Origin of the sequence: Burkholderia sp. MSMB1826, from assembly GCF_001526325.1 — a bacterium.
GTDB lineage: Bacteria > Pseudomonadota > Gammaproteobacteria > Burkholderiales > Burkholderiaceae > Burkholderia.
In genome coordinates, this window is record NZ_LOYN01000003.1 from 1 (window position 1) to 57,211 (window position 57,211).

52 protein-coding genes (1 of these 52 cut by a window edge) are annotated in these 57,211 nt (G+C 70.5%); 25 read left to right on the forward strand and 27 right to left on the reverse strand.

The features are described from left to right. Positions 1–192 precede the first annotated feature (192 nt). From WS95_RS00015 to WS95_RS00025, 3 genes are all read left to right on the forward strand, one after another. Positions 193–1,662 carry a benzaldehyde dehydrogenase gene (locus tag WS95_RS00015; protein WP_059821602.1) on the forward strand — a complete coding sequence of 490 codons (1,470 nt, stop codon included), beginning with the start codon at positions 193–195 and terminating at the stop codon, positions 1,660–1,662. Between the two features lie 14 nt (positions 1,663–1,676). Further along, complete coding sequence (locus tag WS95_RS00020) at positions 1,677–2,804, forward strand: NAD(P)-dependent alcohol dehydrogenase (RefSeq protein WP_059821604.1); 1,128 nt, start codon at positions 1,677–1,679, stop codon at positions 2,802–2,804. A 167-nt stretch (positions 2,805–2,971) separates the two neighbouring features. Further along, positions 2,972–4,162, forward strand: coding sequence for a helix-turn-helix domain-containing protein (locus WS95_RS00025; RefSeq protein WP_257139503.1), 1,191 nt, complete (start codon positions 2,972–2,974; stop codon positions 4,160–4,162). Here the strand turns inward: WS95_RS00025 and WS95_RS00030 are convergent. Next, positions 4,159–5,343: a sugar transporter gene (locus WS95_RS00030; protein WP_059821606.1), complete on the reverse strand. Its 1,185-nt coding sequence runs from the start codon at positions 5,341–5,343 to the stop codon at positions 4,159–4,161. The genes WS95_RS00025 and WS95_RS00030 overlap by 4 nt on opposite strands. Before the next feature lie 199 nt (positions 5,344–5,542). Between WS95_RS00030 and WS95_RS00035 the strand changes: the two genes are divergently transcribed. Beyond that, on the forward strand, positions 5,543–6,217 hold the full coding sequence (locus WS95_RS00035; protein WP_034209221.1) for an HAD family hydrolase: 675 nt from the start codon (positions 5,543–5,545) through the stop codon (positions 6,215–6,217). Positions 6,218–6,362: 145 nt separating this feature from the next. Here WS95_RS00035 and WS95_RS00040 read toward each other — a convergent pair whose 3' ends face one another. The 4 genes from WS95_RS00040 to WS95_RS00055 form a co-directional block, all read right to left on the reverse strand. Beyond that, positions 6,363–8,354: an alpha-galactosidase gene (locus WS95_RS00040; protein ID WP_257139504.1), complete on the reverse strand. Its 1,992-nt coding sequence runs from the start codon at positions 8,352–8,354 to the stop codon at positions 6,363–6,365. Between the two features lie 507 nt (positions 8,355–8,861). Then, positions 8,862–9,047, reverse strand: a complete 186-nt coding sequence (locus tag WS95_RS00045) for a hypothetical protein (protein WP_059821608.1) — start codon at positions 9,045–9,047, stop codon at positions 8,862–8,864. A gap of 432 nt (positions 9,048–9,479) precedes the next feature. Continuing rightward, entirely contained in the window at positions 9,480–10,187 is a 708-nt protein-coding gene (locus WS95_RS00050) for a succinate dehydrogenase/fumarate reductase iron-sulfur subunit (RefSeq protein WP_059500499.1), read from the reverse strand. A gap of 71 nt (positions 10,188–10,258) precedes the next feature. Continuing rightward, positions 10,259–10,501, reverse strand: coding sequence for a DUF6566 family protein (locus WS95_RS00055; RefSeq protein WP_034209223.1), 243 nt, complete (start codon positions 10,499–10,501; stop codon positions 10,259–10,261). A gap of 176 nt (positions 10,502–10,677) precedes the next feature. Between WS95_RS00055 and WS95_RS00060 the strand changes: the two genes are divergently transcribed. From WS95_RS00060 to WS95_RS00130, 14 genes are all read left to right on the forward strand, one after another. Then, positions 10,678–11,373: an MgtC/SapB family protein gene (locus WS95_RS00060; RefSeq protein ID WP_059780008.1), complete on the forward strand. Its 696-nt coding sequence runs from the start codon at positions 10,678–10,680 to the stop codon at positions 11,371–11,373. Next, on the forward strand, positions 11,370–11,708 hold the full coding sequence (locus tag WS95_RS00065; RefSeq protein WP_059821610.1) for a hypothetical protein: 339 nt from the start codon (positions 11,370–11,372) through the stop codon (positions 11,706–11,708). The genes WS95_RS00060 and WS95_RS00065 overlap by 4 nt, the downstream gene beginning before the upstream one ends. Next, complete coding sequence (locus tag WS95_RS00070; protein WP_059821612.1) at positions 11,705–13,903, forward strand: VTT domain-containing protein; 2,199 nt, start codon at positions 11,705–11,707, stop codon at positions 13,901–13,903. Before WS95_RS00065 ends, WS95_RS00070 begins: the two co-directional genes overlap by 4 nt. Then, complete coding sequence (locus tag WS95_RS00075; RefSeq protein ID WP_034209226.1) at positions 13,894–14,685, forward strand: endonuclease/exonuclease/phosphatase family protein; 792 nt, start codon at positions 13,894–13,896, stop codon at positions 14,683–14,685. Before WS95_RS00070 ends, WS95_RS00075 begins: the two co-directional genes overlap by 10 nt. 30 nt (positions 14,686–14,715) lie before the next feature. Further along, positions 14,716–15,204 (forward strand): phage protein NinX family protein, encoded by a 489-nt coding sequence (locus WS95_RS00080; RefSeq protein WP_059821615.1) that lies wholly within the window; start codon positions 14,716–14,718, stop codon positions 15,202–15,204. A gap of 150 nt (positions 15,205–15,354) precedes the next feature. Then, a complete protein-coding gene (locus WS95_RS00085) occupies positions 15,355–18,747 on the forward strand; it encodes a maltotransferase domain-containing protein (protein WP_059821616.1) in 3,393 nt (1,130 codons plus the stop codon). Continuing rightward, the gene (gene treS, locus WS95_RS00090; protein ID WP_059821761.1) at positions 18,747–22,157 is read left to right on the forward strand and encodes a maltose alpha-D-glucosyltransferase; all 3,411 of its coding nucleotides are present in this window, start codon (positions 18,747–18,749) and stop codon (positions 22,155–22,157) included. Before WS95_RS00085 ends, treS begins: the two co-directional genes overlap by 1 nt. Further along, positions 22,154–24,361: a 1,4-alpha-glucan branching protein GlgB gene (glgB, locus tag WS95_RS00095; protein ID WP_059821618.1), complete on the forward strand. Its 2,208-nt coding sequence runs from the start codon at positions 22,154–22,156 to the stop codon at positions 24,359–24,361. Before treS ends, glgB begins: the two co-directional genes overlap by 4 nt. A 32-nt stretch (positions 24,362–24,393) precedes the next feature. Then, complete coding sequence (glgX, locus tag WS95_RS00100; protein WP_059821620.1) at positions 24,394–26,508, forward strand: glycogen debranching protein GlgX; 2,115 nt, start codon at positions 24,394–24,396, stop codon at positions 26,506–26,508. Between the two features lie 8 nt (positions 26,509–26,516). Next, positions 26,517–28,388, forward strand: coding sequence for a malto-oligosyltrehalose trehalohydrolase (gene treZ, locus WS95_RS00105; protein WP_059821622.1), 1,872 nt, complete (start codon positions 26,517–26,519; stop codon positions 28,386–28,388). Further along, positions 28,385–30,610 carry a 4-alpha-glucanotransferase gene (gene malQ, locus WS95_RS00110; protein WP_059821623.1) on the forward strand — a complete coding sequence of 742 codons (2,226 nt, stop codon included), beginning with the start codon at positions 28,385–28,387 and terminating at the stop codon, positions 30,608–30,610. Before treZ ends, malQ begins: the two co-directional genes overlap by 4 nt. After that, positions 30,607–33,399: a malto-oligosyltrehalose synthase gene (gene treY, locus WS95_RS00115; protein ID WP_059821625.1), complete on the forward strand. Its 2,793-nt coding sequence runs from the start codon at positions 30,607–30,609 to the stop codon at positions 33,397–33,399. Before malQ ends, treY begins: the two co-directional genes overlap by 4 nt. A gap of 147 nt (positions 33,400–33,546) precedes the next feature. Continuing rightward, entirely contained in the window at positions 33,547–33,837 is a 291-nt protein-coding gene (locus tag WS95_RS00120; RefSeq protein ID WP_257139506.1) for a hypothetical protein, read from the forward strand. A gap of 390 nt (positions 33,838–34,227) precedes the next feature. Beyond that, positions 34,228–35,478, forward strand: a complete 1,251-nt coding sequence (locus WS95_RS00130) for a phosphatidylserine decarboxylase family protein (protein WP_059821763.1) — start codon at positions 34,228–34,230, stop codon at positions 35,476–35,478. Between the two features lie 22 nt (positions 35,479–35,500). Here WS95_RS00130 and WS95_RS00135 read toward each other — a convergent pair whose 3' ends face one another. The 5 genes from WS95_RS00135 to WS95_RS00160 form a co-directional block, all read right to left on the reverse strand. Further along, complete coding sequence (locus tag WS95_RS00135) at positions 35,501–35,737, reverse strand: hypothetical protein (RefSeq protein ID WP_059821631.1); 237 nt, start codon at positions 35,735–35,737, stop codon at positions 35,501–35,503. A 255-nt stretch (positions 35,738–35,992) separates the two neighbouring features. Beyond that, positions 35,993–36,322 (reverse strand): DUF1488 domain-containing protein, encoded by a 330-nt coding sequence (locus tag WS95_RS00145; RefSeq protein WP_059821634.1) that lies wholly within the window; start codon positions 36,320–36,322, stop codon positions 35,993–35,995. 4 nt (positions 36,323–36,326) lie between these two features. Next, positions 36,327–36,875 (reverse strand): type 1 glutamine amidotransferase domain-containing protein, encoded by a 549-nt coding sequence (locus WS95_RS00150; RefSeq protein ID WP_059821636.1) that lies wholly within the window; start codon positions 36,873–36,875, stop codon positions 36,327–36,329. Positions 36,876–37,116: 241 nt separating this feature from the next. Further along, a complete protein-coding gene (locus WS95_RS00155) occupies positions 37,117–37,482 on the reverse strand; it encodes a DUF3022 domain-containing protein (RefSeq protein WP_034209241.1) in 366 nt (121 codons plus the stop codon). Positions 37,483–37,567: 85 nt separating this feature from the next. After that, positions 37,568–38,020 (reverse strand): hypothetical protein, encoded by a 453-nt coding sequence (locus WS95_RS00160; protein ID WP_059821638.1) that lies wholly within the window; start codon positions 38,018–38,020, stop codon positions 37,568–37,570. Positions 38,021–38,179: 159 nt separating this feature from the next. Here WS95_RS00160 and WS95_RS00165 point away from each other — a divergent pair, with 159 nt between their 5' ends. Further along, positions 38,180–38,536 (forward strand): DUF3175 domain-containing protein, encoded by a 357-nt coding sequence (locus WS95_RS00165; RefSeq protein ID WP_034209243.1) that lies wholly within the window; start codon positions 38,180–38,182, stop codon positions 38,534–38,536. A gap of 42 nt (positions 38,537–38,578) precedes the next feature. Beyond that, positions 38,579–39,898, forward strand: coding sequence for a cation:proton antiporter (locus WS95_RS00170; RefSeq protein WP_059821639.1), 1,320 nt, complete (start codon positions 38,579–38,581; stop codon positions 39,896–39,898). A 7-nt stretch (positions 39,899–39,905) separates the two neighbouring features. On the opposite strand, the gene ligD is transcribed toward WS95_RS00170, so the two are convergent. The 12 genes from ligD to WS95_RS00225 form a co-directional block, all read right to left on the reverse strand. Further along, positions 39,906–42,614 carry a DNA ligase D gene (gene ligD / locus WS95_RS00175; protein WP_059821641.1) on the reverse strand — a complete coding sequence of 903 codons (2,709 nt, stop codon included), beginning with the start codon at positions 42,612–42,614 and terminating at the stop codon, positions 39,906–39,908. 45 nt (positions 42,615–42,659) lie between these two features. Continuing rightward, positions 42,660–43,682: a non-homologous end joining protein Ku gene (gene ku, locus WS95_RS00180; RefSeq protein ID WP_034209246.1), complete on the reverse strand. Its 1,023-nt coding sequence runs from the start codon at positions 43,680–43,682 to the stop codon at positions 42,660–42,662. A gap of 73 nt (positions 43,683–43,755) precedes the next feature. Beyond that, the gene (gene katE / locus WS95_RS00185) at positions 43,756–45,861 is read right to left on the reverse strand and encodes a catalase HPII (protein ID WP_059779972.1); all 2,106 of its coding nucleotides are present in this window, start codon (positions 45,859–45,861) and stop codon (positions 43,756–43,758) included. Positions 45,862–46,005: 144 nt separating this feature from the next. Beyond that, complete coding sequence (locus WS95_RS00190) at positions 46,006–46,392, reverse strand: DUF3022 domain-containing protein (RefSeq protein WP_059821643.1); 387 nt, start codon at positions 46,390–46,392, stop codon at positions 46,006–46,008. Beyond that, complete coding sequence (locus WS95_RS32470; protein WP_006498332.1) at positions 46,389–46,550, reverse strand: DUF1328 family protein; 162 nt, start codon at positions 46,548–46,550, stop codon at positions 46,389–46,391. Before WS95_RS32470 ends, WS95_RS00190 begins: the two co-directional genes overlap by 4 nt. A gap of 46 nt (positions 46,551–46,596) precedes the next feature. After that, on the reverse strand, positions 46,597–46,785 hold the full coding sequence (locus WS95_RS00195; protein ID WP_034209249.1) for a DUF3008 family protein: 189 nt from the start codon (positions 46,783–46,785) through the stop codon (positions 46,597–46,599). 71 nt (positions 46,786–46,856) lie between these two features. Then, the gene (rpoN, locus tag WS95_RS00200) at positions 46,857–48,290 is read right to left on the reverse strand and encodes an RNA polymerase factor sigma-54 (protein WP_034209250.1); all 1,434 of its coding nucleotides are present in this window, start codon (positions 48,288–48,290) and stop codon (positions 46,857–46,859) included. Between the two features lie 196 nt (positions 48,291–48,486). After that, a complete protein-coding gene (locus WS95_RS00205) occupies positions 48,487–48,996 on the reverse strand; it encodes a DUF892 family protein (RefSeq protein WP_059821645.1) in 510 nt (169 codons plus the stop codon). A gap of 66 nt (positions 48,997–49,062) precedes the next feature. Beyond that, positions 49,063–49,377: a hypothetical protein gene (locus WS95_RS00210; RefSeq protein ID WP_034209252.1), complete on the reverse strand. Its 315-nt coding sequence runs from the start codon at positions 49,375–49,377 to the stop codon at positions 49,063–49,065. Positions 49,378–49,427: 50 nt separating this feature from the next. Continuing rightward, positions 49,428–49,739 (reverse strand): hypothetical protein, encoded by a 312-nt coding sequence (locus tag WS95_RS00215; RefSeq protein ID WP_059502851.1) that lies wholly within the window; start codon positions 49,737–49,739, stop codon positions 49,428–49,430. Next, positions 49,736–49,963, reverse strand: a complete 228-nt coding sequence (locus WS95_RS00220) for a hypothetical protein (protein WP_059780011.1) — start codon at positions 49,961–49,963, stop codon at positions 49,736–49,738. Before WS95_RS00220 ends, WS95_RS00215 begins: the two co-directional genes overlap by 4 nt. Before the next feature lie 199 nt (positions 49,964–50,162). Next, a complete protein-coding gene (locus WS95_RS00225) occupies positions 50,163–50,465 on the reverse strand; it encodes a hypothetical protein (protein WP_034203633.1) in 303 nt (100 codons plus the stop codon). A gap of 167 nt (positions 50,466–50,632) precedes the next feature. Between WS95_RS00225 and WS95_RS00230 the strand changes: the two genes are divergently transcribed. The 3 genes from WS95_RS00230 to WS95_RS00240 all read left to right on the forward strand — a co-directional run bounded on the left by WS95_RS00230 (position 50,633) and on the right by WS95_RS00240 (position 51,980). Continuing rightward, on the forward strand, positions 50,633–50,887 hold the full coding sequence (locus WS95_RS00230; RefSeq protein ID WP_059502854.1) for a hypothetical protein: 255 nt from the start codon (positions 50,633–50,635) through the stop codon (positions 50,885–50,887). An 86-nt stretch (positions 50,888–50,973) separates the two neighbouring features. Continuing rightward, positions 50,974–51,405 (forward strand): CBS domain-containing protein, encoded by a 432-nt coding sequence (locus WS95_RS00235; protein ID WP_034209255.1) that lies wholly within the window; start codon positions 50,974–50,976, stop codon positions 51,403–51,405. 92 nt (positions 51,406–51,497) lie between these two features. After that, positions 51,498–51,980 (forward strand): PRC-barrel domain-containing protein, encoded by a 483-nt coding sequence (locus tag WS95_RS00240; RefSeq protein ID WP_006498342.1) that lies wholly within the window; start codon positions 51,498–51,500, stop codon positions 51,978–51,980. 101 nt (positions 51,981–52,081) lie between these two features. Here WS95_RS00240 and WS95_RS00245 read toward each other — a convergent pair whose 3' ends face one another. Beyond that, complete coding sequence (locus tag WS95_RS00245; RefSeq protein ID WP_059821646.1) at positions 52,082–52,561, reverse strand: response regulator; 480 nt, start codon at positions 52,559–52,561, stop codon at positions 52,082–52,084. Between the two features lie 232 nt (positions 52,562–52,793). Here WS95_RS00245 and WS95_RS00250 point away from each other — a divergent pair, with 232 nt between their 5' ends. Beyond that, entirely contained in the window at positions 52,794–53,456 is a 663-nt protein-coding gene (locus tag WS95_RS00250; RefSeq protein WP_059821765.1) for a UdgX family uracil-DNA binding protein, read from the forward strand. Further along, positions 53,453–54,745: an NRAMP family divalent metal transporter gene (locus WS95_RS00255; RefSeq protein WP_059821648.1), complete on the forward strand. Its 1,293-nt coding sequence runs from the start codon at positions 53,453–53,455 to the stop codon at positions 54,743–54,745. Before WS95_RS00250 ends, WS95_RS00255 begins: the two co-directional genes overlap by 4 nt. Positions 54,746–54,839: 94 nt before the next feature. Here the strand turns inward: WS95_RS00255 and WS95_RS00260 are convergent, their stop codons facing one another. The 4 genes from WS95_RS00260 to WS95_RS00275 all read right to left on the reverse strand — a co-directional run. Beyond that, entirely contained in the window at positions 54,840–55,451 is a 612-nt protein-coding gene (locus WS95_RS00260; RefSeq protein ID WP_034209258.1) for a hypothetical protein, read from the reverse strand. A 59-nt stretch (positions 55,452–55,510) separates the two neighbouring features. Continuing rightward, entirely contained in the window at positions 55,511–56,125 is a 615-nt protein-coding gene (locus WS95_RS00265) for a DUF4142 domain-containing protein (protein WP_034209259.1), read from the reverse strand. A gap of 34 nt (positions 56,126–56,159) precedes the next feature. After that, positions 56,160–57,017 (reverse strand): SDR family oxidoreductase, encoded by an 858-nt coding sequence (locus tag WS95_RS00270; protein WP_034209260.1) that lies wholly within the window; start codon positions 57,015–57,017, stop codon positions 56,160–56,162. 127 nt (positions 57,018–57,144) lie between these two features. Then, positions 57,145–57,211, reverse strand: the end of a protein-coding gene (locus tag WS95_RS00275) for a hypothetical protein (RefSeq protein ID WP_034209261.1). The gene runs 500 nt beyond the window's last position; 67 of the gene's 567 nt are visible here — the last part of the coding sequence; its start codon lies off the right edge, out of view — the gene reads right to left on this strand; its stop codon occupies positions 57,145–57,147.

Consider the following 57,211-nt stretch of genomic DNA (forward strand, 5'->3'; position numbering starts at 1 on the left):
CCCCCCTCCCCCCCCCCCCCCCCGCGGCCAAACACCCCCCCCACCCCCGGCGCCCCGGCCCGCCCCCCCCCCCGCGCCACCACCAAGCCCCCCCCCCCCCCCCCCCCCTCCCCCCCGCCGCCCACCCCACCCCCCCCCGCGCCGCCCCCCCCCCCCCCCGCCCCGGCCGATCCGATTTCCCCAGGAGCGCACATGGATATCACCCACCCCGCCCTATTCGACCCCGACGTCTGGCGCAGCAAGACCTTCACCGGACGCTGGCACGCGAGCCCGCACGCGTCCGACGTGATCGAACCGGCGACCGGCAACACGCTCGGCCGCATCGGTCTAGCCGACGGCGCGGCCATCGCCGAAGCATCGGCCGCCGCCCACCGCACCCAGCCCGCATGGTTCGCCCTGCCCTACGACGAGCGCGCAGCGGTCCTGCGCCGCGCGGCGGCCGTCGCGCAAACGCACTTCGACGCAATCGTCGACTGGCTCGTACGCGAAAGCGGCTCGACGCGCGCGAAGGCGGCGTTCGAAACGTCGGTCACGATCAAGGCGCTCCACGAAGCAGCCGGCCTGCCATCGCGCGCGGCCGGCGAAGTGCTCCCGTCCGCAGCCGGCCGGCTGTCGCTCGCGCGCCGCCGCCCGCGCGGCGTGGTCGGCGTGATCTCGCCGTTCAACTTCCCGCTGTACCTCGCGATGCGTGCGGTCGCACCCGCGCTCGCGCTCGGCAACGCGGTCGTGCTCAAGCCCGATCCGCGCACCGCCGTATGCGGCGGTGTCGCGATCGCGCGCGTGTTCGAGCTCGCCGGCTTGCCCGAAGGCGTGCTGCACGTGCTGCCCGGCGACGGCGCGGCCGGCGCGGCGCTGGTCGCCGATCCGCACGTCGCGATGATCCAGTTCACCGGCTCCACCGCGGCCGGGCGCAAGGTCGGCGAAGCGGCGGGCCGCCACCTGAAGAAGGTGTCGCTCGAACTCGGCGGCAAGAACTCGCTGATCGTGCTCGACGATGCCGATCTCGACCGCGCGATCGCCAACACCGCATGGGGCGCGTACCTGCATCAAGGCCAGATCTGCATGGCGACCGGCCGCGTGCTCGTGCAGCGCGCGATTCACGATCGCTTCGTCGCGAAGCTCGTCGAGAAGGCGCGCAGCCTGCGCGTCGGCGACCCGGCCGCCGGCGACGTCGGCCTCGGCCCGCTGATCAACGCCGCGCAACGCGACCATGCCGCGAACCTGGTCGACGCGGCGCGCCGCGCGGGCGCCCGCGTCGAGACGGGCGGCGGCCATCGCGGCCTGTTCTTCGAGCCGACCGTGCTGAGCGGCGTCGCGCCGGGCAATCCGGCTTTCGACGAGGAGATTTTCGGGCCGGTGGCGGTCGTCGTGCCGTTCGATACCGACGAAGACGCGATCGCGCTCGCGAACCGGACCGAATACGGGCTGTCGATGGCGATCCTGTCCGCCGACGTCGGCCGCGCGCTGCGCATCGGCGAGCGCTTGAACACGGGGCTGCTGCACATCAACGACCAGACGGTCAACGACGAGGCGATCAACCCGTTCGGCGGCGTCGGCGCGTCGGGCAACGGCTCGAGCATCGGCGGTGCGGCAAACTGGGAAGAATTCACGCAGTGGCAGTGGCTGACGATCAAGGGCGAAGCGCCGCTCTATCCGATTTGACGAGGAGACCGACCATGTACACCGAACACGATACACGCGCCGTCACCGCGGCCGTCGCGCGCGCCGCCGGCGCGCCCTTTTCGATCGAAGCGGCCCGGATCCGCGCGCCGCGCGGCGACGAGGTGCTGGTGCGCGTCGTCGCGACCGGCTTGTGCCATACCGACCTGATCGTGCGCGACCAGTACTATCCGGTGCCGCTGCCGGCCGTGCTCGGTCACGAAGGCGCGGGCGTGGTCGAGGCGGTCGGCCCGAACGTGAAGACGCTCGCGGCGGGCGATCACGTCGTGCTGACCTACGGCGCGTGCGGCCACTGCGCGTCGTGCGTCGGCGGTCACGGCGCGTATTGCCGGCAGTTCTTCGCGCTGAATTTCGGCGGCGCCGATGCCGACGGGCAGACCGCGATCCGGGACGAAGCCGGGCAACCGCTGCACGATCATTTCTTCGCGCAGTCGTCGTTCGCGAGCTACGCGCTCGCGCGCGAGAACAACGCGATCAAGGTGCCGAAGGAAGCGCCGCTCGAACTGCTCGGCCCGCTCGGCTGCGGGATCCAGACCGGCGCGGGCGCGGTGATCCATTCGCTGGCGGTGCGCCCGGGCAGCAGCTTCGCGAGCTTCGGCGCGGGCGCGGTCGGCATGAGCGCCGTGATGGCCGCGCGCATCGCGGGCGCGACGACGATCATCGCCGTCGACATCGTGCCGTCGCGGCTCGCGCTGGCGCTCGAGCTCGGCGCGACGCACGCGATCGACAGCCGGGAAGTCGACGTCGTCGACGCGATCCGCGAGATCACCGGCGGCGGCGCCGACTTCGCGCTCGAATCGACTGGGCTGCCGGCCGTGCTGTCGCAAGGGATCGAAGCGCTCGGCTCGCGCGGCACGATGGGCGTGGTCGGCGCGCCGAAGCTCGGCACGAAGGCCGAATTCGACGTGAACAGCCTGCTGCTCGGCGGCCGCACGATCCGCGGCATCGTCGAAGGCGACAGCGTGCCGCAGACGTTCATCCCGCAACTCGTGCAACTGCATCTGCAAGGACGGTTTCCGTTCGACCGGCTGGTGAAGTTCTATCCGCTCGACCAGATCAATCAGGCGGCTGCGGACAGCAGCGACGGGAGCACGCTCAAGCCGATCCTGCGTTTGCCGCAGTAGGTGCGGGGCACCGCCGGCCGCCCGCCGACGCCAACCGGCGTCATGCGGTGGACGCCGTTGCCGGGAACGAAAATACCCGGCTTCGGGCACCGGGCTATATTACGCATTCGCGCGACACGCCGGGCCGGCAACACCCGGCCCGGACATCGACCCAACTGGAGCGCAGCGTGAAGCCAGCCCCCGAATCCCTGTCTCGGCCGGTCGACCTCGACCGGCTCCGCGCCCGCTTCGCCGCGGGCGAGCCGCTGCCGGAAACGGCCTTGCCGGCCAGCGTCGCGCGCTCGTGGCTGCGTTCGCGCGACGCCGGGCTGCGGCCGTGGCAAACCGCCCGCTATGAGATGCAGCGCGAACTCGACGAATCGCGCGCGGACCGGCGGCTGACCCGCTGCGTCGTGCAGGAAATCGAGCCGCTGTGGGCCGCATTCGGCGGCAACGAATGGACGATCATGTGCGTCAATCCGCACGGCACGATCGTCCATGTACGGCGCAGCCCGCAATGCGACGACGCGCTGCTCACGCCGATCGTCACTGGACGCCGGATCGTCGAACCGAACATCGGCACGACCGCCCCGAGCTGCGTGATCCACGACGGCGCCGAAACCGTCGTCGCGGGCGCGCAGCACTATCTCGACGCGTTTTCGCGAGTGTTCTGTCTCGCGGTGCCGCTGGTCGGCTTCGACGGCGAAGTGATCGGCGCGCTGGACATCACCGGCGTCGGCCGGCGCAATGTCGCGCAGTTGCGCGAGTCGTTCCGGCACGCGTCGCTGTCCGCCGAGCAGCGGCTCTATGCGATGCTGCGCGACTGCCATCTGCTGCAGGTTCAGCATGACGCGCGCTGGCTCGGCACGCCGCTCGCCGGCGTCGTCGCACTCGACGAAGCGGGCCGCGTGCGCGCGGTGAGCCGGCTGGCGCGCCGGATGCTCGATCTCGCGCCGGAAGGGCCGCTCGGGCCGTACGATCTCCGGCAGCTGTTTCCCGGCGCGACGCCCGCGCAACAGCGTCGCTTGCTGACGCCGTCGCGCACGCCGCAGCGGATCGCGCGCGACGACGGTAGCCACGTATGGGTGCGCACCGTGCGTGCGCCGCTCGATCGCGCGACGGTCGCGCGTCGGGCCGATGGGCTCGAAGACGCCGCCGACGTATGCAACGCGGCGCCGGCCGCGGGTCCGCAGGCGAGCCTGCACGAACAGTCGCTCGATGCGATCCGCCGGGCGCTCGACGAGCACGACGGCAATGTGTCGGCGGCCGCCCGGCAACTCGGCATTTCACGCACGACGCTGTACGCGAAACTTCGACAGCTCGATACGGCGGGAATCCAGCCCGACGGGCCGCATCGGCGATTCGGGACGAAGCCCTAAGCCGCTGCCCGCCGCTCGTGCAGCCGCAACGCGAGCCACGCGATCCCGGCCGCGAAGATCGCGACCACGCCGCCGAAGGTGCCGATCCACGGCAACCCGAAGTCGCCCGCGATATGGTTGCCGAGCAGCGCGCCGGCGCCGATGCCGACGTTGTACAACCCGGAATAGATCGATACGGCCAGGTCGGTCGCCTCCGGCGCCAGCTTCAGCACCCACGCCTGCATCGCCAGCCCGAAACAGACGATCGCGCCGCCCCACGCCAGCGTGTGCACGGACAGCGTGACGATGTTCAGCGCGCACGGGAACAGGATCAGCAGGCAGCCCGACAGCGCGACGATCGACGCCAGCAGGAAATCGTCGGGCCGGTGCGGATAGAGGCGATTGAAGCAGACCGCGGCCGGCAGGCCGGCGACGCCGAACAGGATCAGCACGTACGTGATCCGGCTGCTGCTCGCATGGTTGACGCTCTGCACGAACGGTTCGATGTACGTGTACGACGTGAAGTGCGCGGACACGACGAGCACGGTGATCGCGTACAGCGCGACCAGCGCCGGCTTGCGCAGGAACACCCCGATGCTGCTCAGCGAGCCTGCGCCCTGGCTCGGCAGCAACGGCAACGTCGCGCGCAGCAGCAGCAACGCGACGCCCGCCGCGCCCGCGATGATCAGGAACGTGACGCGCCAGCCGAACGCCTCGCCGATCACGCGGCCGAGCGGAATCCCGGCCACCATCGCGATCGCCGAGCCCATCGCGAGCAGACTGAGCGCACGGCTTTTGCGGTCGCTCGGCGCGAGCCGCACGGCGAGCGGGACCGAAATCGACCAGAACACCGCATGCGCGCACGCGATGCCGAGCCGGCCGATCATCAGCACCGTGAAATTCCACGCGACGCCCGTCACGACGTGGCTGCCGACGAACAGCAGCAGCGCGACGCTCAACAGCTTGCGGCGCTCGACGTGACGCGTGACGAACGTCAGCGGCAACGATACGACCGCAACGGCCCACGCGTAGATCGTCAGCATCAGGCCGACCGCGGTCGGCTGCATCTGCAGGCTGTCGCCGATCGCGCTCAACAGCGCGACGGGCACGAATTCGGTGGTATTGAAGATGAAGGCGGCGAGTGCCAGGGCCAGAACGCCCCACCACGATTGTTCGGAACTGACGGCGTCGGGGGTTGCCATACGGGAATTCGGCGAAGGTTGGGCGCGCGGGCGGCCCGCCCGGCGCATCGGCGCGATTGTACCAGCGCCGTTCGACACACTGCCGCGGACGCGGCGCGTGCCGCGCGGGACATGGCGGTGACACGGCCGCGCGCCGATAATGTGACGAACCGGGTTTTGCCGACGATTTGCCCGAACGCTACCGGGCCAGGAGATTCGCATGCGTATTGAAACGTCATTTCTGTTCGATCTCGACGGCACGCTCGTCGACAGCGTCTATCAGCACGTGCTTGCATGGAAAGAAGCGCTCGACGCCGAAGGCATCGAGCTGTCGGTATGGCGCATCCACCGCAAGATCGGGATGAGCGGCGGCCTGTTCCTGAATCAGTTGCTGCGCGAGACGGCCGGCGACATCGACGCGGCGCGCGTCGAGCGGCTCGCGCGGCTGCATGCGGCCGCGTACCAGCGGCTGCGCGCGCAGGTCCGGCCGCTGCCGGGCGCGCGCGAGCTGCTGGCCGCGCTGTCGAATGCCGGCATCCGCTGGGCGATCGCGACCAGCGGGCGGATGGAAACCGCGGCGATCAATCTTGAGGCGCTCGGCGTCGATCCGGCGAAGAACGTGGTCGTCACGCGCGATCAGGTGAAGTATGCGAAGCCGGACCCGGACCTGTTCCTGACCGCCGCCGCGAAGCTGAACGTGCCGATCGAGCATACGGTGGTGGTCGGCGACAGCATCTGGGACATGCTCGCGGCCGCCCGCTGCCGCGCGCTCGGCGTCGGCCTGCTATCGGGCGGGTACGGCAGCGACGAACTGGAACGCGCCGGCGCGCTGCGCGTGTACGACGATCCGGCGGACCTGCTGTGGCACCTCGACGAGGTGGCGGCGCGGCCCTGAGCGCCGGGCGGCCTGTCGATGTCGGCAACCGGCCCACACGAGGGCCGGTGCGGCAATCGCATGCAGGTTTCCGGCAGCTTCCGTGGGCGACAAGCTCGACGTGAAGGCGCGGCCTGCCCGAACCAGCAGGCCGCGCGCGTCGTCGTTACTGCTTCACCGGAGCGGCGATGCCGTCGATGTCGGGCGCCCAGCCCGTGGGGTTCGAGAATCGCAGCGTGTTCGCACTGCCCTGCTGGAACGTGCCGGTCACCGTCAGCGTCGATACGTTCCCCCAGCCGCCCGTCGACGGGAACGATACCGTGACCGGCGTCGCGCCGTCGAAGCTGATCTGCGCATTACGCGGCGCCCCATCGCCGTTCGCGTAGCTGACCGACACACTGTACGTCCCGCTCGCCGCCACGTTGATGCCGTTGATCGTCAGCGTGCCGTTGCTGGTTCCATCGCCGTTGCCGATGTAGCCGACGTCCTGGCCGCCCGAGCAGCCGTTGCAGGGCGCAACGCGCGCCGCGCCACCGAGCGTGTTGCCGGGCGCCTCGGCTTCGTACGCCAGCGGAGGCGGGGGCGGCAGTTTCACCGGTCCGGCCACCACGGCGACCGATGCGATCTCGGGCGCCGGCGTGGCACCGTCGAGGCTCGACAGCGTCAACGTGTTCAGCCCCGACTTCAGCCCGACGTATACCGTCACGGTGCCGACGGATTTGCCGGCAGGCGGAAATGCCACCGTCGTCGGATTGCCGCCGTTCACGCCGAGCTGCGCTTTGGCGGTTTCCGGCCCGGCATTCAGGTAAGCGATCTGGACGAAGCCGCCGACCGTCGACGACGCGACGTCGCTGAACGTCACCGTGCCCAGCCCCGTGACCTTCCTGCCGCTCGCGCAATCGATGCAATGCGCATACGCGGCGCCCCCCGACAGCGTGCTCGGCAGGAACGTGGACGACGGCGCGTCCTTGCCGCGCAGCACCAGCATCACGGTGCCTCCGGCCGGAACGCTCGCGACCGTATAGGCGTCGGCGGCCGTGCCGAGATTCTTGTGCGCCCAGACATCGCGCACCGTGGCCCGGGTGCCCGCAGCCAGCCCCAGTTGCTTCCACGTCACCGTCATCGGGCTCGCCGCGGCGCCGTTGTTGAACAGCAGGACCGCACGCCTTCCGCTGCCGGCCAGCAGCTTCGCCCAGATCTGCTGCCCGTTGGCGTCCGCGACCTTCAATCCCTGCAGTCCCAGCGCATCCTGGTCGATCGCGATCAGTTCGGGGTTGGTGAGCAGGGTCACGCTGTCGCTCGAAAGCGGCTTCGACAGATCGTTGCCGAGGATCATCGGCGCGCCGGCGATCGCCCATAGATTCACGTGGGCGAGATCGTTCGCCGCCGTCATGCCCATGCCGGCAACCATCATGTCGGGATCGTTGTAGTAGCCGGTGTGCTGCCCTTCCGGATGATAGTTTCCGTTGAAGTTGCCCAGCACCGAGCCGAACTTCGGAACGCCGCTTCCGGGGCCGTAGATGTCCCCCGTCGTACGCCACGACGTGGCGATCCCCGCGCCCCAGGCCCACGGCCCCAACCCTGCATCGGGATAGCCGCTCTTGCCCAACGTGCCCCAGTCGCACATGTTCAGCACCAGCAGCTTTCCGGTCGCGGCGTAGGCTTTCTGAATGGCCTGCGAGATGGCCGTATACGCTTGCTGCGGGTCGTATCCGGCCGCGCTGCCGCCGCACCAGTCGACCTTGACGAAGTCGTAGCCCCACTGCGCGAACTGCAGGAAATCGTGATCGTAGTGCGCGTAATCGCTGCCGACGAAGTGCACGCCGTTCGTGCTGCCGCAGCCTTGCGGCCCGGAGTCGATATAGATGCCCGCCTTCAGCCCCTTGCCGTGAATGTAGTCAGCCATCGCCTTCATGCCGCCCGGCCACTGGTTGGTGGGATTGCCGTTCATGTCGACGTTGATGATGAAGTTGCCGTTCGCGTCGCGCTTTCGGGAGGTCCACCAGCCTTCGTCGATATTCACATACTGGTATTTGTTGCCCGACGCAATGCTCTCGTTCAGCTTGGCCAACCCGTCCGCTTGCGCCTTGATCGTATCGAAACTGACATCTTCCGCGAGGCTGTTCCATGACGACCAGCCCATCGGCGGAGGATTCACGGCGATCTGCTTTCGCGCGGACGGTGCCGCGTCCGTCGTCGTGTCACTGTCGGAAATCGCGGCCGTCTCGGTACCGCCCGCTCCGGTAGCCGCCATCGCGACGCTGCTGTTGACGGAGGCGGGGCTCGCATCGTCACCGCCACACCCTGATATCACGCCAGCCGCCAGCAGCATGCTGACAGTCAATATTCCTAACTTATTTTTCAAATTCATCTGCGTCTCCAGATTATTTGAGTGGCGCGTACCCGTGTGCGCGGCACGCGTTCGCAGATTAGTGAGTTCCTTGGCGTTTATTCAATCTTTGCGACGCGCGGCCAGATACTGGGATCATTTCCACAATCAAGCCGAAAGATGCAATTATTTAACCGATTCAATCAATTTCGGTTGACACGCTCATGCTTCCGGACCGCTCCCGTCGGCGTGGATAGCGTCGTCTTGCTGTCCGATCCCATCGATGCAGAGCCGAGCAGCCGGGTCACGCGTCCGACAAACTCGCGAGCAACCCGCTCATCGCGTCGACATGCCCCGCAGGCCCTGCGTCTCGATTTCGGCGCGGATCGCGACTATCGCATGCTCCTGCATCGCAAATGCGCGCTTGATCGCGTACACATGCCGCAGTATTGATTCGGTATCCTTATTCATGATCGCAGCGCGCGTCCGGACAATCGCGTTCATCCAGACGTTGACGGTCAAGGCGATTTATATGGGACCAAAAAGATGACCGCGGTGAGGCGTGGAGGCGGGCCAAGCGGACAAATGCACGGGATTGAAGGTCACCCCTGGCACGCGAACCGGGATTCGAGGTTCGTGCGCTGAAGACCGAGAACGATCGGAGGCACATGGTCGAGCATCGAACTTACGTTGGGGCCTCCAGCACGGTGATCCTGAGACACATTGCGAATGACGCAGCGACCACGACCCACGTCATGCGCTACTCATAGTTTCAGCCGGCAACCATGCCGAAGCGATAGACCTTTCCACGACGACCCATCGAAGTCGTGCGCGTCGCGCTTCATCGCCATGTCGCCTTCCAGGATGGACGGCTGGACGGCGCGACGACCTCTGCTGCAACGACTGATCGCGGTATTGTCATCAGTTCCACGGCAACCATTCAGGCGTCGCGCGTCACACCGTCCGCCTGACCAGCATCGTCCGGATCTCCGAAATCGCCTTCGTCGGATTCAGCCCCTTCGGGCACACGTCCGTGCAGTTCATGATCGTCCGGCAGCGAAACAACCGGTACGGATCCTCGAGATCGTCGAGCCGCTCGGCCGTCGCCAGATCGCGCGAATCGGCGATGAAGCGGTACGCCTGCAGCAGCCCGGCCGGCCCGACGAACTTGTCCGGGTTCCACCAGTAGCTCGGGCACGACGTCGAACAGCACGCGCACAGGATGCATTCGTACAACCCGTCGAGCTGGTCGCGCTCTTCCGGCGATTGCAGCCGCTCGCGCGCGGGCGGCGTCGTGTCGTTGATCAGGTATGGCCGGATCGAGTGGTACTGGTTGAAGAAGTCGGTCATGTCGACGATCAGGTCGCGCACCACCGGCAACCCCGGCAGCGGCCGCAGCACGATCTCGCGCGGCAGCGTCTGCATGTTGGTCAGGCATGCGAGGCCGTTCTTGCCGTTGATGTTCATCGCGTCCGAGCCGCAGATTCCCTCGCGACACGAGCGCCGGTACGCGAGCGTCTCGTCGTCGCGCTTCACGCGGCCGAGCACGTCGAGCAGCATGCGGTCGGCCGGGTCCACGTCGATCTCGTAGCGCTGCAGGTACGGCTGCGCGTCGCGATCGGGATCGTAGCGGTAGATATGCAGGGTGCGCGGATCGCTCATCGGTTCCTCCCGGCGCGGGCCGGCATGGGTTCACGGGATGCTGCGGGACGGCGCCGCAAGCGCCATGCCGGTCAATCGTCGTCCACGCGCTTGTCGACCAGATAGCGGCCGCGCTCGACGCCCGCGCGCAGCGCCTCGACCTCGGTCAGCCATTCGGGGCCGGCGGCCTCCGGTACGGCCAGTTCGATGCGCGCGCCGGCGGCGTATACCTGCACCTCGTCGCGCCACGCGCCTCGCTCGTTGGGCCGCGCCCATACGAGGATTTCATGACCGCGATACGGGTCCCGAACCTGTGCGTCCTGTTGATGTGCCACGGTGGCCTCCTGTCTTATCTGCGATGGCGATGCAAAAAATGCGCGCCGGCGGCGCGCCACGCACGCCGTCGGCCTCGTGCGCACGCGCCGTGCCCGGCCGGCACGCCGCTTGCGTCCCTTTTCCGCGTCGAAGCGCAACGGGCTCGCCTCGCGCAGGGCCGGAAGGAATGCAGATCATGATCGGCCACCTCGAATTACTCGGACGCCTGCTGCTGGCCGCGCTGCTCGGCAGCGTGATCGGGCTCGAACGCGAGCGCCTGAACTGGGCCGCCGGGCTGCGCACGCACATGCTCGTGTGCGTGGGCGCCGCGCTGGTGATGCTGGTGTCGACGTTCGGCTTCGAGGACGTGCGCGGGCAAAACGGCGTCGTGCTCGATCCGTCGCGGGTCGCCGCGCAGGTGGTGTCCGGCATCGGCTTTCTGGGCGCGGGCTCGATCCTGCTGCGCGGCGAAATGGTGCGCGGGCTGACGACGGCCGCGAGCCTGTGGGCGGTGGCCGGCGTCGGGCTCGCCGCGGGCGGCGGCATGGTGGTTGCGTCGATCGGCGCAACCGCGATCGTGCTCGCGATCCTCGCGGGCGTGAAGCCGCTCGAGCGCCGCTTCATCGCGCAGCGCCAGCAGCGCACGCTGCTGCTCGTGGCCGAGCGCGGCGGGCTGACGCTCGGCACGCTGCACGAAGCGCTCGGCCCCGGCCGCGTGCGCGTGAAACGATTCATCGTCCAGCAGTCGGACGACGATCCGGACACCGACGACATCTCCGTCTCGTTCTCGCGCACGAGCGGGCCGGAATTCGCGGCGATCTGCGAGACGCTGCAAAACATCGCGTGCGTACGGACCTGTCGACCCGACACCTCGTCAAGGAGTTTCGCGTGACCCAGACCGACCTGCTCTCCTATCTCGTGACGAGCCAACTGGCCGCGCGCATGCGCAGCGGGGCCTGGCTCACGACCGGCCAACTGGTCGGCGCGTTGCGCGCGTGGCTCGCGTGCCGCCACGCCGAATGCGACTGGCTGGACCGGATCAGGATCGCGCACGCGTCGACGACGATCGCGCAGGAGATCTACGAGATCGCGGTCGCGCACGGCGATCCGCACAGCGGCGAGCGCGTGCGGCTCGACGCGGATTCGCCGGAACTGCAGGCGCTGCGCGCGCGCTGCGATGCGCTGTTGCAGTGGCTCGACGGCGACCGGGACGTCGGCGCCCGATGATCGTGCCGGATCGCATCGCCCGCGCCGACGATGGTCGGCTCGACGCCGCGCCGGCGGACGGCCCGCTGCAGCACGGCCTGCTCGAGCGCGGGCGCAACTGCGACGCGATCCGCGGCGCGGACCGCTTCGCGATGCTGGTCGACGGCGACGCGTACTTCTCGACGCTGCGCGCGGCGCTGCTGCGCGCACGCCATACGGTGTTCATCGTCGGCTGGGATGTGGACAGCCGGATGCGGCTCGCGCCGGGCGGCGCCGATGACACGTTGCCCGACACGCTCGCGGCCTTTCTGCACGCGCTCGCATCCGCCCGCCACAACCTGCGCATCTACGTGCTCGCGTGGGACTTCGCGATGATCTACGCGCTGGAGCGCGACTGGCCGCCCGTGTATCGGGCCGGCTGGCGCGCGCATCGCGGCATCCGGTTCCGGCTCGACGATGCGCACCCGCGCGGCGCGTCGCATCACCAGAAGCTGGTCGCGATCGACGACCGGCTCGCGTTCGTCGGCGGACTCGACCTGACGCGCGCCCGCTGGGACACGCCCGCGCATGCGGCCGACGACCCGCGCCGCCGCGACGAGCACGGCATGCCGTACGGGCCGTTCCACGACGTGCACGCGATGTTCGACGGCGATGCCGCCGCCGCGATCGGCGAACAGGCGCGGGCCCGCTGGCTGCAGGCATGCGGACGCCCGATCGCGATCCGCGCGCAGCGCCATCTCGACCGGGCGGACGACGACGATCCGTGGCCGCCCGATGCGCGCGTCGACGTGCGCGACGTGCGGCTCGGCATCGCGTATACGGCGCCGCGCCACGGCGGCCGCGAGCCGGTGCGGCAGGTGCGCGCGCTCGTCGAGGACGCGATCCGCGCCGCCCAGCGGCACCTGTATGTCGAAAACCAGTACTTCACCGCGGCGGTCGTGCGCGAAACGTTGTCCGCGCGCCTCGCCGACGCGCACGGGCCGGACGTGACGGTCGTCGCGCCGCGCGTGCAGAGCGGCTGGCTGCAGGAAGCGACGATGGGCGTGCTGCGCGCGCGGCTGCACGCGACGCTCGCGTCGGCCGACCGCTTCGACCGCTACCGGCTGCTGTATCCGCACGTCGACGGGCTCGGCGACGCGTGCGTGAACGTGCACAGCAAGGTCGCGATCGTCGACGACGAATGCATCGTGATCGGCAGCGCGAACCTGAACAACCGCTCGATGCTGCTCGATACCGAATGCTGCATCGCGCTCGTCGCGGCCGGCGACGCCCGCGTTCGCGGCGCGATCGCGCGCATGCGCGAGCGGCTGCTGGCCGAGCATCTCGGCACGACGCCCGATGCGGTGGCCGACGCGTTCGCGTGCGGGGAACGGCCGAACGTCGTGCTCGACCGGCTGCGCGCAAAGCCGGGCCGCACGCTGCGCACGCTCGACCCGGCCGTGTCGCCGCAATTCGAGGCGCTCGTGCCGGTCAGCGCGCGGCTCGACCCCGAGCAACCGATCGAGCCGGACCGGTTCGTCCGCGAATTCGTGCCGCACGAGCAGCATCGCTCGCTCACCGCGCGCTTTTTCGTGCTGGGGGCGATCGTGCTCGCCATCGCCGCGCTGGCGCTCGCGTGGCGCTTCACGCCGCTGGGCGGGTACCTGAACGTCGCGTCGCTGTCGCGCGCGGTGGCCGGCATCGCGCGGCTGCCGGCCGCGCCGGTGCTGCTGCTCGCGGCCTACGTGGTCGCGGCGGCCTGCGCGGTGCCGATCACGCTGCTGATCGCCGCGACGGGGCTCGTGTTCGGCGCGTGGCCGGGCTTCGCGTATGCGGGGGTCGGCTCGATGGCGGCCGCCGCGGCGACCTACGCGCTCGGTCGCTGGCTCGGACGCGACGCGGTGCGCCGGCTCGCCGGCCCGCGTGCGAACCGGCTGAGCGAGCACATCGGCCGGCGCGGCGTGGTCGCGATGGCCGTGCTGCGGCTGCTGCCGATCGCGCCGTTCACCGTCGTGAACCTCGTCGCCGGCGCGTCGCACATCGGGCTGCGCGACTTCCTGATCGGCACCGCGCTCGGAATGCTGCCCGGCATCGTGCTGACCGTCACGTTCGCGCACCAGTTGACCGCCGCGCTCAGCCATCCGCGGCCCGGCGCGTTCGCGTGGCTCGCGGCGATCGGCCTCGCGCTCGTCGGCGTGTCGATCCTGCTCGTGAGGGTGTTGCGACGATGGCGCTGAGCACGCACGCGGCCCCGCCGCCGCACGTCGTCGCCGCCGACGCGGCGCCCGTCGCCGCGCCGGGCGGACGCGACCTGCGGATCGCGACCTACAACATCCGCGGCGGCTACGGCGTGTGGCACGCGCGCGCGGCCGACCGAATCGCGGCGGTGATCGACGAGCTCGACGCGGACGTGATCGCGCTGCAGGAAGTGCCGCTCGGCGGCACGCGGGCGCCGGACGTGCTCGCGCACCTGCGCGACGCGACCGGCATGCACGCGGTGGCCGGCCCGACGATCGACACGCCGGAGCGCCGCTACGGCAACGCGGTGCTGTCGCGCTGTCCGATCCGCGCGGCGCGCACGCTCGACCTGTCGTTCCACCCGCGCGAGCCGCGCGGCGCGCTCGACGCCGACATCGATTGCAGCGCCGGCCCGATCCGCGTGGTCGCGACCCATCTCGGGCTGTCGGCCAGCGAGCGCAGCGCGCAGGTGCAGCGGCTGCTCGCGGCGTTCGATACGGGCGCGATGCCGGTGATTCTGCTCGGCGACATCAACGAATGGTTCGTGCGCGGCCGCGCGCTGCAGGCGCTCGTCACGCGGTTCCGGCGCGCGCCGGCGCCGCGCACGTTCCCGACCGTGTGGCCGGTGTTCTCGCTGGACAGGATCTGGATCCATCCGGGCGAACTGCTGGTGGACGTGGTCGTGCATCGCAGCGCGCGGGCGCGGCACGCGTCCGATCACTACCCGCTGGTGGCGCGGATGCGCGCGACGCCCGCGACGGGCACGGCGCTTGCGCGATGAGCATTTTTTTCGATCCGACGGAGCCCGCTCATGCGAACCGACGCCCTCGACGGAAAGAATCTCGATTACTGGTGCGCCCGCGCGTTGTGCGCGGATGACGAAGACACGCTGCGCTTCACGGCCGTCTCGCCCACCGTCGTCGTGACGGCCGCGTGCGACGCGCTCCGGCACCTCGACGCGCCGTTCGCGCCATCGGCGTCGTGGGCCGATGCGGGCGCGGTGCTCGATCGCGTGATCGACCTTCGGATCGCCGGCCACGGCGATACCGTCGAATGCGACGCGACCTTCGTCGACGGCCCGTCGACCTGCGGCGCCCGCGGCCGCACGGCCCGCGAAGCGCTGCTGCGTGCGTTCGTGCGCGCGCGCTTCGGCGACGAGGTGGGCGAGCCGCCGCCGTTCCCGCACCGGATCGAACATGGCGAGGTGGTGCGGTATGACCCGGGGGTGCCGATTCCAACTTCGGACGACGACCCGGCGACGGGCGACAGTTCGGATATTCGGTCGATTCCGCGCATGTGAGTGCAGGCGCGAGTCGGCGGTCATGTAAAAACGACAGTCCCCTTCAATCCGCATTCCCGCCGACGCCTGCCCGGCCGGCGGTCGCGCAGCAGGCACGCGCGTTGCGACGCACCGGCTTTACCGCTCGCCGCCACTCGCCCGCGCCACGCCATGGACTCCACACCGCCGTTCGCTCCACACCTCTACTTCTGCGACGCCCGCCTCGTGGGGCCGCTCGACGCGTGGCCGCCCACCTTCGCGCATATCGCCGGCATGGGCTTCGATCATGTGCTCGTCGGTGCGTTCTGGGCCGCGAGCGTCGCTGGCTTTCCGCGCCACGTGGCCGATTTCCGGCGGCCGGCGCAGTCGTTCGCGACGCGCGCGAGCGCACTCGAAACCTTCTCGCGGCTCGCGCAACTGGCGAAGGGCCACGGGCTGCGCCTGCTGCTCGAAGTCGTGCCGGATCGCATCGCACGCGAGAACCCGCTGCGCGCCGACCATCCCGACTGGTACGTCGAGCACACGCACGACGACGCGCTGATCGACCCGCGCGGCACCGCGCACGCGCTCGATATCGCGCAGGCGAACGCCGGCGACGCAGCGGCGCGCGACGCGCTCTCGGCATGGTGGTGCGCGCATCTCGCGACGTTCGCCGACGCGGGCGCGGCCGGCTTCCTGATCGACGCGCCCCATCATCTGCCGGCTGACTGGTGGCCCGGCTGGCGCGCGGCGCTGCGCCGTGCGCGCCCGGACGTCGCCGTGCTCGCCGGCGTGCCCGGCCATGCGCGCGACGCGCTCGCGCAGCTCGAAACCGCCGGCTTCGACGCGGTGTTCTCATCGGTGCGCTGGTGGGACCTGCGCGCGCCGTGGTTCGCGGACGAACACCGGCTGCTGCGGCGCATCGGCGCGCCGATCGCGTTTCCCGATGCGCCGGACGGCCCGCGTCTCGCCGACGACTGGCCCGACGCACCCGACGACACCGTCGCCCGCGCGTATCGCCGCGCGCTGTGGACGGCCGCCGCCGTCGGCACCGGCTGGCTCGTGCCGATGGGCTTCGAGCGCGGTGTGACGGTGCCGCTGATGGCCCGCGACGCGGATGCCGAACGCTACCGCGCCGCGTTCGAACACGCCCGTTTCGACCTGTCGGGCACCGTCGCCGATGCGAATGCGTGGCGCCGCGCCACGCCCGTCGTGGCGACCCGCGGCGAGATCGTGCAACTGAGCGCGCCGGGCGCGCATGCGACCGCGCTGCTGCGCGGCACCGGCCCCTTGCTCGAACACGACGACACGGCGTTGCTGATCGCGTTGAATCCCGATCTCGACGCGCCGGCCACGGTCGACCCCGCGACGATCCTGCCCGGCGTGCCGGGCGGTTTCACGCGCGTCGCCACGCACGACGGCGCGCACACGCATCCGCCTGCCGCGCTCGAGCCGTTCACGCTCGCGCCCGGCGCGTATGCGCTGCTGCACGCGTGGCAGGCGCCGCCCGTCGCCGCGCGCCCCGACGCCGCGCGCGAGCGCACCGTGCTGTCGGCGGCGCTCGCGGCCGACCGGATCGCGATCGAGCGCGTCGAGCCGTCGGTCGACGACGGCCGCTTCGCGATCAAGCGCGTGATCGGCGAGCCGCTCGTCGTTCGTGCGTCGATCTTCACGGACGGGCACGCGCATCTGGCGGCCGTGCTCCAGTGGCGCGCCGCCGACGACGATGCCTGGCGCGAAATCCCGTTCGACGCCGAGCCGAACGACCGTTGGCATGCGCGCGTCATGCTCGACCGGCTCGGTCGCCATGAATTTCGCGTGATCGCGTGGCGCGACGACTGGGCGTCGCTGGTCACCGACATCGCGAAGAAGCGGGCGGCCGGCCAGGACGTGACGCTGGAGGTGCGCGAAGCGCAACTGCTGCTCGCGACCGCGCTGAAGCTCGCCGAGCCGGCCGATCCGCGCGCGGTCGCGCAGATGGAACGGCTCGCCGCCGAGCTCAAGGACGCGTCGCCCGACGACCGCCTCGCGCTGATCGGCGCGCCCGCGCTCGCCGACGCGTTCGCGGCGCTGCGCTACCGCCCGTTCGTCACGCACGACGCGACGACCTACCCGGTCGACGTCGAGCGCCGCAAGGCGCGCTTCTCGAGCTGGTACGAAATGTTTCCGCGCTCGGCGAGCGACGACCCGCACCGGCACGGCACGTTCGACGACGTGATCGCCCATCTGCCGCGCATCCGCGACATGGGTTTCGACGTGCTGTATTTCCCGCCGATCCACCCGATCGGCACGTCCGCCCGCAAGGGCCGCAACAACAGCCTCACCGCCGGCCCCGACGACGTCGGCAGCCCGTACGCGATCGGCTCCCCCGACGGCGGGCACACGGCCGTGCATCCGCAACTCGGCACGCTCGAATCGTTCCGCGCGCTGGTCGACGCCGCGCGCGGGCACGGACTCGAGATCGCGCTCGATTTCGCGATCCAGTGCTCGCCCGATCATCCATGGCTCGCCGCGCATCCGGGCTGGTTCGCATGGCGGCCCGACGGCTCGCTGCGCTTCGCGGAGAATCCGCCGAAGCGCTACCAGGACATCGTGAACCCCGATTTCTACGCGCCGGACGCGCTGCCCGACCTGTGGCTCGCGCTGCGCGACGCGGTGCTGTTCTGGGTCGACGCGGGTGTGCGGATCTTCCGCGTCGACAATCCGCACACGAAGCCGCTGCCGTTCTGGGCGTGGATGATCGCCGACGTGCGCGGCCGGCATCCGGATGTCGTGTTCCTGTCCGAGGCGTTTACGCGGCCGGGGATGATGTACCGGCTCGCCAAGGTCGGCTTCTCGCAGTCGTACACGTACTTCACGTGGCGCGAGTCGAAGCGCGACTTCATCGACTATCTGACCGAGCTGACGGCCGGCCCCGCGCGCGAATTCTTCCGACCTAACTTCTTCGTCAACACGCCCGACATCAACCCGCGCCACCTGCAGAACGCGCCGCGCTCGCAGTTCGTGATCCGCGCGGCGCTCGCGGCGACGCTGGCCGGCTCGTGGGGCCTGTACTCGGGCTTCGAGCTCGGCGAATCGGCGCCGCTGCCGGACAGCGAGGAATACGCGGATGCCGAGAAATACGAGCTGCGCGCGCGCGACTGGAGCAAGGCCGCGCACATCGGCACGGAAATCGCGCGGCTGAACCGCGCGCGGCGCGATCATCCGGCGCTGCAGACGCATCTCGGACTCGCGTTCGTCGAGGCCGACAACGATTCGGTGCTCGTCTTCACGAAGGCGACGCCCGCGTTCGACAGCGTGGTGGCCGTCGCGATCAGCCTCGACCCGTGGCATCCGCAGGCCGCGAACTTCACGCTCGATGCGGCGCTGTGGCGCGGCCTCGGGCTGGCCGACGGCGAACCGCTCGATGCGCTCGAACAGGACGCCGCGCACGCGGAAACCTGGCGCGGCCATCGCCAGTACGTGTCGCTCGATCCGCACGTGCGGCCGTACGCAATCTGGCGGCTCGCGCCGTCTCCGGGCGCCGCGCGGGCGGCGGCGCCCGCACCGGACGACGCCCGACCCTCCTCGGGAGCCCACGGATGATGAAACGCGAAGATTCCCTCGACGACGTACGGCGCGCGCAGTTCCCGTCGCTCGCGCCGGCCGGCACGCCGCGCCGGCGCCGCGCGCGCCGCCGCGAACCCGCGCTCTGTGCGGACGATCCGCTGTGGTACAAGGACGCGATCATCTACCAGGTGCACGTGAAGTCGTTCTACGACTCGAACAACGACGGCATCGGCGATTTCCCCGGCCTGATCGCGAAGCTCGACTACATCGCCGAACTCGGCGTCGACACGATCTGGCTGCTGCCGTTCTATCCGTCGCCGCGCCGCGACGACGGCTACGACATCGCCGACTACCGCGACGTGCATCCCGACTACGGCACGCTGGCCGACGTGCGGCGCTTCATCCGCGAAGCGCATGCGCGCGGCATCCGCGTGATCGCCGAGCTCGTGATCAACCACACGTCGGACCAGCACCCGTGGTTCCAGCGCGCGCGCCGCGCGAAGCCGGGCTCCACGCATCGCGACTATTACGTGTGGTCCGACACCGACACGAAATACGCGGGCACGCGGATCATCTTTCTGGATACCGAAACGTCGAACTGGACCCACGACCCGGTGGCCGGCCAGTACTACTGGCACCGCTTCTATTCGCACCAGCCGGACCTGAACTTCGACAACCCGGCCGTCGTGCGCGAAGTGATCCAGGTGATGCGCTTCTGGCTCGACCTCGGCATCGACGGGCTGCGGCTCGATGCGGTGCCGTACCTCGTCGAGCGCGAAGGCACGAACAACGAGAACCTGCCGGAGACGCATGCGATCCTGAAGCGGATCCGCGCGACGATCGACGCCGAGTATCCGAACCGGATGCTGCTCGCCGAGGCGAACCAGTGGCCGGAGGACGTGCAGGAATACTTCGGCAACGAGGACGAATGCCACATGGCGTTCCACTTCCCGCTGATGCCGCGCATCTACATGTCGATCGCGAGCGAGGATCGCTTCCCGATCCTCGACATCATGCGGCAGACGCCGGCGCTCGCGCCGAGCAACCAGTGGGCCGTGTTCCTGCGCAACCACGACGAGCTGACGCTCGAGATGGTCACCGACTCGGAACGCGACCTGCTGTGGCAGGCCTATGCGAGCGACCGGCGCGCCCGGCTGAATCTCGGCATCCGGCGCCGGCTCGCCCCGCTGATGGAGCGCGACCGGCGCCGCATCGAGCTGATCAATTCGCTGCTGCTGTCGATGCCCGGCACGCCGGTCATCTACTACGGCGACGAGCTCGGGATGGGCGACAACATCCACCTCGGCGACCGCGACGGCGTGCGCACGCCGATGCAGTGGTCGTCGGATCGCAACGGCGGCTTCTCGCGCGCCGACCCGGAACTGCTCGTGCTGCCGCCGGTGATGGGCTCGCTGTACGGCTACGACGCGGTCAACGTCGAGGCGCAGACGCGCGATCCGCATTCGCTGCTGAACTGGACGCGCCGCATCCTCGCGACGCGCCGCGCGTCGCAGGCGTTCGGGCGCGGCACGATCCGCTTCCTGCGTCCGGAGAACCGCAAGGTGCTCGCGTACCTGCGCGAGCTGGACGGTCACGAGCCGGTGCTGTGCGTCGCGAACCTGTCGCGCGCGTCGCAGGCGGTCGAACTCGATCTGTCCGAATTCGCGGGCCGCGTGCCGATCGAGATGACGTCCGATTCGCCGTTTCCGCCGATCGGCCAGCTCCCGTATCTGCTCACCTTCCCGCCGTACGGATTCCTGTGGTTCGTGCTCGCCGAGCACGGCCGCGAGCCGTCGTGGCGGCAGCCGCATGCGGAGCCGCTGCCCGAATACGTGACGCTCGTGATGCGGCGCGGCGATACGCGGCCGGACGTCTCGCAACTGCATGCGCTCGCGCACGACGCGCTCGCGTCGTGGCTCGCGCGGCGGCGCTGGTTCGCGTCGAAGGATCGCGCGATCGGCGACGCGTGGCTGAACGTCGTCACGCCGGTGGCGGACGAGCCGTTCCAGTATGCGGAGGCGTGGGTGTCCGCGAGCGACGGCGGCGTCGAACGCTACGTGGTGCCGCTCGCGACCGCGTGGGGCGGCGAGACGTCTCATCCGTTGTTCACGCAACTGGCCCTGGCGCGCGTGCGGCGCGGCCACACGGTCGGCTACCTGACCGACGCGTTCGCGCTGCCGGCGTTCGCGCGCGGGATGCTGCGCAAGCTGCGCGACGGCGCGACGGTGCCGACGGCCGACGGCGGCCGGCTCGACTTTCTTCCGGAAGACGCGCTCGCCGGCCTGGACCCGGGCGACGACGCGGAGGTGCGCTGGCTCGCGGCCGAGCAGAGCAACAGCTCGCTCGTGATCGGCGACGCGATCGTGCTGAAGCTCGTGCGCAAGGTCGCGCACGGCGTTCATCCGGAAGCGGAAATGAGCCGGCACCTGACGCGCATCGGCTATGCGAACACCGCGACGCTGGCCGGCGAAGTCGTGCACGTCGATCCGGACGGTTCGCCGCACACGGTCGCGATCCTGCAGCGCTACGTCGACAACCAGGGCGACGCATGGACGCGTTCGTTCGATTTCCTGCGGCGCGCGATCGACGAGCTCGCGCTGCCGGCCGCGGACGACGGCGAGGCCGCCGAGACGGACGAAGCGCCCGATGCGCTGCTCGGCTACGCGGCGTTCGCGGGCATCGTCGGCACGCGGCTCGGCCAGCTGCACGTCGCGCTCGCGCAGCCGTCCGACGATCCCGCGTTCGCGCCGGAACGCGCGACGCCCGAGCACGTCGACGGCTGGTGCGTGGACGCGATCGCGTCGTTCGAGCGTGCGCTCGACGTGCTGCGCACGCGGCTCGACGCGCTCGATGCGGCCACGCGCGCATCGGCCGACGCGCTGCTCGCGTCGCGCGACGCGGCCGTGCTGGCGCTCGGCGAACTCGTGCCGCGCACGCTCGATGCGCAATGCACGCGGATTCACGGCGATTTTCATCTGGGCCAGGTGCTCGACGTGCAGGGCGACGCGCTGCTGATCGACTTCGAAGGCGAACCGGCGCGCCCGCTCGAGCGGCGTCGCGCGAAGTCGCACCCGCTGCGCGACGTGGCCGGCCTGCTGCGCTCGCTGTCGTACGTGAGCGCGACCGCGCAGTTCGCGATCGAGAAAGCGCCGCCGCAAGCCGCCGGCCGCAAGCGCGCGCTGTTCGACCGCTTCGGGCAGGCCGCCGCCGACCGCTTCGTCGAATGCTATCGCGCGGCCGCCGACCTCGCGCCCGCGCGCTTCGTCGACCCGCGCTACGCGGACCGCCTGCTCGCGCTGTTCCTGATCGACAAGGCGTCGTACGAGCTGTGCTACGAAGCCTCGAACCGGCCCGACTGGCTGAGTGTGCCGGTCGGCGGGCTCGCGGCGCTGGTCGAGCGCCTGCTCGACGACGGCGTGCCGCCCGACGACGGAGGACACCCATGACCGACACGCTGTTCGAACGCGCCGACATCGACGCACTGCTCGCCGGCCGGCATCCCGACCCGTTCGCGTGCCTCGGCCCGCACGAACAGGCCGACCGGATCGTCGTGCGGGCGCTGCTGCCCGGCGCCGAACGGGTGCGCGCGCTGGCGCCGGACGGCGCCGAGCTCGGCGCGCTCGCGTGCATCGACCGCGCCGGCTGCTTCGCGGGGACGATCGCGCACGACGGCGGCTGGCCCCATTACCTGCTCGCGATCGACTGGCCCGGTGCGCACCAGGTGACCGACGACGCGTACGCATTCGGCACACTGCTCGACGACGCGGCGCTCGCGCGCTTCTCGGCCGGCGATCCGGCCGCCGTGCTCGAGTGCCTCGGCGCGACGCCCGTGCGCATCGACGATACCGACGGCGTGCGCTTCGCCGTATGGGCGCCGAACGCGCAGCGCGTCTCGGTGGTCGGCGATTTCAACGGCTGGGACGGGCGCCGCCATCCGATGCGGCTGCGGCGGCCGTCGGGCGTGTGGGAGCTGTTCGTGCCGGGCATCGGCGCGGGCGAGCGCTACAAGTACGAGCTGCGCGCGGCCGACGGGCGCGTGCTGCCGCACAAGGCCGATCCGTGCGCGCGCGCGACCGAAGCGCCGCCGCGCACGGCGTCGGTGGTCGCCGACGTCGCGGCGCTCGACGCGTTCGCGTGGCACGACGACGGCTGGATGCAGGCGCGGCCGCGCCACGACCGCTATCGCGTGCCGTGGTCGATCTACGAGGTCCATCCGGAGTCGTGGCTGCGCATCCCCGAGGAAATGGAGCGCAGCGCGACCTGGGACGAGCTGGCCGAGCGGCTGATTCCGTACGTCAAGGGCATGGGCTTCACGCACGTCGAGTTCATGCCGATCGCCGAATACCCGTTCGGCGGCTCGTGGGGCTACCAGCCGCTCGCGCAGTTCGCGCCGTCCGCGCGCTTCGGACCGGTCGACGGCTTCGCGCGGTTCGTCGATCGCGCGCATGCGGCCGGCATCGGCGTGCTCGTCGACTGGGTGCCCGCGCATTTTCCGAACGACGCGCACGGGCTCGCGCAATTCGACGGCAGCGCGCTGTACGAGCACGCCGATCCGCGCGAGGGGATGCATCCCGACTGGAACACCTGCGTGTTCAACGTCGGGCGCACGGAGGTCGGCGCGTTCCTCGTCGCGTCGGCGCTCGCGTGGGCGCGCCGCTATCACGTCGACGGCATCCGCGTCGACGCGGTCGCGTCGATGCTGTACCGCGACTATTCGCGTAAGGAAGGCGAATGGGTGCCGAACGTATACGGCGGCCGCGAAAATCTCGAATCGGTCGCGTTCCTGCGCCGGTTGAACGACACGCTGCACGGTGCGGCCGCGCCGGCCGGCGTCGTCACCGTCGCGGAAGAATCGACCGCGTGGCCGGGCGTCACCGCGCCGACCGGCGACGGCGGGCTCGGCTTCGACTTCAAGTGGAACATGGGCTGGATGCACGACACGCTCGCGTATCTGCATGAAGACCCGATCTATCGCCGCTATCACCACGACCGCATGACGTTCGGGCTCGTGTACGCGTTCTCCGAGCGCTTCGTGCTGCCGCTGTCGCACGACGAGGTCGTGCACGGCAAGGGTTCGCTTGTCGCGAAGATGCCCGGCGACGCGTGGCAGCGGCTCGCGACGCTGCGCGCGTATTTCGGTTTCATGTGGGCGCATCCCGGCAAGAAGCTGCTGTTCATGGGCAGCGAATTCGCGCAATGGGCCGAGTTCGCGCACGATGCGTCGCCGCACTGGGACTTGCTCGACGCGCCCGCGCATCGCGGCGTGCAGCGGCTCGTGCGGGACCTCAACCGCGCGTATGCGGCCGAGCCGGCACTGCATGCGCTCGACTGCCATGCGGCCGGGTTCTCCTGGCTAATCGGCGACGACCGCGACAACAGCGTGTTCGCGTTCGCGCGCCGCGACGACGCGGGGCACCTGGTCGTCGCCGTCTGCAACTTCACGCCCGTGCCGCGCGCCGGATACCGCCTCGGGCTGCCCGCGCCGGGTCACTGGCGCGAACTGATGAACACCGATGCCGCGTCGTACGGCGGCACCAACGCCGGCAACGACGGCGCCGTGTGGGCCGAAGCCGTGCCCGCCCACGGCGAGGCGTGGTCGGCGACCTTGCGACTGCCGCCGCTCGCCACGCTGTGGCTGACACCTGCTTGATTTACCGCGCCCTCGACACGGAGATCCGCCCCATGCCGACCGCCCTGCCCGCCCGTCTCGAACCCGGCCGCTGCTACCCGCTCGGCGCCACGTGGGACGGCCTCGGGACCAACTTCGCGGTATTTTCCGCGCATGCGCAGCGCATCCAGCTGTGCGTATTCGATCCGACCGGCCGCAAGGAGCTCGCGCGCCTCGACCTGCCCGAATGCACCGACGAGGTGTGGCACGGCTACCTGCCCAACGCGCATCCGGGCACCGTGTACGGCTTTCGCGCGGACGGCCCGTACCAGCCGCAACACGGCCACCGCTTCAATCCGACCAAGCTGCTGCTCGATCCGTACGCGCGCAAGCTGGTCGGCCAGTTCCGCTGGTCGGACGCGTTGTTCGGCTATCGCGTGCATTCGAACCGGGCGGACCTGTCGATCGACCGCCGCGATTCGGCGCCCGCGATGCCGAAGGCCGTGGTCGTCGACGAAGCGTTCGACTGGAGCACCGACCGCCGCCCGAACGTGCCGTGGCGCAGCACCGTGATCTACGAGACCCACGTGCGCGGCGCGTCGATGCGCCGCGCGGGGCTGCGCCCGCCGGAGCGCGGCACGTTCGCGTCGCTCGCGCATCCGGCGTTCGTCGATCATCTGCTGTCGATCGGCGTGACGACGGTCGAGCTGCTGCCGGTCCATGCGTTCCTGCAGCAGCGCGCGCTCGTGCATCGCGGGATGCGCAACTACTGGGGCTACGACACGGCCGCGTTCTTCGCGCCGGAACCCACGTATCTCACGACCCGGCGGCTCGACGAAATGCGCATCGCGATCCGCCAGCTGCATGCGGCCGGCATCGAAGTGGTGCTCGACGTCGTCTACAACCACACGTGCGAAGGCAATCAGCTCGGCCCGACGCTGTCGTGGCGCGGCCTCGACAACGCGAGCTACTACCGGCTGCGGCCCGACGATCCGCGTTACCACGTCGACGAAACCGGCTGCGGCAACACGCTGAACCTGTCGCATCCGCGCGTCGTGCAGATGGTGATGGACTCGCTGCGCTACTGGGCGACCGCATTCAACATCGACGGCTTCCGCTTCGATCTCGGCGTGACGCTCGGCCGCGAGGATCACGGCTTCGAGCCGGGCGCGGGGTTTTTCGACGCATTGCGGCAGGACCCGGTGCTCGCGCAGCGCAAGCTGATCACCGAGCCGTGGGATCTCGGCCCCGGCGGCTATCAGCTCGGCCGCCATCCGCCCGGTTTCGCCGAATGGAACGACCGGTTTCGCGACACCGTGCGGCGTTTCTGGCGCGGCGACGCCGGACAGCGCCCGGAACTGGCCGCGCGCCTGTCGGGCTCGGCCGACCTGTTCAACCACGGGCGGCGCCGCACGTGGGCGTCGGTCAATTTCATCACCGCGCACGACGGCTTCACGCTGGCCGACCTCGTGTCGTATGCGGGCAAGCACAACGACGCGAACGGCGAGGACAACCGCGACGGTCGCGACGACAACTGCAGCGCGAACTGGGGCGTCGAAGGGCCGACCGACGACGCGGCGATCCGCGACGTGCGCGCACGCGTCGCCCGCTCGATGCTCGCGACGCTGTTTACCGCACTCGGCACGCCGATGCTGGTCGCCGGCGACGAATTCTGCCGCACGCAGCAGGGCAACAACAACGCGTATTGCCAGGATAACGAACTGTCGTGGCTCGACTGGGACCTGGCGCAGAGCGAAGAAGGCGTGCAGATGACGCGCTTCGTGTCGCGGCTCGCCGCGCTGCGGCGCATGTACCCGGTGATGTCGGCGCCGCGCTATCCGTCGGGCGACCGCGACGGCGCGCCGGGCATGCGCGAGATCGGCTGGTTCGACGAACGCGGCGATGCGCTCACCGTGCCCGCCTGGGAAGACGGCGAAGGCCGCGCGCTGACGATGCGGCGCGTCGGCACCGGCCGCACCGGCCGCACCGAGGCGTTGCTCGTGATGCTGAACGCGTCGGCCGCGACCATCACGTTCATGCCGCCCGCGCCCGTGCTCGAGTACCGCATCCTGCTCGATACCGCCACACCCGACGCCGGCCCGCGTTCGTGGCCGGAAGCCGGGCTCGACGTCGCCGCGCACGCGGCCGTGATCGCGGTCGCGGCCGTGCCGCCCGATCACCCTTCCTGAGGACCGCCATGACCACCCGTTCCGCGCGCCCCACCCGCACGCATGCATTCGAATCGTCGTTCGGCGCGACCTGCGTCGATGCCGAGCGCACGCGCTTCCGGCTGTGGGCGCCCGCGAGCCGCACGGCCGCCGTCGAGCTGCAGGACGAAGGCGGCCGCGCGATTCCGATGACGCCGGCCGGCGACGGCTGGTTCGAGACGATCGCGCCGTGCGGCCCCGGCACGCTGTATCGCTACCTGCTCGACGACGCGCTCGCGGTGGCCGACCCCGCATCGCGCTTCCAGCCTTACGACGTGCTGGGCCCGAGCCAGGTCGTCGATCCGGCCGCGTACCGCTGGCGTCACGACGGCTGGCGCGGCCGCCCGTGGCACGAGACGGTGCTGTACGAGCTGCACGTCGGCGCATGCGGCGGCTACGCGGCCGTCGAGCGGCGGCTGCCGTCGATCGCCGAACTCGGCGTGAGCGCGATCGAGCTGATGCCCGTCAATGCGTTTCCCGGCGCGCGCAACTGGGGCTACGACGGCGTGCTGCCGTTCGCGCCCGATGCGTCGTACGGGCGGCCCGAAGAGCTGAAATCGCTGGTCGACACCGCGCACGGGCTCGGGCTGCAGGTGTTCCTCGACGTCGTGTACAACCACTTCGGCCCCGAAGGCAACCTGCTGCCGCGCTACGCGCCCGAGTTCTTCCGCGCGGACCGGCAGACCGCGTGGGGGCCGGCGATCGACTTCTCCCGCCCGCAGACGAGCACGTTCTTCATCGACAACGCGCTGTACTGGCTCGACGAATACCGTTTCGACGGGTTGCGCATCGACGCCGCGCACGCGATCGACGACGACGCGTGGCTGCGCGAACTCGCGCGCCGCGTGCGCGCGTACGCGGGCGACGCGCGCCACGTGCATCTCGTGCTGGAGAACGAGCGCAATACCGCGAGCCTGCTCGGCCGCGGCGGCTTCGACGCGCAATGGAACGACGACTTCCACAACAGCGCGCACGTGCTGCTGACCGGCGAGCGCGACGGCTACTACCGCGCGTACGCCGACGCGCCGCTGCGCCATTTCGCGCGCACGCTCGGCGAAGGCTTCGCGTACCAGGGCGAGCCGTCGCCGCTGCACGACGGCGCCGCGCGCGGCGAGCCGAGCGCGCATTTGCCGCCGACCGCGTTCGTCGCGTTCCTGCAGAACCACGACCAGATCGGCAATCGTGCGTTCGGCGAACGGCTGCGCGCGCTCGCGAACGACGACGCGGTGCGCGCGGCGACCGCGCTGATGCTGCTCGCGCCGTCGATTCCGCTGCTGTTCATGGGCGAGGAAGACGGCAGCACGCAGCCGTTCCAGTTCTTCACCGACTATCGCGGCGCGCTCGCCGACGCGGTGCGCGACGGCCGGCGCCGCGAATTCGCCGCGTTTCCCGCGTTCGCGGACGCCGCGCATCGCGACGCGATTCCCGACCCGAACGACATCGCCACGTTCGTGCGTTCGTCGTCGCACCATCCGCCCGACGAGTCGTGGCCCGACGCGGCCGCGTGGCGGCGGTTCTACCGCAGTGCGCTGGCGGTGCGCGCGGCGCTCGTGACACCGCACCTGCCCGGTGCGCAGTCGCTCGGCGTCGACCTGCTCGCGGGCGACGACGACCCGCAGGCGCTCGTCGCGCGCTGGCGCCTCGGCGACGGCAGCACGCTCACGATCGCGCTGAATCTCGGCTCGCACGACGCGGCGCTGCCCGCGCTGCCGGTCGGCAAGATCGTGTTCGAGACGCCGCCGCGCGCACGCGACCGGCTGCCGGGCCGGCACTTGCCGCCGCGCGCGTGCATCGCGTGGCGCGACGGCGCGGTCAACCAGGATGCGCGGCAGCATCGCGCGAACGGACGGAGCCCATCATGACGACCGACGTCCCGATCGCGGCGCTCGCCCGTGCGGCCGGGCTGGAGCCCGACTGGACCGACGCGGGCGGCATCGCGCGGCGCGTGGACGACGACGCGCTCGTCGCGCTCGTCGACGCGCTCGGCTGGCCGTGCGGCACCGCGATCCAGCGGGTCGACAGCGCGGCGGCGCTCGCCGACGCGAACGCGTCGCCGCCGCGCGTCGTGACCGGCGACGCCGGCCTGCCGCTGACGCTGCCCGCGACCGTCGCGTCGCCGGGCGCGCGCTTCCGGATCTCGCTCGAAACCGGCGGGCACGTGGACGGGCGCGTGGGCGACGCAGGCGAACACGGCACGCTGCCGCCGCTCGCGATGCCCGGCTATCACGCGCTCGACGTCGGCGAGCAGCGCATCGGGCTGGCGATCGCCCCGCCGCGTGCGCAGCCGTTCGACGGGTTCGCACGCAGGCCCGACGCGAGACGCTGGGGTATCGCGGCGCAGCTCTACAGCCTGCGCCGCGCCGGCGACGACGGCGCGGGCGACTACACGGCGCTCGCGCGGCTGGCCGCGCAGGCGGCGCGCCACGGCGCGCAGGCGGTGGCGATCAGCCCGACGCACGCCGGCTATCCGGCGCTCCCCGCGCACGACAGCCCGTATTCGCCATCGTCGCGACGCTGGCACAACGTCGCGTATCTCGACTGCGACGCGGTGCCGGGCGCCGAGGCCGCGTCTCGCGCATCCGCGGCCACGGCCGACACCGCGCTGATCGACTGGCCCCGCGTGCTGCCGATGAAGCTGCGCCGCCTGCGTGCGTGCTTCGACGCGTGGCGCGCCAGCGATGACCCGTCGCGCGACACCTACCAGCGTTTTCGCGCGGCGGGTGGCGCGGCGCTCGACGCGCATGCGCGCTTCGATGCGCTGCAGGCGTTCTGCATCGAGCACGGCATCGGCGCGGACTGGCGGCAGTGGCCCGCGCCGTGGCGCATGCCGGGATCGGCGGAAGTCGACGCGTTCGCGCACGCGCATGCCGACACGATCGCGTTCCACACGTTCCTGCAATGGTGCGCGTCGCGCGCGCTCGGCGACGCGCAGCACGCGGCGCGCGGCGCGGGCATGGCGACCGGACTGATCGCCGATCTCGCGGTCGGCTCGGATCGCGCCGGGAGCGACGCGTGGGCGCACGGCACGACGCTGCTGCGCGGCGTGTCGCTCGGCGCGCCACCCGACCTGTTCAACGCGGCCGGCCAGGCGTGGGGCGTGACGACGTGGTCGCCCGAGGCGCTGCGCGCGGACGGCTTCGTGCCGTTCATCGAGCTGCTGCGCGCCGCGTTCGCGCACGCGGGCGGCATCCGCATCGATCACGTGCTCGGCTTCGCGCGGATGTGGATCGTGCCGGACGGCGGCTCGCCGCGCAGCGGCGCGTACCTGCGCTATCCGCTCGACGATCTGGTGCGACTCGTCGCGCTCGAGGCGGCCCGCCATCGCGCGATCGCGATCGGCGAGGATCTCGGCACCGTGCCGGCCGGGTTGCGCGAACGGCTCGGCGCGCAAGGTGTCGCGGGCATGCGCGTGCTGTGGTTCGAACGCGACGCGAATGGCGCGTTCCGGCCACCGTCCGCGTGGGATCGCGAGGCGATCGCGACGACCTCGACGCACGATTTGCCGACCGTGGCCGGCTGGTGGCGCGGCGTCGATCTCGGATGGCGGCGCATCGCAGCCGAGGCCGACGCCGCGAAACGACGCGACGCCACGCCGCCGCGCGACGTCGCCGCCCCGGCGCCGGACGATGCGAGCGCGCACGATTCGGACGAGATCGTGCAAGGCATGGCGTTCGGACACGACACCGTGCCGCGTCCCGAACCCGGCAACCCGACGCCTCCGCCGGCGCCGCCTGCCGAGCTGCTCGCCGCGCACGCGGAACGCGCCGGCGAGCGCACGGCGCTGTGGCGCGCGCTGCAGGAGGCCGGGTGCGTGCCGGCGGGCGCCGCGATGCCGCCGGCCGACATGCCGCCGGTGACCGCCATCCTCGGATACGTCGCGAGCGGCCCGTCGCCGCTCGCGCTGCTGCCGCTCGAGGATCTGCTCGCGCTCGACGCGCAGCCGAATCTACCGGGGCCGCCGTGCGGCCATCCGAACTGGCGGCAGCGGCTGCCGCGCACGATCGACACGCTGTTCGACGCCGACGTGCGCACGCGCATCGCCGCGATCGTGCACGCGCGCCGCGCGCCGAGGCACGGCCCATGATCCCGCGCGCGACGCTGCGACTGCAGTTGCATGCGGGCTTCACGTTCGACGACGCGGCCGCGCACGTCGACTACTTCGCGCGGCTCGGCGTCAGCCACCTGTACCTGTCGCCGGTGTCGACGGCCGAACCCGGCTCGCTGCACGGCTACGACACCGTCGACTACGGCGCGCTCGGCGCGGAACTCGGCGGCGAAGCCGGCTTCATGCGGCTCGTCGACGCGCTGCGCGCGCGCGGCCTCGGCGTCATCGTCGACATCGTGCCGAACCACATGGGCGTCGGCGGCTCGTCGAACGGCTGGTGGAACGACGTGCTCGAATGGGGACCGGCGAGCCCGTACGCGCGCACCTTCGACATCGACTGGCATCCGCCCGACCCGGCGCTCGACGGCAAGGTGCTGCTGCCGTGCCTCGGCGCGCCGTACGGCGACGCGCTCGCGGCCGGCGACATCACGCTGCGCGTCGATCCGGCCGCGGGCCGCTTCACCATCGCGTGCCCGGGGCGGCGGCTGCCGGTCGCCGTCGCCACCTACGCGGAGATCCTGCGCATCGCGAACCGCGCGGACCTGAACGCGCTCGCCGAGCGCTTCGACGCCGCGCCGGCACGCGACAGCGCGCGGCTCGCCGCCGCCCATGCGGCGCTACGCGACCATGCGCGCGCGCACGGCCCGCACGCGTTCGACGCGATCTTGCGCGGCGCCGACCCGCGCCGCGCGCGCTCGCGCGCGTGCCTGCACCGGCTGCTCGAACGTCAGCACTACCGGCTCGCGTGGTGGCGCACGGCCGCCGACGAGCTGAACTGGCGGCGCTTCTTCGACATCGCGACGCTCGCGGCCGTGCGGGTCGACGACGATGCGGTGTTCGACGCCGTGCATGCGCTACCGCTGCGCCTCCATGCGGCCGGGCTCGTCGACGGCGTACGCGTCGATCACGTCGACGGCCTCGCCGATCCCCGCGCGTATTGCCGCCGGCTGCACGCGCGGCTCGCCGCGCAGCGCGACGCGCGGCCCTACGTCGTCGTCGAGAAGATCCTCGCGCCTGGCGAGACGCTGCGCACCGACTGGGCCGTCGACGGCACCACCGGCTACGACTTCATGAACGACGTCGGCGCGCTGCTGCACGACCCGGCGGGCGCCGAACCGCTGGCCGCGCACTGGGCGGCCGTATCGGGTTGCGCGCGCACGTTCGCGCAGCAAGCCCTCGACGGCAAGCGGCGCGTGCTGATGCGCCAGCTCGCCGTCGAGCATGCGCGGGTCGCGCGTTTGCTGCACGGGATCGCGCGCGCATCGCCGGCGACGCGCGACGTCAGTCGAATCGCGATCCAGCGCGTGCTCGGCGAACTCGCGGTGCGGCTGCCCGTGTACCGGATGTATCCGGCGCCGGGCGACGAACTCGCCGAGGCCGACCGGCGCGTGCTCGCGCATGCGTACGACGGTGCGTACGCGGCGGTCGATCCGGCCGACCGGTTCGCGCTCGAGCGCGTCGCCGCGTGGCTCGGCCTGCCGGTCGTGCGCGTGCCGCGTGCGAACCCCGACGCGCTGGCCGCGGCGCGTGTCGCGTTCGCGCAGCTCACCGCGCCGCTGGCCGCGAAGGGCGTGGAGGATACGGCCAACTATCGCTATGGCCGGCTGCTGTCGCGCAACGAGGTCGGCGCCGACGCCGGCGACTTCAGCCTGTCGCGCGGCGCCTTCCATGCGCGCAACCGGCGCCGCGCGCGCACCGTGCCGCACGGGCTCGTCGCGACGGCCACGCACGACCACAAGCGCGGCGAGGACGCGCGTGCGCGGCTCGCGGTGCTGAGCGAAGCGCCCGATGCGTGGCGCGCGGTGTCGCTCGACTGGTCGGCGCTGAACCTGCCGCATCGCGGCGGCGCGCATCGCGACCTCGCGTGGACGCCCGGGCCGGCCGCCGAGGCGATGCTGTACCAGACGCTGGTCGGCTGCTGGCCGCCGGCGCTCGCACCCGACGATGCGGCCGGGCTCGCCGCGCTCGCGACGCGCGTCGTGCAATGGCAGACGAAGGCGCTGCGCGAAGCGAAGCAATACACCGACTGGCTCGCGCCCGAGCCCGATTACGAGCACGGCTGCGAAGCGTTCGTTCGCGCGATCCTGACGCCGCGCGGCGCCGGCGATTTTCCGCATCGGCTGCACGCGTTCGTCGCGCGGATCGCGCCGGCCGGCATCGTCAACAGCCTGACGCAAACCGCGCTGCGGATCGCGTCGCCGGGCGTGCCCGATCTGTATCAAGGCACCGAGTCATGGGATCACTCGCTCGTCGATCCGGACAACCGGCGCGACGTGCCGTTCGCGACGCTGGCGGCGCAGCCGGTCGACAGCCCGGTCGCGTCGTATCTGCCGACGTGGGCCGATGCGCGCGTGAAGCGCGCGCTGATCGAGCGGATGCTGGCGCTGCGGGCGCGGTGGCCGGCGACGTTCGCGGACGGCGCGTACGTTCCGCTGCGCGTGCGCGGCCCCCTCGGGCGGCATGCGGTTGCGTTCGCGCGGTGCGACGACGCGGCCACCGTGGTGGTGGTCGCGACGCGGCTCGCGTGCCGGTTGCTGGGCGAAGCGCCGGGGTTGCCGCGTGTGGCGCCTCGCGAATGGGGCGATACGGCAGTCGTGCTGCCGCGCGGGGTGGAAGGGCCGTGGACCGACTGGCTGAATGCGCGGGATGCGATCGACGTGCCGGATGGCGTGCTGGCGCTCGATCGCTGTTTGGGCGAGTTGCCGGTGGCGGTGCTCGTCGCGGCATCGGCCAATCAGGATCGTCTCCGCAACGCACGCGCCCGGTAGCTCGATCCTGTCGGATCGTCGTCACCGATCAAACGGAGGTCCCAGTCGAGCGGTCGGATATCGATTTCCACGGCCACAGATTGGAGGTAATCAAATTTATGCAAAACAGGCCGCAGATAATCGTTTTTGTGCATCCGTAATCGATTGGTGTACAAACCGGACGTTTCTAATCGATTTTGCGCAGAAGTCGAGCCGACCGACAGGCGCTTCTGCGTGCTCGTCGAAATGCCGGATCACCAAGCCGATCGGGTCCTGCGCTCGATCGAGCAAAACCATGGACAACTCAGCAACGTCCTGGCGAAGGAAATGCCCGTTCTGCAACAACCCGGTATCTGGCCCACTATCGTCGATGCAGTCGCCGCGGCATTTCGCGACGGTGAGTCGGTCAACGTCGCGATTGCCGATCGTTACCGGCCCGAACGGCCTTCGGGCCAGTAACGGCCGCCCCCTCACGACCACTCTTCCGGCGGCATCTCGCCGCGGTCGTCCTCCCACAGCGGCTTCCTCCCCTCGTCTTCTCCACGGCTCGGCGTCACCGGGCCGTTCCCGCCGTCGTGACCGCGCTCAGCTCGCCGCGCGCCGTCGCGCGACCCCGCCGCCTGCGTGCGTGCTCGCGTGCGCGTCGGCGTCACGGTCCGCTGTCCGTTGCGGCGGCGCTCGTCCGTCGCTGCGTCGTGGGTCCGTCGTGCGTTCGAATCCGTAGCCATTTTTTTTCTCCCTGAATTGAGTCATCGAAGAATCGGTCGCCCGAACGCCGCAATTTCGGTGCCGCCCGCCGGGCAAGCGTCTTGCTATCCCGATTCGACCGCAACCGTTCCGGAGGTGACGATGCCGACGAATCGCAACACGCCGCCCGCCACACGCCGCCGCCTCGGCGGATGGATGGCCACCGAGGAATCGCACATGGCCGCGTTCCGCGAAAAAATCGCGAGCGAAGCGCGCGCGCATGCCGGCGACCGGCTGCGCACGCCGGCCGTGCAGGCACTCGCGCGGCTGTTCGACGACGACGCCGTGCTGCGCATGAGCCTGAGCCGCGCGATCGACGAAGCGCGGGAAGCGGGATACCGGCTCGGCTACGCGTCGATCGGCGAGCTGATGACCGTGCTCGACCATCTGATGACCTACACGCCGCCGTTCAGCGAGGAAAGCCTGATCGTGTGCCCGTTGAACGCGTTCTTCGACTGGCCGATGTGCATGCCGTCGGGCCACGCGGTGTTTCGCGACGCAGCCGTCAATGCGCAGTTGAAACGCGTGCTGAACGTCTGGTGCGACTTCCTCGGCGGCCCGCATTCGCGCGCGCATCTCGACACGTCGGCACCCGACGGCTGGTTCTGCGACGCCGCGCGCAAGCGTCTGGGACTGTCGCAGTTCCAGTATCGCGAAGACCAGCCGCACTGGGGCTTCGATTCGTGGAACGATTTCTTCACGCGCCGCTTTCGCGACGGCGCGCGGCCCGTTGCGGCGCCCGACGATCCGCACGTGATCGTCAGCGCGTGCGAAGCCGCGCCCTATCACACCGAAACCAACGTCAAGCTGCGCGACACGTTCTGGATCAAGGCGCAGCCGTATTCGCTGCGCGACCTGTTCACGCCCGCCTGGCAGTCGCTCGCCGAGCGCTTCGTCGGCGGCGACGTCTACCAGGCCTATCTCAGTGCGTACAACTACCATCGCTGGCATGCGCCGGTGCGCGGCGTCGTCACGCACGCGTATCGGGTAGACGGCACGTATTACTCGGTCGCCGAAGCGGAAGGCCCGGATCCGGCCGGACTCAACGACTCGCAGGGTTACATGACGGCGGTCGCCGCGCGCGCGGTGGTCGCGATCGCGAGCGACGATCCGGGCATCGGCACCGTGGCGGCCGTGTTCGTCGGGATGGGCGACGTGTCGTCGTGCGTGATCGAGGTGGTGCCAGGCCAGCGCGTCGACAAGGGCGACGAGATCGGCTATTTCCAGTTCGGCGGCTCGACCTACTGCCTGCTGTTCGAGGCCGGCGTGATCGACCGCTTCCTGCACGCGCCGCCGTTCGAAGGCCAGCCGCCGGTCGTGCAGGTCAATGCGTCCGTCGCGATCGCGCGGTGAGCGCCGCGCGCGGCCCGGCGCGTCACGCGTCGCCGACGTCGAGCGCTCGGGATTCGTCGGCGTCGTGACGCTGCACGCACCGCAGCACCGACAGTCCGTCGGCCGTCAACGCGGGCCGGCGCGTGCCCGACGCGTCGTCGCGCTGCAGCACGATCAGCGCTTGTTCGACGAGCGCGACGACGTCGTCGCGGTCGATCTGGATCTGTTCCGGCGCGCGGTGCACCAGGAACAGCGCGGCAAATTCATGGGCGGTCAGCATGCTCGTTCCCCGTTGGCGGCGACGCACGACGCGACACCGGCGTCGCATCGGCAGCCGGCGCGAAGCGCGCGCCGGCGACGTTACGAGCACGCAGGGATCGTGCCAACCGGCGTCGCGCGACCGGCGTCCGTGCGGTGCGCGCGCCGCGCGATGTGGCACCGGACTGCGCGTTCGAGCCGCTGCAAAGTTTTCAACGGCATGTAAGGGCGGGCGAGTGAAGGCGGCGGAAGCAACGCGGCGGCAAACGCGATCCCGTCACGACCGCCCGTGGCGAAACAACCCGGCCCGCCCGCGCTTGGCCGGCGCACGGAAATATCCGCTATGCAGCACCACGTCGTGGTCGCCGCTCGCCAGCACGTCCGCGCACGCGGCTTCGATACGCGCGCGGCCGCGCTCGAACGCGTCGCGCAGGTCGGCTTCCAGCGCGGACTGCGCGCCGAAATGATCTTCCAGCGCCTCGACGGTGATCGCGCAGGTCTGCGGCACGCCGGCGACGTCGACGACGAAGCGCAACTGCAGCGCCGCACCGTCGAACGCGGGCGGTTCGTCGGCGAGCGTCACGGGGCGGGCGGAATCGGCCGGCATCGGCTCATGCCCCCCGCGACGCGAGGCGCTCGACGAGCGCGCCGTTGAACGCGGGCAGGTCGGCCGGCTTGCGGCTCGTGATCAGGTTGCCGTCGCGCACGACCTCCTCGTCCACCCACTTGCCGCCCGCGTGGCGGATATCGTCCTGCAGGCTCGGCCAGCTCGTCATCGTCTTGCCCTCCACGAGCCCGGCCGACACGAGCAGCCAACCGCCGTGGCAGATCGCCGCGACCGGCTTGCCGGCGCCGACGGCCGCCGTCACGAATTCGCGCGCGGCCGGCAGCGTCCGGATCGCGTCGCCGTTCACGACGCCGCCCGGCAGCACGACCGCGTCGTAGTCGCCTTCGCGCGCATCGTCGAACGTGCGGTCGACCTTCACGCGCTCGCCCTTGTCGACGTGCCGGAAACCCTGGATCTCGCCGCGCTTCTGCGAGATCACGTCCACCTGCGCGCCTTCGGCCGCGAGCGCGCGCTGCGGTTCGACGAGCTCGGCCTCCTCGAAGCCGTCGACCGCGAGAATCGCTACCTTGCAATGATCCAGCCTGCCGCTCATGAATGCCTCCGTGAATGGGGGATAGGGATAGGGCGGCACACGTCGTGCCGTGCCGTGATGCAGCAATCGCCGTTCCGGCCGCCCGGCCGTTGCGCGCCCGCACCCGTCCCGACATCGGTCGGGGAACGACCCGCAATCGGATTGGGACACGCTCTGCCGAGGCCGCTCGCCCTGTGACGACACCGCCCCGCTGCAAAGATTTCAACCCGATGTAACGCGACGCCGTGCGTCGAGCCGGCGATTACTGCAGATGGCGTGCGGCGTCGAGCATGGCGTCGGTCAACTCGATCGTCAGCGTCAGGTTCTCGTCGGTATCGGGCAATTGATCGAGCGTCTGCTGCACGGCATCGTGCAGCATCGCGTGCACGCGCATGCGCGCGCCGTCGTCGAGGTCCGCGTAGCGTTCCATCGTCGAGCATTCGAGCGCGAGCACGACCGAATGTCGGGCCGCCTCCGGCGGCGCCTCGACGGCATTCGCCCACGCCGCATGGAACATGACCCTGCCCGTCTCGACGTCCACGTGGACCGTCGTGTCGAGATCGTCCGTGTCGACTGCATCGTCGTCGAGCCCGTCGTGCTCCAGGGAAATCCGGGAATTCGATTGCATGATGTCCTCCTGCGTGGTGGCGGCGCGCCCGTCCGGGGAAACCGCGCCGCCATCGCGCCGTGCCGGCCGCGCCGGCACGACACCGTCAATAACCGCTGGACCCGCCGCCGCCCGAGCCCGTCGAGCCCGCCGAACCGCCGCCGCCGGTACCCATACCGCCGGCACCCGTCCCGCCGGAGCCGCCCGCACCGCCGGCCCCACCCGAGCCGCCGCCGACACCGCCGCCCGTGGCGCCGCTGCCGCCCTCGCCCGCGCCGTTCGGGCCGCCGCCCGGCTTCGTGTGACGGGCCGACGCGCCGTGCGAGCGCATCCCGTGCTTCGCGCCGTGCCGTTGCGTGCCCGCGGGCGGCGGCGGCGCGACCGTATTGCCGTTGGCGCTCGGCGTCGACGTGTCCATCGACGGATTCGGCGCGCCGGTGCCCTCGTCCGAGCGCTGCGAGTTCTGCGCCCACGCGGCCGGCGCGGCCGCGACGATCGCGACGGCCGCGCAGGCCAGCACGTGCCGCGCGACGAACTTCGATTCGAATGCTGACTTCATGGCGTTTTCTCCCTATGGATGATCGCGTGATGGAGATTCCTGCTCCGATCTTTCAGCAAGGGCCATGCCGGAGCGCGGACGACCTGCGCGACGCGGCACGCGGTTTGCGTCGCCCCCTTCCGTCCGCCTGTCCCGCAATCCCATACGGAGCCCTGCCTTATGCCTTCCGCTTCTGCTTCCCACTCGCACGGCAAGCGCCACACGCGCCGCCCGGGCCGCGCGCGAAGCGCCGATCCGGCCCACCGCAAGCGCTGGTCCGGCGAAGTCATGCAAAAAAGCGATGCGCTCGATCTCGAGCCCGACATCTTCAAATCCGACGATCCCGCCGCGATCGCCGCGTCGCTGAAGCGCTCGGCCGAACACAGCCGCCGCCGCAAGGCATCGCCGTTCCAGTCGGCGATGTCGATGCTGAACTTCTACGTCAACCGCGCGGGTCGCAACCTGCCCAAAACGCGCCGCACGACGCTCGAACGCGCCAAGAAAAAATTGCGCGAGGCGTTCGGCCGCAAGCCCTGACGATCGGCGCGCAATCCAATCCGAATTGCCGCGATCGCCCGCATGCACGAAACCCTCTGGTACCTGATCATCGGCGCGGTGCTGTTGGGCATGGGCGTGGTGACGTCCACGCTGCGCCACCTTCCATGCAGCTCGGCCATGATTTACCTGGTGCTCGGCATCGGGCTCGGCCCGGCCGGCGCCGGCCTCTTGCACCTCGACCTCGAACGCGACGGCCGCCTGCTGCGCGAGATCGTCGAAGTCGCGCTGCTCGTGTCGCTGTTCGCGATCGGGCTGCGGTTGCGCGTGCCGCTGTCCGACAAGCTGTGGCTCGTGCCGTGCCGGCTCGGGCTGTTCGCGATGATCGTCACCGTGCCGCTGCTCGCGGCGTGCGCGGTGCTCGCGCTGGGCCTCGGCTGGGGCCCGGCGCTGCTGCTCGCGGCGATCCTCGCGCCGACCGATCCGGTGCTCGCGCACGACGTGCAGGTGCACGATCCGGGCGATCGCGACCTGGTGCGCTTCGCGTTGTCCGGCGAAGGCGGGATGAACGACGGCATCGCGCTGCCGTTCGCGCTCGCAGGGCTCGCGCTGTGCGGCGCACCCGGCGCGACGCACGGCATCCCGCCGCTGTCGGGCACGTTCGCGCTCGTCGCGCTGTGGGGCATCGCGGGCGCGGCCGCGATCGGCGGCGGGCTCGGCTGGGTCACGACGAAGACGATCGGCTGGCTGCGCACGCGCCACGCGCAGGCGCTCGGCCTCGAAGGCTTCTTCGCGCTGGCGCTGATCGTGCTGTCGTTCGGCGCCGCGCAGCTCGCGCATACGTTCGGCTTCATCGCGACGTTCGCCGCCGGCGTCGCGATGCGGCGCGTCGAGCATCGCGCGAGCGGCGACCGCCCGCCGCGCGAAGTGATCGGCCAGATCGATTCGGAAGACGTCGTCGCCACCGAAAAGCATCCGGAGAAAGCGCATGCGTTCATGGCCGAATCGGTGCTCGGCTTCACGATCGAGCTCGAACGGATCGCCGAAGCGATCGTGATGACGATGATCGGCAGCGTGCTCGCGACGCTGCCCGGCCCGCTGATCACGTGGGGCGCGGGCGCGCTGGCCGCCGTGCTGTTCGTCGCGGTGCGCCCGCTCGCGGTGCTGATCACGCTTGCCGGCTCGCGTGCGACCCATGCGCAGCGGCGGCTGATGGCGTGGTTCGGCATCCGCGGAATCGGTTCGTTCTACTACCTGCTGTTCGCGCTCGAGCATGGACCGTCCGACGTCGTGCGCCCGCTCGCGGCGCCGGTCCTGGCGGTCGTGTCCGCGTCGGTGGTCGCGCACGGGATTTCCGCGACGCCGCTGATGAACTGGTATTACCGGCTGCAGCACCGGCGCTGACGGCCGGTCATGCGTCGGCGCCGAGCCGTGCCCGCATCGCGGCGGTGATGCGCTGGCGCGCCTTCGCGTAACCGTCCCACGGATCGCGCTTCAACGTGTCCAGACGTTCGTGCAGCGTGTCGATCGTCCATTGCGCGCCGCCCGTCGTGTCGGGCACCTCGTCCCAGTCGAGCGGCACCGACACGCCCATGCCGGGGCGCGCGCGCACCGAATACGCGGCGATCGTGCTCGCGCCGCGCCCGTTGCGCAGGTAGTCGATGAAAATCTTGCCGCGCCGGTGGCGCGGCCCCATCGTCGCGGTGAAACGGTCGGGCAGCGTGCCGGCGACGTGCTGCGCGACCGCGCGCGAAAAGTCCTTCACGTCGTCCCAGCCCGCATGCCGCGTGAGCGGCACGACGACGTGCAGCCCCTTGCCGCCGCTGGTCTTGCAGAACGACACGAGCCCGAGTTCGTCGAGCAGCCCGCGCACGAGTTGCGCGGCGTCGATCATCGTGCGCCACGGCAACGCCGGGTCGGGATCGAGATCGAACACGATGCGGTCGGGCCGCTCGATGTTCGACGCGTGCGCGTTCCACGTGTGCAGTTCGACCGTGCCCATCTGCGCCGCGCCGAGCAGCGCATCGACGCCGTCGATCGACAGCAGCGGCCCGTGGCCCGGGTCGAGCCCTTCGTGCTGCGTGACGAACGGGATCTCGCGGCGCTCCGCGTGCTTCTGGAAGAACAGTTCTCCGGCGATGTCGCCCGGTGCGCGGACGAGCGAGACGGGGCGGCCTTTCAGGTCGGGCAGCAGCCACGGCGCGACCCATTGCCAGTACCGCGCGAGGTCGATCTTGCGCGTGCCGCTTTGCGGGTCGAGCACGCGCTCGGGATGCGTGATGCGTACGCGGCCGAGCGTGTCGGCGTCGGCATCGGCCCGCGCGCCGCGCGCATTGCCCGCGCTCGCGTGACGATCGTTGCGCGACGGCCGCCGCGGCTTGTCCTGCGTGGTCGAACGCTGATCCATCGCCCCCTCCGTTTCCATGTGTTTCGGCCTCTCGCGGACGATCTGTTCCGCCGGCTTGTCCTCGCGCAACGCGATGAACGCGGCCTGCCGCACGATGCCGTCGCCGGTCCATTCGGCGAATTCGCATTCGGCGACGAGGACAGGCTCGACCCAGTGCACGCGCGTGCGCGTGCGTTCGCGCGGCGGCGCATCGAACGGCATCGTGTCGCGTTCGTGCCGGCGCAGGATCGCGGCGAGACGATCGAGCATCCGTGCGTCGAAGCCGGTGCCGACGCGGCCGACGTAGCGCAGCGGCCCGGCCCCGCGCGGCCGTTTGCCGGCCGGCGCCGGTTCGTGCACGCCGAGCAGCAGCGCGCCGAAGCCGTGCCGGCTGCCCGACGGCTCCGTGAAGCCGCCGATCACGAACTCCTGCCGGCGCCGGCATTTGAGCTTGATCCACGCGGGCGAACGGCCGGCGCGATAGCGCGAGTCCGCGCGCTTGCCGATCAGCCCTTCGAGGCCGGTGTCGCAGGCGCTCGCGATCAGCGACGCGACGTCCTCGCCAAGATCGGGCGAAAAACGCACGCGCGCCGGATCGCTGTTCGCGAGCAGCGGTTCGAGCAGCGCGCGACGGGCCGTAAGCGGCGCGTCGCGCAGGTCGTATCCGTCGAGATAAGGCAAATCGAACACGAAGAAAACGATCGCGTCGGCCCGTCCGGTGCCGAACGCGTTCTGCAACGCCTGGAAATCGGGCAGGCCGTTTTCGCCGAGCACGACGGCCTCGCCGTCGAGCCATGCGTCGTCGACGTCGAGCGCCGCGAGCGCGTCGCGCTGCGCGCGCAGCTTCGCGGTCCAGTCCCTGCCTTCGCGCGTCATCAACGTGACGCGCCGGCGCGCGCCCTTCCCTGCGATACGCGCCAGGATCCGATAGCCGTCGAACTTCAGTTCGTAACCCCAACCGGCCTGGGTCGGCGGTGCGTCGACGAGCGTCGCGAGTTGCGGCGCGACGCGCTCGGGCAGCGGCGCACGCACCGCACCTTCGACTTGCGACGGTTCGGCAGGGCGCCGGCTGTCGCGTCGCGCGTTGCGGGCCGCGCCGGTCGATCCGCGGGGCCGCGCCGCGCCGTTGGACGCACCGTCGTGCACGCTTCCCGGCCGCTCGCCGACGACGTCGAATTCATCCGCGCCGCGTGCTTCGTCGTCGCGCTCCTTGATCAGCAGCCACTGCTCCTGGCGCCCTTCCTGCCGGCCGCTGCGCACGAGCGCCCAGCCGCCGTGCAGCTTGCGGCCGTCCAGCCGGAACGTCAGCTTGCCGGCCCGGTAGCCTTCGCGCGCGTGCGCGATGCCGCCATCGGGCGTCCACGTACCTTCGTCCCAGACGACGACCGACCCCGCGCCGTAATGCCCGGCCGGGATCTCGCCTTCGAACGACGCGTATTCGAGCGGATGGTCCTCGACGTGCACGGCGAGCCGCTTCACCCGCGGATCGAAGCTCGGCCCCTTCGGCACGGCCCACGACTTCAGCGTGCCGTCGAGCTCGAGCCGGAAGTCGTAGTGGAGCCGTCGCGCATGGTGCTCCTGGATCACGAAGCGCAGCGGATGACGTGTGCGCGCGGCAGGCTTCGTGTCCGCTTTCGTCCGCGCTTGCGCGCGACGCTTTCCGTGCGCCCCTTCGGGCTCGGGCGTCGCGCCGAAATGGCGCTTGCGGCGATACGGATCGAGCTTGCCGGCCATCGCGTCACCTCGTCGGAGTCGGAATCGGAATCGGCGACATCGGCATCACGCCGCGTGCTTGCGGCGCACGGCGGTCTTCTTCGCCGCAGGGTCGCTCGCCGCGCCGCGTTTCGCGGCGGTTCGCTTCGCCGCGGTTTTCGTCGCCGCGCCTTTCGATGCGGATTTCGCCGTGGTTTTCGCCGCCGGCTTGCGGCGCGCGCCGCCCCGCGACGACGACGCGTCACGCTCCGCTTCATCGCGCTCGTCACGCAGATCCGCCGCGCGCGCGCCCGCGCCGCCCTTCAGGCTGCGCTTCAGAAGCTCGGTGAGATCGACCACGTTGCTCGCCGCGCGGCCGGTCTGCGCGGGCCGGTCCTCGATCTCCTCGATCTTGCCCGCGCGCACCTTGCGCTCGACGAGTTCGAGGATGTCGTCGCGGAACGTGTCGTGATATTCGTCGGGCGTCCATTTGCCGGACATGTCGTCGATCAGCTTCTTCGCCATGCCGAGTTCGCGCGCGGTGACGCCCGCGCCCTTCGCGTCGTCGGCCGGCACCGACAATTCGTCGAGCGGCCGCAGTTCCTCCTGCCAGCGCAGCGTATCGAGCGCGAGCATCGGCCCGACCGGGATCAGCGCGCCCAGATGCTGGCGGTCGCGCATCACCACGAGCGCGATGCCGATCTTGCCGCTGTCCTTCAGCGCGTCGCGCAGCAGCGCGTAGACCTTCTCGCCCTTGCGGTCGGGCACCAGGTAGTACGGCGTGTCGAGATAGAGAAACGACACGGCGTCCTCGTCGACGAAGGTCAGGATGTCGACGGTCTGCGTCGATTCCGGGTTCGCCGCGCGGATCTCGTCGTCGCTGAGCACGACGTAGCGCTCCTTCTCGTATTCGTAGCCGCGCACGATGTCCTCGCGCGCGACCTCCTTGCCGGTGCGCTTGTTGATCTGCCGATAGCCGATCGGGTCCATCGAGCGCTTGTCGAGCATCCGGAACGACGGCTTCACGGTGCGCGTCGCCGGGAACAGCTGCACGGGCACGTGCACGAGCCCGAAGCTGATCGCGCCTTTCCATATCATCCGCGGTGCCATGCGTGGTTCCTCCTTGCCGGATGCGCGCCCGCCCGAGAGCGGGCGCGCCGTACGGCGCAAGCCGCCGCCGGCCCTATGCCGGCAGTTCCGCCGCCTGCTGTTCGCGCGCCCACACGCGATGCTGGCCGAGGTGATCCGACAACGCGTTCAGCACCTTGTCGAGATCGACCGCCTGCCCGACGCACACGCCTTCGGCGGGATCCGGCAGGTGGGCGGCGCTGAGCAGTTGCCGCCCCGACCCGACGGCCGCGATCGGCTTCAGGTGCTTGAACGCCTCGCGCACGAAGTGGCGGGCTTCGGCGCTGTGCGCGAGGTCGCGCCCGTCGCCGTCGCCGCCGCAGACGAACACCGCATCGAACATCACCGACGGCATGCCGGCCAGCGTCGCCTCCGGCACGATGCCGCCGATCGGCGCGAGCGTCGGCGCGACGATCGTCGGCACCGCGTGCGCGGCCTGCAGCGCGTCGCGCACCTGCTCGACCAGCACCTGATTCACGCCGGGCGTCGCGATCAGCGCGATCTTGCGCGAGCGGATGCCGGGCTTCGCGCGGCCGATCAGGCTCAGCGCGGGCGAGCGCTGCGCGACGGCCGGCGTGGCCGCCGCCTGCGGCGCGGGCAGCCCGAGCCGTTCGGCGACCTGCGCGGCGAGCCCCGCGTCGAAGCGCGCGATGATCTCGTTGACCACCCGTTCGCGAATCTTCGGCTGCGTCACCTTGCCGAGTTCGAAGCAGTACGCGTCGCGGATATGCCGCTGCTCGATCTCGGTCATGCTCTGGTAGAACAGCGCGGCTTGCGAGAAATGGTCGGCGAACGATTCGCTGCGCACGCGCACCTTGTGACCTTCGAGCGGCTCCGGCACGGTCTCGAAACCGCCGCCGGACGGCGCCGGCGGCGTCTCGCGCGGCCAGCCGCCGCTCGTCGAGTTCGGCTCGTACGACGCCTGCCCGACGTTGATCGTCTGCCGGTGCATCGCGTCGCGCTGGTTGTTCGCGAACGGACACACCGGCCGGTTGATCGGAATCTCGTGGAAATTCGGGCCGCCGAGCCGGCTCAGTTGCGTATCGGTGTACGAGAACAGCCGCCCCTGCAACAGCGGGTCGTTCGTGAAATCGATGCCCGGCACCACGTGACCCGGGTGAAACGCGACCTGCTCGGTCTCCGCGAAGAAGTTGTCGGGGTTGCGGTTCAGCGTCATCCGGCCGATCGGCCGCACCGGCACGATTTCTTCCGGTACGAGCTTGGTCGGGTCCAGCAGGTCGAAGTCGAATGTGTCGGCATCGGCCGGATCGATCATCTGCACGCCGAGCTCGAACTCCGGATAGTCGCCGCGCTCGATCGCCGTCCACAGGTCGCGCCGGTTGAAATCCGGGTCGTGGCCGGCGATGCGCTGCGCCTCGTCCCACAGCAGCGAATACGCGCCGCTCACGGGCCGCCAGTGGAATTTCACGAAACGTTCGACGCCGGCCGCGTTCACGAAACGGAACGTGTGCACGCCGAAACCGTCCATCGCGCGATAGCTCGCCGGCAACGCGCGGTCCGACATCAGCCACAGCACCATGTGCGTGGTTTCCGGCACCAACGACACGAAATCCCAGAACGTGTCGTGCGCGGACGCGCCGGTCGGCATCTCGTTCGGCGCTTCCGGCTTCACCGCGTGCACGAAGTCGGGGAACTTGATCGCGTCCTGGATGAAGAACACCGGCATGTTGTTGCCGACGAGGTCGTAGTTGCCTTCCTCGGTATAGAACTTCACCGCGAAGCCGCGCACGTCGCGCACGGTGTCGGACGACCCGCGCGGCCCCTGCACGGTCGAGAAGCGCACGTATACCGGCGTTTCGACGGCCGGGTCCTGCAGAAACGCAGCCTTCGTGTAGTCGGCCATCGGCTCGTACACGCGGAACACGCCGTGGGCGGCCGAACCGCGCGCATGCACCACCCGCTCCGGAATGCGCTCGTGATCGAAATGCGTGATCTTCTCGCGCATGATGAAGTCTTCGAGCAGCGACGGGCCGCGCGCGCCGCCTCGCAGCGTGTTCTGGTTGTCGGCGATCCGCACGCCCTGGTTGGTGCGCAACGCTTCGCCGTCGGGCCGCGCGCGGTTCTCTTCGAGCTGGCGCGACTTCGCGCTGTCGGGCGGTTGCGTCGGCGGGGTCTGGCCGGCGGAGGGGGGATTCGTCATCGTCAGGAGTCCTCGTGGGATTCGCTAGGGAACCGCCGCACGACGACGCGCCGCGGCGCGCGCGTGCGGACGGCAGGGAAAGCCGGCCTCGATGCCGCGAAACGGTCTCGAATGGCCGCGAACGACCGCGGGCCGGCCGTGGCGTCAGGGCGCGCGCAGGGCCGCGTCGAATTCGGCGCGCGTCACGTCGAGCGCCACGTTGCATTCGATCGCGGCATCCTCGATGCGCGGCTTGTGCTCGTCCACCGCGCGCCGCGCGCGGTCGCACAGCTGCGTGCGCACGCGCAGCCGGTCGGCCGCTTCGAGCGACGCATAGCGTTCGACCACGTCCGCATCGAACCGCATGTCGACCGCGCAGCGCCATTCGCGCGCGTCCTCGGCGGACGGCACGCGCACCCACGACACGTGAATCGTCAGTCGTCCCGATGCGTCGTCCGCATGCACGACGACGGTCGACTGCGACGGAAAGCCGATCGCGAACGCGTGCTCGAGTTCCCTCACGCGCTGCGACCGGTCGGGCGTCACGCTCATCGTCGCACGACGCCCAGGAGCAGCGTGACCAGGAAGATCACGACGAAGATGTAGAACAGGATCTTCGCGATCTCGGCCGCGCCGGCGGCGATGCCGCCGAAGCCGAACACGGCCGCGATGATCGCGATGACGAAGAAAATGATGGCGTATCGAAGCATGGAACCCTCCTGGATGACAGCAGTCGTCACTAAACGTCGGCGCCGGTCACGCATCGTGCTTGTGTTTCGGTTTGCCGTGCGTGGGCGTGGACGCCATTTTCTCGAGCTCTTTCTCGCTCATCGACTTGGCCATCGATTTCGCCGGAGGCTTGAGATCCTTCATTTTCGCGTCGCCGCGCTTGGCCGACAGCGCGGCCCCCGCGGCACGCTGCTGGGCCTGGGATTTGGCTGGCATGGTTGCGCTCCTCTCGTTGGCGCGCGAGCCGACGCGACGCGCGGCACGCGCGGGTTGGAACAATCGGGCCGTCACGCGGCGTCGCGACGCCGCAGGTCGGCCGGCGGAATCTTCATCGCCTGGCGATACTTCGTCACCGTGCGACGCGCAAGAAGAATGCCGCGGCCCGCGAGGTTCTCGGCGAGCGCGACGTCGGACAGCGGATCGGTCTGCCGCTCGGCCGCGATCATGTCGCGGATCAGCACCTTCGCGGCCGATGCCGAACACACGCCCTTGCCCGCCGCCTCGAGCTTGCGCGGGAAGAAATGCTTGAACTCGAACGTCCCGTGCGGCGTGGCCATGTACTTGTTGCCGGTGGCGCGCGAGACGGTCGATTCGTGCAGGTCGAGTTCTTCCGCGATGTCGCGCAACACGAGCGGCTTCATCGCGATCTCGCCGTAGCGGAAGAAATCGCGCTGCCGCGCGACGATGCATTCGCCCACGCGCTGAATCGTGTCGAAGCGCTTCTGCACGTTGCGGATCAGCCAGCGCGCTTCCTGCAGCTGCTGGCCGAGCGGCGAATCGCGCTCGCCGCTGGACTGCGCGAACAGCGTCGCGTAGCGCTCGTGCAGGCGCGCACGCGGCAGCACGGCCGGATTGATCGTGACGATCCATTCGTCGCGCACCTGGCGCACGATCACGTCGGGCACCACGTAATCGCCGCGCGTGCTGCCGTAGTGATTGCCGGGGCGCGGGTCGAGCCCGCGCACCAGCGCGCAGGCCGCGTGCAGCGTCTGCGCGTTGCAGCCGAGGCGCCGCTGGATCTCGGCCGTCTCGCGGCGCGCGAGCCGCTCCAGATGCTCGCGCGCGATCGCTTTCGCTTCCGCGAGCGCCGGCGTGCCGGCCGGAATCGCATCGAGCTGCAACACCAGGCATTCGGACAACGAACGGGCGGCGATCCCCGGCCGGTCGAGCATCTGCACGAGCCGCAGCGCGACCGCGAGATCCTGCTCCGACAGCAGCCACGCCGGATCGGCGGCGACCAGGAGTTCGGGTAGCGCCTGACGCAGGTAGCCGTCGTCGTCCAGCGCATCGATCACGAGGCGCGCGGCTTCGCGATCGCGCTTGTTGAGCGGATAGAGCCGGAGCGCATCGTGCAGCTGCTGATGCAGCGACGGCTCGGCGGCCATCCATTCGCCGGGCGACAGGCCGTCGCCGTCCTCGCCCTGGCGGCTCGTGCCGCGCGGCGCGGGCGCGGCGGTAAACGGCACCTCGCCATCCGGCGGACGGATTTCGTCGGGCTCGGGCGCCGCGTCGGGCGCGGTCGCTTCGGTCGGCTGCTCGGGCGTCCCGGCAACCGTTTCCTCGTCGCCCAGACCGTCTTCGAGAAACGGATTCATGTCGAGCGCCTGACGCAATTCCTGTTGAAATTCGAGCGAGGACAACTGCAGCAGCCGCAGCGACTGCTGAAGCCTCGGCGTAAGTGCCAGATGCTGTCGCATCTGCAGCGCAAGCGAGACGGGCATCGAAAGCCTCCTGACGGTTCGGTTCGCGGTATGTCTTCTACCGGACGTCATGCAGCTTCCGTGCCAATCGCGCGAAGCGCGGTACGTCGCGGCTCTCGCGGGTTCGAACCCCGTCTCGCCCCATGCCGAGAAAGCTTTTTTACAAGCGGGGGGAAGTTTGGGGCACGCATTTCGCTCGGGGAAAAAACGCGCGTCGTCACCGCTTCGCATCGATGCGGTCGACCGCCGAACGATCGAGAAACGCGGTCGTCAACTCGGGCAGATGACGCAGCAACCATGCGGCCATGTCGCGCTCCTGCTGCAGGATCCGCTCGCAACACGCGCGGATCTCTTCCTCGCCGGCCGCCTGCGCCGCCGCGACGAGCGCCGTGTACGCGGCGATTTCGAGTTGCTCGAACGCATAGCCGGCCAACACCGTCTTCACGACTTCGTCGTCGGCCAGCATGTCGCTCGCGATCTGCCCGTAGGCGGCGACGCGCGCGGACAGATCCTTGGTCGCCGACGGCGACGTGCCGAGCCGCATCAGGCACGCTTCGACGAGCGCCTGCTGGCCGAGCGTCTCGTCGAGATGCAGCCGAAGCCGATCCTGCAATTGCGGATAGTGACCGACCCGCTTCATCTGCGCGTCGATCATCGTCTCGGCCTGGCGCTCCATCGCGTATGCATCGCGCAGCCAGTCCTCCAGGTGCTCGTGCTGATTCGCCATCGCATTCCTCCGGCCGCATCGCGATGCGGCATGCCGTGACGCGGCGTCGCGTCACGACGCGTCAGGTCAGTACTGCATCGGCGGCGGCGTGCCCGGCAGCGGCGGATCGCCCTGCGTGCCGTTCGGGCCGGGCGGCGGCACGTCGGCCGGTTCGCCGACGGTCGCGCCCTGCGGCATCGTGTTGCCCGGCGACGGACGCGTGTCGTAGCGCGTATTCGCGTCCGGCATCGTCGTGGTCGACTGCCCGCCGCGGCCGTCGGGCGGCGCGGGCGGCGCCGCATGCGCGCCGTACGGGCCGCTGGTCGGTTGCGTGCATGCGCCCAGCGCGCACGCGGCGGCGAACGCGCAGGCGCCCACCCGTATCGTCTGGATCGTGTTCATCGAATCCTCCCGGGAGTCGACGGCCCGGAGCAACGCCGCGGCGGCGCCGCTCAGAGCCGGTTGAAATGGAAATCGCCCGCGTACGCGGTCGGCCCGCGGCGCGCCATCATCGCGTCGAATTCGGCCGCGACGCGCGTGAGCGCGCCGCGCTGCCGTTCGACATCGGCCCGTTCGAGCGCGGCGAAGGCGTCGGGGTCGAACGTGACGGTCAGCGACGCCGGATGGCCGTCGACGTGAAAGCCGACGTGCAATGCACCGGCCGGCTGCTCCTCGACGTGGAACGGCATCTCGCGCGCCTCGAAATGGCGGCCGAGCGTCTCCGCGATGTCGCGCAGCAGGCCGGGTTTCACGCGAATGCTCATTGCAGGCCCTCCCTGCGTACGAGCGGCATCGCGCGCACCGGCGGTTCCGGGGACGGTGGATCGCGTTCCGGCGGCGCATGCCCGGGCGGGTCGCCCTCCGGTTCCCGGTACGGTTCGGGCATGTCCGGCGGCACGTCGTCGGGATCGGGCGGCTCGGGGTCCGGCTCGATGTCGGGGATCGGTGGCTCGGGCCGTTGCAGCCACCGTGCGAGTTCGGGTGTCATCGGCATTTCCTGTCGTGGCGGGGTTCGGATCGATACCGGCGCGACGGCCGCGTATCGACGATTCGCAAACCGAAGCTTCGCAAACCGCGTGCCGTCCGCTCCGTCGCCCCTGCGCGGGCGTCGACGCGCCGCGGCGCGGCTCGACGCGACGCGCCATGCCTTCGCTACACCGTTCGCTGCAAAACTTGCAAGCACGCCGCTACGCGTCGTATGCGGCCATGACCAGCCACAGCTCGCGGCCGTCGTCGCGCACGCGCGCCGCGAGCGCGTACGGATCCGACGGCTCGCACGCGCGCTGCAGCGCGAAGCGCGCCGGCTCGGTCGCCCCGAACGTCTCGTCGCCGAGCGGCCGCACGTCGGCCTTGCCCTCGAACATCCGGCGCTCGGGCCGGTAGATCAGCGGTTCGTGCTTCCACGTGTCGAAATGGCTCTTCACGGAATCGAATCCGCCGCCGCATACGTTCACTTCGTAGCGCACCCCTGGTCGTCGTTTCGGAATCATCGTCGTACCTCCCGCTCGATATGCGCGCAGCAGGCCTGCTGTTGCGCCGTGTCGTCATGGTCGTCGTCGTGGTCGGCGTGGGAGCGGCAAATCACGTGCCGTGCGCGCGGACCGGGAACGCCCGTTGCGCCGGAGGCGGCTCATCGTCCCCGATACGGAGCACCGCCATGAAGGATTCGACCCGGCACGGCCACGACGCACCGGCGCACGAGCGGCAGCCCGACCCGCACCCGCCGCTGAAGGACCAGGACCGCACGCACACGCGCCACTCGGAGCGTCATATCGACAAGCAGCTCGAGGACACGTTTCCGGCGAGCGACCCGCCCGCGACCGGCGGCGTCACGCGCATCGAGCCCGACACGCCGCCCGGCACGCACGACGACGGGCCGTGGCAGGACAAGCGGGAACGCGACGACGAATGACGCGACGCCCCGCGCACGGCATGCGGTTTGCTGGATCGCAGCGGCCGCATCGGCCCATTGCTTCACCCACCGCCAAGGAGAATTTCATGCATCGCGTCAACGAAATCATGTCGCAGGACGTCGTGCGGATCTCGCCGACCGACTCGATCCGTCACGCCGCGCAACTGATGGAGCGCTACGACATCGGCGCGCTGCCCGTGTGCGACAACAACCGGCTGATCGGGATGGTGACGGACCGCGATCTCGCGGTGCGTGCGATCTCGGCCGGCAAGCCGCCGGAGACGCGCATCCACGAGGTCGCGTCCGGCCCGATCGAATGGTGCTTCGACGACGATTCGCTGGACGAGATCCAGCATTACATGGCCGATGCGCAACTGCGCCGGCTGCCCGTCGTCGATCACGACAAGCGCCTGGTCGGCATGCTGTCGCTCGCCGACATCGCGACGCGCACGGCCAGCCCGGAGCGCGACGACGTGGCGAACACGCTGGAAGGCGTGTCGCAACCGAAGCAGACGTGACGGAGCGATTTTCGCCCCGCCCCGACAACCCGCGCGACCCGCAGGGCCCGCCCCCCGGGCACGGTCGCGCCCCACGCAGCCTGGAGGAAACCATGCAGACTCCCGATCAAGGTCAGACCCGCATCATCGGCAAGGGCGCCGCGACGGCGGCCGGCCCCGGCCCCGACGTGATGGCGGCCGATACGCTCGAAGGCGACAAGGTCTATACGACCGACGGCGACGATGTCGGCAAGATCAAGGACATCATGCTCGACGTGCGTTCCGGCCGCATCGCGTACGCGGTGCTGTCGAGCGGCGGCATCCTCGGCATCGGCGACAAGCTCCATGCGATTCCGTGGAGCGCGCTGACGCTCGATACCGAGCGCAAGTGCTTCCTGCTGTCGGTATCGTCCGAGCGGATCCGCAACGCGCCGGGGTTCGACAAGGACCACTGGCCGGCGATGGCCGATCCGCAATGGGCCGAGCCGCTGCACGAGTTCTACGGCAGCACCCCGTACTGGAGTGCCGGCGACGAGCTCGGGCTGACCGATCCGACCGAAGACCTCGACGATCCGCGCACGCGCGGCCGCCACTGACCGCCCCGCGACGCGGTGCCGGTTCGCCGGCGCTTCCGTTCGACACGCCCCGCCCGCGCGGGGCGTTTTTTTGCCTGCGCCGCGGCGCGCCGCCGGCCTTTTTACAAGGGTCGTGTAACGCCCTCGTCCGGCGTCACCGCGCCGCCGCTCGCCGATTCGAGGTAGCCCAGCAGCCGGTGCGGCGTCAGCGGCTTCGCGCAATGCGCATCGAAGCCGGCCTCCTTCGCCTGTTCGCGATCCCGCCGCGACGCCAGTCCGCTGCACGCGATCAGCAGCATGTCGGCCGTTCGCGGATCGCCGCGCAGCCGCGTCGCCAGTTCCAGTCCGTCGAGGCCCGGCATCGCGATATCGAGCACGACCGCGAACGGCTGCCAGTCGCGTGCGACGTCGCACACGGCGAACGGATCGTCGGCGACCCGGCACTCGAAGCCGCGCGCCTCGAGCAGCAGGCGCAGCGCGTCCGCCGCATCGCGATAGTCGTCGACGACCAGCACGCGGCGCGGGCGGCGCGGCACGCTGTCGGGGGCGCGCCACAGCAGCACGTCGTCGGCGGCCGGGTCGTCGCCGGGGTCGGGTAGCATCTGCTTCTCCTGTCGTTGGACGGACCTGTCACGCAAGGCGCGCGCCCATACCGACTGCATGCGGCATGCCGGTTGCTGCATGGTTCGCATCGTCGATCCGGGAGTCCTTCATGCGTGCGATGCGGCATCCATCGTCCCGTTTGCGTCCCTCTGCGCGTGCGACCATGCGATCGCCGAAGCGTTCCGCCCGCTCGCCGCGCGCCGCCGCGCCGGCCCGCACCGGAGGCGCCGCATGACCCGCAAGGCGCCCGACGCTCCGGCACCGCCGCCCGACGACGAGGCCCCGCGCACGCTCGACGCGTGCCGCCGCTGCGCGCTGTGGGAACACGCGACGCAGCCGGTGCCGGGCGCCGGGCCCGTCGATGCGACGATCATGCTGGTGGGCGAGCAGCCGGGCGACCAGGAGGACCGCGCGGGCATGCCGTTCGTCGGCGCGGCCGGCCGCATGCTGGACCGCGCGCTCGACGAAGCCGGAATCGAACGCTCGCACGTCTACCTGACGAATGCGGTCAAGCACTTCAAATGGGAACCGCGCGGCAAGCGGCGGCTGCACAAGACGCCCGCGCAGCGCGAAGTGGCCGCGTGCCGCTACTGGCTCGAGCGCGAGCTGGCAGCCGTGCAGCCGCGCGTGGTGGTCGCGCTCGGCGCGACGGCGTTGCGCGCGGTCCTGCAGGACAACGACGCGACGCTCGAGCGCACGCGCGCGCCGGTGCGCACCGACGACGGCCGGCTCGTCGTCGCCACCTATCATCCGTCGTACGTGCTGCGCACGCGCGGCGCCGATTCCCGCGAACATGCGTACCGCACGCTGGTCGACGCGTTGCGTACCGCGTCGCGCCTCGCGCGCGAGCGACGCGGCGGCGGCGCTCGCCCGTCGCACGGGGACGCCGGATGAGCGGACTGGGCGATGGCGCGCGAGCGGCGGCCGAGGCGCCGCCGCCCGCCGCGAAACCGTGGTATCGGCGGCTCGGCCCCGGCCTGCTCGCGGGCGCGTCGGACGCCGATCCGAGCAACGTCGCCGTCTACGCGCAGGCCGGCAGCCAGTTCGGTTTCAACATGCTGTGGATGATCGTCGTCACGCTGCCGATGATGGTCGCCGTGCAGCTCGCGGCGGCGTTCGTCGGGCGACGCAATCGCGAAGGCCTCGTGGCCGGCATCCGCGAACGGTTTTCCGATCGCGTCGCGAAGACGCTGATCGTGATGGTCGTGATCGTCAACGTCGTGAACGTCGGCGCCGACCTCGCGGCGATGGGCGATGCGACGGCGCTCGTCGTCGGCGGCCGCAGCTACTGGTATGCGCCGCTCTATGGAATCGCATCGCTGGCGTTGCAGGTGATGCTGTCATACGAACGCTACGCGCGCTGGCTGAAATGGATGACGCTCGGCCTGATCGCGTACGTGCTCGAACTCGGCTTCGTGCACGTCGACTGGGGCGGCGTGCTGCATGCGATCGTGCTGCCGCAGATCGCGTTCACGCATGCGTATGCGACCACCGCGGTCGCCGTGCTCGGCACGACGCTGAGCCCGTACCTGTTCGTGTGGCAGGCCGCGCTCGAAGTCGAGCAAACCACGGCCGAGCAAAAGAACGGCGAGCGCGACACGCGCCGCGAGACCGAACAACGCGTCACGGTCGATACCTGGACCGGCATGGTCGTCACCAACGCCGTGTCGTTCTGCATCATGGTGATCGGCGCGGCCGTCTTCTTCGCGCACGGCCGGCACGACATCGGCAGCACCGCGCAGGCCGCCGAGGCGCTGCGGCCGATCGCCGGCGAAGCCGCGTTCCTGGTGTTCGCGTTCGGCATCGTCGGCTGCGGGCTGCTCGCGATTCCCGCGTTCGCGGGCAGCGCCGCCTACGGTTGCGCGGAAGCCTGGCGCTTCCGCGAAGGGCTGAACGAGCCCGTGCGGCGCGCGCCCGCGTTCTACACGGTGCTGGCGCTGTGCGTGATCGTCGGCATCGCGATCTGCTTCAGCCCGATCGACCCGATCCGGGCGTTGTACTGGAGCGCCGTGCTCAACGGCGTCGCGGCGGTGCCGATGCTCGTGCTCGTGATGCTGCTGTCGGGCAAGCGCGAGGCGGCCGGCCAGCCCGGAAGCGGCCCGGTATCGAAACTGTTCGGCTGGGTGGCGGTCGCGCTGATGGCGGCGTCGGTGGTGACGATGCTCGTCGACCTGCTGACGTGAAGGACCGACACAATCGATCGATGTCGGTTGCGCACGCAACCTTCATGGGCGGCGGGCGGGCGCTGCGCGGAGCGCGACGCCGCCCGCCCGGGCGTTACATCATCTTGCCGCGCGAGCGCTCGGCACGTGCCGCATCGGCGGCGGATTCCACCTTCTTCACTTCCTCCGGCGGCGGCAGCACCGCCTTGAAGCCCATCGACTCGATCCACATCTCGCGCGCCCAGCCGCGCGTGTGATACAGATGATGATCCTCGTCGGCCTCCACCTCGTCGTGCGCGGCCTTCAGCGCCTTCGCGGCGTCACTGTCGGGCAACTGGTCGGCCGCGTAGCCGATCAGCTCCCAGTTCAGGTGATCCTTGGTTTCGGCCAGCACCACGCACTCGGCTGCCACCACCTGCGCGACGGCCGGGTCGGCCTGCTTCTTCGCCTGCTCGATCACCTGCACCAGCGACTTTCCGGTGGCGGCCACCGCGGCGCGTCCCGGCGATTGCGCATCGGGATCGAGGCCGAGCGTTTCGAATACCTTGCGCAGCACCTCCTGGTGATGCAGCGTCTCGCGGTGGTACTTCTCCCATTCCTTGTGCAGATCCTCGTCGGTCGCGCACTGGAGCGCGGCCTCGTAGATCTGCGCACCGCCAAGCTCGGTCTCGTATGCCTGGCAGAGCAGTTCGAGGATGCCTTCGTGCTTCGATTGCCGTTGGGCCATGACTGCTTCTCCGAAAAAGCGGGCCGCCCGTGCGGCCCGAGGGTGGAACCGGGCGCGCGTTATTGCGCGCCCACCTTGCGTGCAACCGTCTCTGCCATGCTCAGGTGATGCTTGAGCGTCGGCAGCGTGGACTTGGCGAACGCGCGCAGTTGCGCATCCTGGCCGTCGCGCGCTTCGTCTTCGAACAACGCGACCGCCTTCTTGTGTGCATCGGGGCCGGCTGCCGCCAGATACGCGGTGTCGAAATCGCGCCCACTCTTGCCGCGCAGCGCCTCCACGTCGGGATCCGAAATCTGGTCGACCTGCGGCTTCATGCCCTTGCGCGCGGCGAGTTCCTCGAGCTTCGCATTCGCCTTGCCGTGATCCGCGACCATCCGTTTCGCGAACGCGCGTACGTCCGCCGACTGCGCCTGCTTCAGCGCGAGCTGGCTGGCTTGCACTTCCGCCTTGCCGGCCATCGCGGCCTTGTCGACGAACTCCGCGTCGGCGCCCTTCGGCGCTTTCGCGATGCCGGGATCGCCCGCGGCGCCCGCGCCCGACGACGGATTGATCACGCCGCCCGGCACATGCGAATTCGACGCGGGCGGCTCGCTCGGCATCTGCGCGCGGGCGAGGCCCGACACGGCGAGCACGCCGGCGGCGAGCGCGGCGATCGTCCAGTTGGGTTGTCTCATCTGCTTTCTCCTTGGCATTGCGTGAGCGCGGCCGTCAGCCGCCGACGATCGAGCCGCCGTTCGGATGCAGCGTCTGCCCGGTCATGTAGCTCGCGCCGTCCGACGCGAGCAGCACGTAGCAGTCGATCAGTTCGTCCGGCTGCCCCGGCCGCTTGAGCGGCACGTTCGAGCCGAATTTCGCGACCTGTTCGGGCGTGAACGTCGACGGAATCAGCGGCGTCCAGATCGGCCCCGGCGCGACCGCGTTCACGCGGATGTCGCGTTCGGCCAGCTCGATCGACAGCGACCGCGTGAACGCGACGATCGCGCCCTTGGTCGCCGAGTAGTCGGGGAGTTTCGGGCTGCCGTGATAGGCGGTGACCGACGCCGTGTTGACGATGCGCCCGCCCGCCTTCAGGTGCGGCAGCGCAGCCTGCGTGCAGAAGAACATCCCGTACACGTTCGTGCGGAACGTGCGTTCGAGCTGTTCCTCGGACACGTCCTCGATGCCCGGCTGCGGATGCTGCTCGCCCGCGTTGTTCACGAGCACGTCGAGACGGCCGAGCCGTTCGACCGTGCGCGCCACCGCGTCGCGCGCCTGCCGGCGATCGCCGACGTCGCATGCGATCGCCTCGCAGCGCCGGCCGGCCTGCTCGATCAGCTGCTTCGTATGGGCGGCGTCGTCGGATTCCTTCAGGTAGACGATCGCGACGTCCGCACCTTCCTTCGCGAAGCCGATCGCCACCGCGCGGCCGATCCCGCTGTCGCCGCCCGTCACCAGCGCGACCTTGCCGGCGAGCTTGCCGCTGCCGACGTAGTCGGCCGCTTCGTCGCGCGGCTTCGGATGCATCTCGCGCTCGGTGCCCGGCCGATGCGATTGTTTCTGCGGCGGCGGGGTCTGTTCGTGGGTCATGGGTTCCTCCTTGAACGAATGCCGCCGATGCCGCGCAAGCGGCGTGCCGCGTGCGCCGCACGCCGGCCTGCGCGCGGCGACCGTGTTTCGACGGTTGGCGTTGCAAGCGTCTGGAAAAAGGGCGTAGTCAGCGCGGGCCGCCGGACGCGGCTTCGTCGGGCCGGCGCACCGGATCGAAATCGCGCCATTCGCCG

Bases quoted from the DNA above. Each gene is read 5' to 3' on its own strand.
- WS95_RS00015 (WP_059821602.1), top strand. From the start codon at position 193: ATGGATATCACCCACCCCGCCCTATTCGACCCCGACGTCTGGCGCAGC.
- WS95_RS00020 (WP_059821604.1), top strand. From the start codon at position 1,677: ATGTACACCGAACACGATACACGCGCCGTCACCGCGGCCGTCGCGCGC.
- WS95_RS00030 (WP_059821606.1), bottom strand. From the start codon at position 5,343: ATGGCAACCCCCGACGCCGTCAGTTCCGAACAATCGTGGTGGGGCGTT.
- WS95_RS00035 (WP_034209221.1), top strand. From the start codon at position 5,543: ATGCGTATTGAAACGTCATTTCTGTTCGATCTCGACGGCACGCTCGTC.
- WS95_RS00050 (WP_059500499.1), bottom strand. From the start codon at position 10,187: ATGAGCGATCCGCGCACCCTGCATATCTACCGCTACGATCCCGATCGC.
- WS95_RS00060 (WP_059780008.1), top strand. From the start codon at position 10,678: ATGATCGGCCACCTCGAATTACTCGGACGCCTGCTGCTGGCCGCGCTG.
- WS95_RS00070 (WP_059821612.1), top strand. From the start codon at position 11,705: ATGATCGTGCCGGATCGCATCGCCCGCGCCGACGATGGTCGGCTCGAC.
- WS95_RS00075 (WP_034209226.1), top strand. From the start codon at position 13,894: ATGGCGCTGAGCACGCACGCGGCCCCGCCGCCGCACGTCGTCGCCGCC.
- WS95_RS00080 (WP_059821615.1), top strand. From the start codon at position 14,716: ATGCGAACCGACGCCCTCGACGGAAAGAATCTCGATTACTGGTGCGCC.
- WS95_RS00085 (WP_059821616.1), top strand. From the start codon at position 15,355: ATGGACTCCACACCGCCGTTCGCTCCACACCTCTACTTCTGCGACGCC.
- treS (WP_059821761.1), top strand. From the start codon at position 18,747: ATGAAACGCGAAGATTCCCTCGACGACGTACGGCGCGCGCAGTTCCCG.
- glgB (WP_059821618.1), top strand. From the start codon at position 22,154: ATGACCGACACGCTGTTCGAACGCGCCGACATCGACGCACTGCTCGCC.
- glgX (WP_059821620.1), top strand. From the start codon at position 24,394: ATGCCGACCGCCCTGCCCGCCCGTCTCGAACCCGGCCGCTGCTACCCG.
- treZ (WP_059821622.1), top strand. From the start codon at position 26,517: ATGACCACCCGTTCCGCGCGCCCCACCCGCACGCATGCATTCGAATCG.
- malQ (WP_059821623.1), top strand. From the start codon at position 28,385: ATGACGACCGACGTCCCGATCGCGGCGCTCGCCCGTGCGGCCGGGCTG.
- treY (WP_059821625.1), top strand. From the start codon at position 30,607: ATGATCCCGCGCGCGACGCTGCGACTGCAGTTGCATGCGGGCTTCACG.
- WS95_RS00130 (WP_059821763.1), top strand. From the start codon at position 34,228: ATGCCGACGAATCGCAACACGCCGCCCGCCACACGCCGCCGCCTCGGC.
- WS95_RS00135 (WP_059821631.1), bottom strand. From the start codon at position 35,737: ATGCTGACCGCCCATGAATTTGCCGCGCTGTTCCTGGTGCACCGCGCG.
- WS95_RS00145 (WP_059821634.1), bottom strand. From the start codon at position 36,322: ATGCCGGCCGATTCCGCCCGCCCCGTGACGCTCGCCGACGAACCGCCC.
- WS95_RS00150 (WP_059821636.1), bottom strand. From the start codon at position 36,875: ATGAGCGGCAGGCTGGATCATTGCAAGGTAGCGATTCTCGCGGTCGAC.
- WS95_RS00155 (WP_034209241.1), bottom strand. From the start codon at position 37,482: ATGCAATCGAATTCCCGGATTTCCCTGGAGCACGACGGGCTCGACGAC.
- WS95_RS00160 (WP_059821638.1), bottom strand. From the start codon at position 38,020: ATGAAGTCAGCATTCGAATCGAAGTTCGTCGCGCGGCACGTGCTGGCC.
- WS95_RS00165 (WP_034209243.1), top strand. From the start codon at position 38,180: ATGCCTTCCGCTTCTGCTTCCCACTCGCACGGCAAGCGCCACACGCGC.
- WS95_RS00170 (WP_059821639.1), top strand. From the start codon at position 38,579: ATGCACGAAACCCTCTGGTACCTGATCATCGGCGCGGTGCTGTTGGGC.
- ligD (WP_059821641.1), bottom strand. From the start codon at position 42,614: ATGGCCGGCAAGCTCGATCCGTATCGCCGCAAGCGCCATTTCGGCGCG.
- ku (WP_034209246.1), bottom strand. From the start codon at position 43,682: ATGGCACCGCGGATGATATGGAAAGGCGCGATCAGCTTCGGGCTCGTG.
- katE (WP_059779972.1), bottom strand. From the start codon at position 45,861: ATGACGAATCCCCCCTCCGCCGGCCAGACCCCGCCGACGCAACCGCCC.
- WS95_RS00190 (WP_059821643.1), bottom strand. From the start codon at position 46,392: ATGAGCGTGACGCCCGACCGGTCGCAGCGCGTGAGGGAACTCGAGCAC.
- WS95_RS32470 (WP_006498332.1), bottom strand. From the start codon at position 46,550: ATGCTTCGATACGCCATCATTTTCTTCGTCATCGCGATCATCGCGGCC.
- WS95_RS00195 (WP_034209249.1), bottom strand. From the start codon at position 46,785: ATGCCAGCCAAATCCCAGGCCCAGCAGCGTGCCGCGGGGGCCGCGCTG.
- rpoN (WP_034209250.1), bottom strand. From the start codon at position 48,290: ATGCCCGTCTCGCTTGCGCTGCAGATGCGACAGCATCTGGCACTTACG.
- WS95_RS00205 (WP_059821645.1), bottom strand. From the start codon at position 48,996: ATGGCGAATCAGCACGAGCACCTGGAGGACTGGCTGCGCGATGCATAC.
- WS95_RS00210 (WP_034209252.1), bottom strand. From the start codon at position 49,377: ATGAACACGATCCAGACGATACGGGTGGGCGCCTGCGCGTTCGCCGCC.
- WS95_RS00215 (WP_059502851.1), bottom strand. From the start codon at position 49,739: ATGAGCATTCGCGTGAAACCCGGCCTGCTGCGCGACATCGCGGAGACG.
- WS95_RS00220 (WP_059780011.1), bottom strand. From the start codon at position 49,963: ATGACACCCGAACTCGCACGGTGGCTGCAACGGCCCGAGCCACCGATC.
- WS95_RS00225 (WP_034203633.1), bottom strand. From the start codon at position 50,465: ATGATTCCGAAACGACGACCAGGGGTGCGCTACGAAGTGAACGTATGC.
- WS95_RS00230 (WP_059502854.1), top strand. From the start codon at position 50,633: ATGAAGGATTCGACCCGGCACGGCCACGACGCACCGGCGCACGAGCGG.
- WS95_RS00235 (WP_034209255.1), top strand. From the start codon at position 50,974: ATGCATCGCGTCAACGAAATCATGTCGCAGGACGTCGTGCGGATCTCG.
- WS95_RS00240 (WP_006498342.1), top strand. From the start codon at position 51,498: ATGCAGACTCCCGATCAAGGTCAGACCCGCATCATCGGCAAGGGCGCC.
- WS95_RS00245 (WP_059821646.1), bottom strand. From the start codon at position 52,561: ATGCTACCCGACCCCGGCGACGACCCGGCCGCCGACGACGTGCTGCTG.
- WS95_RS00250 (WP_059821765.1), top strand. From the start codon at position 52,794: ATGACCCGCAAGGCGCCCGACGCTCCGGCACCGCCGCCCGACGACGAG.
- WS95_RS00255 (WP_059821648.1), top strand. From the start codon at position 53,453: ATGAGCGGACTGGGCGATGGCGCGCGAGCGGCGGCCGAGGCGCCGCCG.
- WS95_RS00260 (WP_034209258.1), bottom strand. From the start codon at position 55,451: ATGGCCCAACGGCAATCGAAGCACGAAGGCATCCTCGAACTGCTCTGC.
- WS95_RS00265 (WP_034209259.1), bottom strand. From the start codon at position 56,125: ATGAGACAACCCAACTGGACGATCGCCGCGCTCGCCGCCGGCGTGCTC.
- WS95_RS00270 (WP_034209260.1), bottom strand. From the start codon at position 57,017: ATGACCCACGAACAGACCCCGCCGCCGCAGAAACAATCGCATCGGCCG.